This is a genomic window from Latilactobacillus sakei subsp. sakei DSM 20017 = JCM 1157 (assembly GCF_002370355.1).
GTDB classification, from domain to species: Bacteria; Bacillota; Bacilli; order Lactobacillales; family Lactobacillaceae; genus Latilactobacillus; species Latilactobacillus sakei.
Genome location: NZ_AP017929.1, coordinates 1,787,813 through 1,843,751, shown reverse-complemented (window position 1 = coordinate 1,843,751; position 55,939 = coordinate 1,787,813). Strand labels below are relative to the sequence as shown.

At 41.6% G+C, this 55,939-nt stretch carries 58 protein-coding genes, 2 tRNA genes and 1 pseudogene (2 of these 61 cut by a window edge); 44 read left to right on the top strand and 17 right to left on the bottom strand.

Going from position 1 to position 55,939, the window contains the following annotated elements; genetic code table 11:
* Together LEUCM_RS09260 and LEUCM_RS09250 are read left to right on the top strand one after the other, a co-directional pair.
* A protein-coding gene (locus LEUCM_RS09260) for a bacteriocin immunity protein (RefSeq protein ID WP_082267673.1) crosses the window boundary here: on the top strand, positions 1 to 162 show its 3' portion. 126 nt of this gene lie to the left of the window's left edge; only the last 162 of its 288 coding nucleotides appear in the window; its start codon lies beyond the left edge, outside the window; its stop codon occupies positions 160 to 162.
* 231 nt (positions 163 to 393) lie between these two features.
* Entirely contained in the window at positions 394 to 630 is a 237-nt protein-coding gene (locus LEUCM_RS09250) for a hypothetical protein (RefSeq protein WP_025015920.1), read from the top strand.
* Between the two features lie 72 nt (positions 631 to 702).
* Here LEUCM_RS09250 and LEUCM_RS09245 read toward each other — a convergent pair whose 3' ends face one another.
* Positions 703 to 1,026 carry a hypothetical protein gene (locus LEUCM_RS09245; protein ID WP_011374279.1) on the bottom strand — a complete coding sequence of 108 codons (324 nt, stop codon included), beginning with the start codon at positions 1,024 to 1,026 and terminating at the stop codon, positions 703 to 705.
* A gap of 83 nt (positions 1,027 to 1,109) precedes the next feature.
* Between LEUCM_RS09245 and LEUCM_RS09240 the strand changes: the two genes are divergently transcribed.
* From LEUCM_RS09240 to LEUCM_RS09230, 3 genes are all read left to right on the top strand, one after another.
* Positions 1,110 to 1,394, top strand: a complete 285-nt coding sequence (locus LEUCM_RS09240) for a hypothetical protein (RefSeq protein ID WP_011374280.1) — start codon at positions 1,110 to 1,112, stop codon at positions 1,392 to 1,394.
* Between the two features lie 169 nt (positions 1,395 to 1,563).
* Positions 1,564 to 2,604, top strand: coding sequence for a bifunctional threonine ammonia-lyase/L-serine ammonia-lyase TdcB (gene tdcB / locus LEUCM_RS09235; protein ID WP_011374281.1), 1,041 nt, complete (start codon positions 1,564 to 1,566; stop codon positions 2,602 to 2,604).
* A gap of 143 nt (positions 2,605 to 2,747) precedes the next feature.
* Positions 2,748 to 3,380 (top strand): CPBP family intramembrane glutamic endopeptidase, encoded by a 633-nt coding sequence (locus LEUCM_RS09230; RefSeq protein ID WP_025015919.1) that lies wholly within the window; start codon positions 2,748 to 2,750, stop codon positions 3,378 to 3,380.
* Here the strand turns inward: LEUCM_RS09230 and LEUCM_RS09225 are convergent.
* Entirely contained in the window at positions 3,367 to 3,804 is a 438-nt protein-coding gene (locus LEUCM_RS09225; RefSeq protein ID WP_025015918.1) for a hypothetical protein, read from the bottom strand. The genes LEUCM_RS09230 and LEUCM_RS09225 overlap by 14 nt on opposite strands.
* 156 nt (positions 3,805 to 3,960) lie before the next feature.
* Between LEUCM_RS09225 and LEUCM_RS09220 the strand changes: the two genes are divergently transcribed.
* From LEUCM_RS09220 to LEUCM_RS09205, 4 genes are all read left to right on the top strand, one after another.
* The gene (locus LEUCM_RS09220) at positions 3,961 to 5,313 is read left to right on the top strand and encodes an FAD-dependent oxidoreductase (RefSeq protein ID WP_011374284.1); all 1,353 of its coding nucleotides are present in this window, start codon (positions 3,961 to 3,963) and stop codon (positions 5,311 to 5,313) included.
* Between the two features lie 158 nt (positions 5,314 to 5,471).
* Positions 5,472 to 5,714: a hypothetical protein gene (locus LEUCM_RS09215; RefSeq protein ID WP_056936388.1), complete on the top strand. Its 243-nt coding sequence runs from the start codon at positions 5,472 to 5,474 to the stop codon at positions 5,712 to 5,714.
* Positions 5,715 to 5,727: 13 nt separating this feature from the next.
* Positions 5,728 to 5,976, top strand: coding sequence for a DUF3781 domain-containing protein (locus LEUCM_RS09210; protein ID WP_025015916.1), 249 nt, complete (start codon positions 5,728 to 5,730; stop codon positions 5,974 to 5,976).
* A gap of 13 nt (positions 5,977 to 5,989) precedes the next feature.
* Positions 5,990 to 6,226, top strand: a complete 237-nt coding sequence (locus LEUCM_RS09205; RefSeq protein WP_025015915.1) for a hypothetical protein — start codon at positions 5,990 to 5,992, stop codon at positions 6,224 to 6,226.
* 39 nt (positions 6,227 to 6,265) lie between these two features.
* Here LEUCM_RS09205 and LEUCM_RS09200 read toward each other — a convergent pair.
* Positions 6,266 to 6,992 (bottom strand): annotated as a pseudogene (locus LEUCM_RS09200) (DUF554 domain-containing protein).
* A gap of 124 nt (positions 6,993 to 7,116) precedes the next feature.
* Between LEUCM_RS09200 and LEUCM_RS09195 the strand changes: the two are divergent.
* From LEUCM_RS09195 to lpdD, 4 genes are all read left to right on the top strand, one after another.
* On the top strand, positions 7,117 to 7,989 hold the full coding sequence (locus tag LEUCM_RS09195) for a LysR family transcriptional regulator (RefSeq protein ID WP_035146524.1): 873 nt from the start codon (positions 7,117 to 7,119) through the stop codon (positions 7,987 to 7,989).
* Between the two features lie 107 nt (positions 7,990 to 8,096).
* Entirely contained in the window at positions 8,097 to 9,572 is a 1,476-nt protein-coding gene (locus LEUCM_RS09190; RefSeq protein WP_025015913.1) for a UbiD family decarboxylase, read from the top strand.
* A gap of 21 nt (positions 9,573 to 9,593) precedes the next feature.
* A complete protein-coding gene (locus tag LEUCM_RS09185) occupies positions 9,594 to 10,184 on the top strand; it encodes a UbiX family flavin prenyltransferase (RefSeq protein ID WP_016264798.1) in 591 nt (196 codons plus the stop codon).
* Complete coding sequence (gene lpdD / locus LEUCM_RS09180; protein ID WP_025015912.1) at positions 10,162 to 10,587, top strand: prenylated flavin chaperone LpdD; 426 nt, start codon at positions 10,162 to 10,164, stop codon at positions 10,585 to 10,587. Before LEUCM_RS09185 ends, lpdD begins: the two co-directional genes overlap by 23 nt.
* 33 nt (positions 10,588 to 10,620) lie before the next feature.
* Here lpdD and LEUCM_RS09175 read toward each other — a convergent pair whose 3' ends face one another.
* Both LEUCM_RS09175 and LEUCM_RS09170 read right to left on the bottom strand, forming a co-directional pair.
* Positions 10,621 to 12,402 (bottom strand): glycerophosphodiester phosphodiesterase, encoded by a 1,782-nt coding sequence (locus tag LEUCM_RS09175; RefSeq protein WP_025015911.1) that lies wholly within the window; start codon positions 12,400 to 12,402, stop codon positions 10,621 to 10,623.
* 90 nt (positions 12,403 to 12,492) lie between these two features.
* Entirely contained in the window at positions 12,493 to 13,899 is a 1,407-nt protein-coding gene (locus LEUCM_RS09170; protein ID WP_025015910.1) for a C69 family dipeptidase, read from the bottom strand.
* Positions 13,900 to 14,058: 159 nt separating this feature from the next.
* On the opposite strand from LEUCM_RS09170, the gene LEUCM_RS09165 reads away from it, so the two are divergent.
* Entirely contained in the window at positions 14,059 to 14,733 is a 675-nt protein-coding gene (locus tag LEUCM_RS09165) for a hypothetical protein (protein WP_035146526.1), read from the top strand.
* Positions 14,734 to 14,794: 61 nt separating this feature from the next.
* On the opposite strand, the gene LEUCM_RS09160 is transcribed toward LEUCM_RS09165, so the two are convergent.
* Positions 14,795 to 14,866, bottom strand: a tRNA-Arg gene (locus LEUCM_RS09160).
* 291 nt (positions 14,867 to 15,157) lie between these two features.
* Between LEUCM_RS09160 and LEUCM_RS09155 the strand changes: the two genes are divergently transcribed.
* From LEUCM_RS09155 to LEUCM_RS09130, 6 genes are all read left to right on the top strand, one after another.
* Positions 15,158 to 16,195: a sugar-binding transcriptional regulator gene (locus LEUCM_RS09155; RefSeq protein ID WP_016264803.1), complete on the top strand. Its 1,038-nt coding sequence runs from the start codon at positions 15,158 to 15,160 to the stop codon at positions 16,193 to 16,195.
* A gap of 38 nt (positions 16,196 to 16,233) precedes the next feature.
* On the top strand, positions 16,234 to 17,247 hold the full coding sequence (gene gap, locus LEUCM_RS09150; protein WP_025015907.1) for a type I glyceraldehyde-3-phosphate dehydrogenase: 1,014 nt from the start codon (positions 16,234 to 16,236) through the stop codon (positions 17,245 to 17,247).
* 100 nt (positions 17,248 to 17,347) lie between these two features.
* Positions 17,348 to 18,562, top strand: coding sequence for a phosphoglycerate kinase (locus LEUCM_RS09145; protein ID WP_016264805.1), 1,215 nt, complete (start codon positions 17,348 to 17,350; stop codon positions 18,560 to 18,562).
* 25 nt (positions 18,563 to 18,587) lie between these two features.
* On the top strand, positions 18,588 to 19,343 hold the full coding sequence (tpiA, locus tag LEUCM_RS09140) for a triose-phosphate isomerase (RefSeq protein ID WP_011374315.1): 756 nt from the start codon (positions 18,588 to 18,590) through the stop codon (positions 19,341 to 19,343).
* A 117-nt stretch (positions 19,344 to 19,460) separates the two neighbouring features.
* Complete coding sequence (gene eno / locus LEUCM_RS09135) at positions 19,461 to 20,756, top strand: phosphopyruvate hydratase (RefSeq protein ID WP_011374316.1); 1,296 nt, start codon at positions 19,461 to 19,463, stop codon at positions 20,754 to 20,756.
* 340 nt (positions 20,757 to 21,096) lie between these two features.
* Entirely contained in the window at positions 21,097 to 21,474 is a 378-nt protein-coding gene (locus LEUCM_RS09130) for a VOC family protein (RefSeq protein WP_025015906.1), read from the top strand.
* Positions 21,475 to 21,519: 45 nt separating this feature from the next.
* Here the strand turns inward: LEUCM_RS09130 and LEUCM_RS09125 are convergent, their stop codons facing one another.
* From LEUCM_RS09125 to LEUCM_RS09110, 4 genes are read right to left on the bottom strand one after another with little or no spacing between them, the layout of a single operon-like run.
* On the bottom strand, positions 21,520 to 22,575 hold the full coding sequence (locus LEUCM_RS09125; protein ID WP_025015905.1) for a DUF3324 domain-containing protein: 1,056 nt from the start codon (positions 22,573 to 22,575) through the stop codon (positions 21,520 to 21,522).
* A gap of 17 nt (positions 22,576 to 22,592) precedes the next feature.
* Positions 22,593 to 23,294: a WxL domain-containing protein gene (locus tag LEUCM_RS09120; RefSeq protein ID WP_016264808.1), complete on the bottom strand. Its 702-nt coding sequence runs from the start codon at positions 23,292 to 23,294 to the stop codon at positions 22,593 to 22,595.
* Positions 23,275 to 23,631 carry a hypothetical protein gene (locus tag LEUCM_RS09115; protein ID WP_011374321.1) on the bottom strand — a complete coding sequence of 119 codons (357 nt, stop codon included), beginning with the start codon at positions 23,629 to 23,631 and terminating at the stop codon, positions 23,275 to 23,277. The genes LEUCM_RS09120 and LEUCM_RS09115 overlap by 20 nt, the downstream gene beginning before the upstream one ends.
* Positions 23,632 to 23,652: 21 nt before the next feature.
* Positions 23,653 to 26,490, bottom strand: a complete 2,838-nt coding sequence (locus LEUCM_RS09110; RefSeq protein ID WP_016264809.1) for a pectate lyase-like adhesive domain-containing protein — start codon at positions 26,488 to 26,490, stop codon at positions 23,653 to 23,655.
* A gap of 192 nt (positions 26,491 to 26,682) precedes the next feature.
* Here LEUCM_RS09110 and argR point away from each other — a divergent pair, with 192 nt between their 5' ends.
* The 5 genes from argR to LEUCM_RS09085 all read left to right on the top strand — a co-directional run bounded on the left by argR (position 26,683) and on the right by LEUCM_RS09085 (position 30,817).
* On the top strand, positions 26,683 to 27,150 hold the full coding sequence (argR, locus tag LEUCM_RS09105; RefSeq protein ID WP_025015904.1) for an arginine repressor: 468 nt from the start codon (positions 26,683 to 26,685) through the stop codon (positions 27,148 to 27,150).
* A gap of 271 nt (positions 27,151 to 27,421) precedes the next feature.
* A complete protein-coding gene (locus tag LEUCM_RS09100) occupies positions 27,422 to 28,573 on the top strand; it encodes a betaine/proline/choline family ABC transporter ATP-binding protein (RefSeq protein WP_016264811.1) in 1,152 nt (383 codons plus the stop codon).
* Positions 28,574 to 28,587: 14 nt separating this feature from the next.
* On the top strand, positions 28,588 to 29,214 hold the full coding sequence (locus LEUCM_RS09095; protein ID WP_011374326.1) for an ABC transporter permease: 627 nt from the start codon (positions 28,588 to 28,590) through the stop codon (positions 29,212 to 29,214).
* An 11-nt stretch (positions 29,215 to 29,225) separates the two neighbouring features.
* The gene (locus tag LEUCM_RS09090) at positions 29,226 to 30,161 is read left to right on the top strand and encodes an osmoprotectant ABC transporter substrate-binding protein (protein ID WP_016264812.1); all 936 of its coding nucleotides are present in this window, start codon (positions 29,226 to 29,228) and stop codon (positions 30,159 to 30,161) included.
* A complete protein-coding gene (locus LEUCM_RS09085; protein ID WP_025015902.1) occupies positions 30,158 to 30,817 on the top strand; it encodes an ABC transporter permease in 660 nt (219 codons plus the stop codon). Before LEUCM_RS09090 ends, LEUCM_RS09085 begins: the two co-directional genes overlap by 4 nt.
* 152 nt (positions 30,818 to 30,969) lie before the next feature.
* Here LEUCM_RS09085 and LEUCM_RS09080 read toward each other — a convergent pair whose 3' ends face one another.
* Positions 30,970 to 31,812 carry an RluA family pseudouridine synthase gene (locus LEUCM_RS09080; protein ID WP_096695407.1) on the bottom strand — a complete coding sequence of 281 codons (843 nt, stop codon included), beginning with the start codon at positions 31,810 to 31,812 and terminating at the stop codon, positions 30,970 to 30,972.
* Between the two features lie 202 nt (positions 31,813 to 32,014).
* Between LEUCM_RS09080 and LEUCM_RS09075 the strand changes: the two genes are divergently transcribed.
* From LEUCM_RS09075 to LEUCM_RS09055, 5 genes are all read left to right on the top strand, one after another.
* A complete protein-coding gene (locus LEUCM_RS09075) occupies positions 32,015 to 34,096 on the top strand; it encodes a PBP1A family penicillin-binding protein (protein ID WP_016264815.1) in 2,082 nt (693 codons plus the stop codon).
* A 23-nt stretch (positions 34,097 to 34,119) separates the two neighbouring features.
* Positions 34,120 to 34,464, top strand: coding sequence for a YlbF family regulator (locus LEUCM_RS09070; RefSeq protein ID WP_011374331.1), 345 nt, complete (start codon positions 34,120 to 34,122; stop codon positions 34,462 to 34,464).
* A gap of 134 nt (positions 34,465 to 34,598) precedes the next feature.
* Positions 34,599 to 35,792 (top strand): metallophosphoesterase family protein, encoded by a 1,194-nt coding sequence (locus LEUCM_RS09065; protein WP_035146543.1) that lies wholly within the window; start codon positions 34,599 to 34,601, stop codon positions 35,790 to 35,792.
* 2 nt (positions 35,793 to 35,794) lie between these two features.
* Positions 35,795 to 38,506, top strand: coding sequence for an ATP-binding protein (locus LEUCM_RS09060; protein WP_025015899.1), 2,712 nt, complete (start codon positions 35,795 to 35,797; stop codon positions 38,504 to 38,506).
* Positions 38,496 to 39,464 (top strand): 3'-5' exoribonuclease YhaM family protein, encoded by a 969-nt coding sequence (locus tag LEUCM_RS09055; RefSeq protein WP_025015898.1) that lies wholly within the window; start codon positions 38,496 to 38,498, stop codon positions 39,462 to 39,464. Before LEUCM_RS09060 ends, LEUCM_RS09055 begins: the two co-directional genes overlap by 11 nt.
* 60 nt (positions 39,465 to 39,524) lie before the next feature.
* Here the strand turns inward: LEUCM_RS09055 and LEUCM_RS09050 are convergent, their stop codons facing one another.
* The 3 genes from LEUCM_RS09050 to LEUCM_RS09040 all read right to left on the bottom strand — a co-directional run bounded on the left by LEUCM_RS09050 (position 39,525) and on the right by LEUCM_RS09040 (position 41,356).
* A complete protein-coding gene (locus LEUCM_RS09050; protein WP_025015897.1) occupies positions 39,525 to 40,433 on the bottom strand; it encodes a peptidylprolyl isomerase PrsA in 909 nt (302 codons plus the stop codon).
* A gap of 165 nt (positions 40,434 to 40,598) precedes the next feature.
* Entirely contained in the window at positions 40,599 to 40,925 is a 327-nt protein-coding gene (locus LEUCM_RS09045) for a YtxH domain-containing protein (RefSeq protein WP_025015896.1), read from the bottom strand.
* A gap of 2 nt (positions 40,926 to 40,927) precedes the next feature.
* Positions 40,928 to 41,356, bottom strand: a complete 429-nt coding sequence (locus LEUCM_RS09040) for an HIT family protein (RefSeq protein WP_011374337.1) — start codon at positions 41,354 to 41,356, stop codon at positions 40,928 to 40,930.
* A 220-nt stretch (positions 41,357 to 41,576) separates the two neighbouring features.
* Between LEUCM_RS09040 and LEUCM_RS09035 the strand changes: the two genes are divergently transcribed.
* The 4 genes from LEUCM_RS09035 to trmB all read left to right on the top strand — a co-directional run bounded on the left by LEUCM_RS09035 (position 41,577) and on the right by trmB (position 45,280).
* Positions 41,577 to 42,305 carry an ABC transporter ATP-binding protein gene (locus LEUCM_RS09035; protein ID WP_025015895.1) on the top strand — a complete coding sequence of 243 codons (729 nt, stop codon included), beginning with the start codon at positions 41,577 to 41,579 and terminating at the stop codon, positions 42,303 to 42,305.
* Positions 42,306 to 42,307: 2 nt separating this feature from the next.
* Positions 42,308 to 43,507, top strand: a complete 1,200-nt coding sequence (locus LEUCM_RS09030; protein ID WP_025015894.1) for an ABC transporter permease — start codon at positions 42,308 to 42,310, stop codon at positions 43,505 to 43,507.
* A 132-nt stretch (positions 43,508 to 43,639) separates the two neighbouring features.
* Positions 43,640 to 44,434, top strand: coding sequence for a phosphotransferase family protein (locus LEUCM_RS09025; RefSeq protein WP_011374340.1), 795 nt, complete (start codon positions 43,640 to 43,642; stop codon positions 44,432 to 44,434).
* Positions 44,435 to 44,638: 204 nt separating this feature from the next.
* Complete coding sequence (trmB, locus tag LEUCM_RS09020; RefSeq protein WP_025015893.1) at positions 44,639 to 45,280, top strand: tRNA (guanosine(46)-N7)-methyltransferase TrmB; 642 nt, start codon at positions 44,639 to 44,641, stop codon at positions 45,278 to 45,280.
* A gap of 73 nt (positions 45,281 to 45,353) precedes the next feature.
* Here trmB and LEUCM_RS09015 read toward each other — a convergent pair whose 3' ends face one another.
* A complete protein-coding gene (locus LEUCM_RS09015) occupies positions 45,354 to 45,680 on the bottom strand; it encodes a hypothetical protein (RefSeq protein ID WP_011374342.1) in 327 nt (108 codons plus the stop codon).
* Positions 45,681 to 45,801: 121 nt separating this feature from the next.
* Here LEUCM_RS09015 and LEUCM_RS09010 point away from each other — a divergent pair, with 121 nt between their 5' ends.
* From LEUCM_RS09010 to LEUCM_RS09925, 8 genes are all read left to right on the top strand, one after another.
* Positions 45,802 to 46,122 (top strand): thioredoxin family protein, encoded by a 321-nt coding sequence (locus LEUCM_RS09010; RefSeq protein ID WP_011374343.1) that lies wholly within the window; start codon positions 45,802 to 45,804, stop codon positions 46,120 to 46,122.
* 18 nt (positions 46,123 to 46,140) lie between these two features.
* On the top strand, positions 46,141 to 46,770 hold the full coding sequence (ytpR, locus tag LEUCM_RS09005; RefSeq protein WP_016264822.1) for a YtpR family tRNA-binding protein: 630 nt from the start codon (positions 46,141 to 46,143) through the stop codon (positions 46,768 to 46,770).
* 184 nt (positions 46,771 to 46,954) lie between these two features.
* Positions 46,955 to 48,859, top strand: coding sequence for an asparagine synthase (glutamine-hydrolyzing) (asnB, locus tag LEUCM_RS09000; protein WP_025015892.1), 1,905 nt, complete (start codon positions 46,955 to 46,957; stop codon positions 48,857 to 48,859).
* A gap of 164 nt (positions 48,860 to 49,023) precedes the next feature.
* Positions 49,024 to 50,355 (top strand): UDP-N-acetylmuramate--L-alanine ligase, encoded by a 1,332-nt coding sequence (gene murC, locus LEUCM_RS08995; RefSeq protein WP_025015891.1) that lies wholly within the window; start codon positions 49,024 to 49,026, stop codon positions 50,353 to 50,355.
* Positions 50,356 to 50,451: 96 nt separating this feature from the next.
* Entirely contained in the window at positions 50,452 to 51,153 is a 702-nt protein-coding gene (locus tag LEUCM_RS08990; protein WP_011374347.1) for a Bax inhibitor-1/YccA family protein, read from the top strand.
* 261 nt (positions 51,154 to 51,414) lie between these two features.
* Complete coding sequence (locus LEUCM_RS08985) at positions 51,415 to 51,723, top strand: PadR family transcriptional regulator (protein ID WP_011374348.1); 309 nt, start codon at positions 51,415 to 51,417, stop codon at positions 51,721 to 51,723.
* Positions 51,723 to 52,322: a DUF1700 domain-containing protein gene (locus tag LEUCM_RS08980; RefSeq protein WP_025015890.1), complete on the top strand. Its 600-nt coding sequence runs from the start codon at positions 51,723 to 51,725 to the stop codon at positions 52,320 to 52,322. The genes LEUCM_RS08985 and LEUCM_RS08980 overlap by 1 nt, the downstream gene beginning before the upstream one ends.
* Positions 52,323 to 52,481, top strand: coding sequence for a hypothetical protein (locus LEUCM_RS09925; RefSeq protein WP_162926695.1), 159 nt, complete (start codon positions 52,323 to 52,325; stop codon positions 52,479 to 52,481).
* Positions 52,482 to 52,536: 55 nt separating this feature from the next.
* Here the strand turns inward: LEUCM_RS09925 and LEUCM_RS08975 are convergent, their stop codons facing one another.
* Positions 52,537 to 52,974: a universal stress protein gene (locus LEUCM_RS08975; protein ID WP_016264827.1), complete on the bottom strand. Its 438-nt coding sequence runs from the start codon at positions 52,972 to 52,974 to the stop codon at positions 52,537 to 52,539.
* A gap of 205 nt (positions 52,975 to 53,179) precedes the next feature.
* Positions 53,180 to 53,253 (bottom strand) — tRNA-Arg (locus LEUCM_RS08970).
* Between the two features lie 103 nt (positions 53,254 to 53,356).
* Between LEUCM_RS08970 and LEUCM_RS08965 the strand changes: the two genes are divergently transcribed.
* Both LEUCM_RS08965 and LEUCM_RS08960 read left to right on the top strand, forming a co-directional pair.
* On the top strand, positions 53,357 to 55,768 hold the full coding sequence (locus tag LEUCM_RS08965; protein WP_025015889.1) for a Xaa-Pro dipeptidyl-peptidase: 2,412 nt from the start codon (positions 53,357 to 53,359) through the stop codon (positions 55,766 to 55,768).
* A 20-nt stretch (positions 55,769 to 55,788) separates the two neighbouring features.
* Positions 55,789 to 55,939: the 5' end (the start) of an acyl-CoA thioesterase gene (locus tag LEUCM_RS08960; protein ID WP_025015888.1), read on the top strand. The gene runs 359 nt beyond the window's last position; only the first 151 of its 510 coding nucleotides appear in the window; the start codon lies at positions 55,789 to 55,791; the stop codon falls past the right edge of the window.

The window sequence follows — 55,939 nt, the reverse complement described above, 5'->3', positions numbered from 1 at the left end:
GCAGAACTTGAAAGTAAAAAAGCAAGCGTGCCCTTGATCTTGAGTCGCTTAAATTTGGCAATTGCCAATGCGCTTCAAGAAGACGGTTTGACTTTATCAGCTGCGCAAGCTGAACAGGTCAAAGCACTAACGGCACTCTCTAACATTCGATATGGTTACTAACAGCATTTTTAAGGGGAATTGGAATGACATTTAATCACTTTTTTTATAAAGCAATTGATTTTTATTTCGGGCTCTATCTTTTATTTTCAAGCTGGTCGATTATTAATGCGAGTATCAGCACCATTTCATGGTGGTTTGACTTCTTCTGTATTGTGTTGGGTTTGTGGTTAATTATCGAAAATTTAATCACTAAGAAGGGCTGATGATGCTTGTCGAATTGGAGGAAAAAAGTTGGCTAGTGATCAAGGATTGCTGAACATTTTGCGGTTAATTGAAGTCGCCTTGAGTGACCCGCAAGTAGCGGCAGATTACCAATTAGCTGCTCATTTAAATAGGGGCGCAGCGGCTGTTAAAAGAGGGTATTTGGATAGTCAATGCCGCAATGACTATCAACAAGCAATCAATTATTTCCTGATGGTTAACGGCTTTAAGGTTTCACCGGCCCTGATCCAATTAATGTCGTTATAAAATACGGTACAACGATAAATATTTGAAAGTTAATAAGGGGTTGGGACAAAAATAACTTTTGTCCCAACCCCTTTAATGATTCGCTAAAAATGCGACGACTGAGCGCGTACTGAGTGTTGATAGTTCTAGTGCGCCAAGTTGGTAGATTTGGTTTTGATCAAAATCGTGCCGCTCAAATTGGTGCTGTAAGCCATTTTTTAGAATTAAGGCGTCTGGCTTTTTGGCCTTAATGGCCTGGCTGTCTCCAAAACTTTCATCTAGTGAAACGTGCCAATCCAATTGTTTGGCGGCAAGCGCGGTGTTTAAGTGCATGACAAATTCCTGCTCGTGGTGACTGCTAAAGTTGCTCCCAATAATTAAGGGAAGGGTTGTATAAACTAAAATGGCTTCTTTCATTGTGATATCTCCTTGTTTTATGACTATCATATGCTATTATACAACTATTGATAGCGCTTTATATACAAAAGGAGGTTTTGATAATGTTTGATAAAACGTATTTTGATTTCTTTAAGCATATGAGTTTAACAGGTGATGGCACCAGTTGGTATTTATTGGCGTTGAAGACGCCGTTAGAAGCAGCATCAGTCATTGAACGGCTCCAAGGGCAGTTCGACCAAATTCGTTTATATGGTGAAGGTTATAGTATTCGAAGCAGTTTGGGACAAGCAAAGGTGATTGAACTAATTGAACAATCTTTAAATTTAAAAGTTGAGCAAGACTTCCAATTAGTCAGTCTTTCGCAGTTTAATGCGATTGGACGTTAAATGTCGATAATAATGAGAAGCTGCTAATTACCATATGAAAACGTTCTAATAAACTCGGGATTCCCTTTGACAAGTGGGCCAAAGAGGACTACATTTAAATTGTGAATGATAGTACAAAAGGCACTAATATTCATGTTCAGGATTAATCAATATGGAAGAGGTGGCCATTATGGCAACAAATAATTTAGTTTTGAAGACAGCTGACATTTGTGATATTCGTGATATTGAAGAGGCGCGGGCAACAATCAAACCTTACATCCGGGAAACACCATTAATTCAATCGATGTTTTTAAGCCGGAATGTCGCTAAGGGCAATGTTTATCTGAAATTAGAAAACATGCAATTAACAGGCTCGTTCAAATTTAGAGGTGCCAATAACAAAATTAATCATTTAACTGAAGAACAACGTCAACGTGGGATTGTAACAGCATCAGCTGGTAACCATGCACAAGGTGTCGCATTAACCGCTAAGTTATTGGGAATTGATGCAACAGTTGTTATGCCAGAAGAAGCCCCAATTGCTAAACAAGAAGCAACGGCTGGCTACGGTGCTAACGTTGTCTTACACGGTGCAACTTTTAACGATGCACGTTTATACATGGAACAATTAGCAGAAGAAAAAGGCATGACAATCGTTCATCCTTACGATGATCGTGAAGTCATGGCTGGCCAAGGCACAATTGGTCTTGAAATCTTAGATGAAATTTGGAATGTCGACACAGTAATTATCCCTGTTGGTGGGGGCGGTTTGATTTCAGGTGTGGCAACAGCTTTGAAATCTTTTAACCCATCAATTCACATTATCGGGGTTCAATCTGAAAATGTGCATGGGATGGCTGCTTCAATCGATGCTGGCAAAATTACAAGTCACCATGATGACTTCACATTAGCAGATGGTACAGATGTTGCTATTCCAGGAGACTTAACTTACCCAGTTGTTCAAAACCTAGTAGACGAATTCATCTTAGTCACTGAAGACGAAATCGCAATGGCAATGACTGACTTGATGCAACGGACTAAGATTGTCACAGAAGGTGCTGGTGCATTACCAACAGCTGCCTTATTAAGTGGCAAGATTGATCCTAAGTGGCTTGAAGATAAGAACATTGTTGCGATGGTTTCAGGCGGTAATGTTGATTTAACACGGGTTTCAGGGATTATTGAACACCTCTTCAAACCAGCAGACACAAGCAAGGGTGTTGTTGGTTAGTTCATTCAAAAAAGGTATCGCGAATTTTCGCGATACCTTTTTTTGACGTTTATCGAGCAATTATTGACGTTCATTAAAATTGACCAACAGCTAAAACAGATTATGGCATACTAATCTTAAATCGAAAAATTAGGTGGTTTGAAATGGTTACTATGAAGCGCGTCTGTTATTTCATTTTTTTAGTTTTATTAACCAGTGTGATCTATGTTGAAGAATTATTAGGGGTTAGCAATCATTATCTAGCCCAGCATGAAATGCGGTTTATCGTGTTTGATTTAATCATGTGGGGGCTTTTATTGGCCTTGTTACTGGTTATTTATCGTCGCTTGTCAAAAGCTAACGGGCCAGAAGTAGCGGTCCCAGTGATTAAGAAGCTTGGGATTATATTGCTCATGCTAGCAGCGAGTTACTTGTTAAACTGGTTTGATCAACAGTGGAATCCACTAGCGTTACCACAAAATCAGGTGGTGATTGATCAGCGGATGCAGGCAGCGCCTTATTTAACAACAATCGGTAATGGCTTAATCGCACCAACAATTGAAGAGCTATTATTTAGAGGGCTCTTTTTCAATTTCTTTTTCCTGAAGAAAACAGGGTTTAATGGTTTCTTGAAGATCATTGTATCAGGGCTGATATTTGGCAGCATGCATGAATTAGCAATTAATTATAATTGGTTGATTTATTGCGCGATGGGCTGGATTCTAGGTGCCACTTATTACTGGACGAAGGATTTGAAATGTTCAATGATTCTGCATGCGGTGATTAATTTGCTTTAGCTAATCGGTTAGCCCGCATTTGGAGCAGTTTTGAAGTTGTTGCCAACGAAATCGTGGTGAGGATAATGAAGAAGGTCATTGGTAATAATGGCGCTGGCATTTGAGCACCTGAAAATTTCAGGATAATCGTGGTTAGCGTCGTGAAAGTCGATAGGATATTCAGGATTAATAATGAAAGTTCATAATGACCATCTTGTTTAGAAAGAATGTGGCCTGAGTATAAAACGCCAACAGCAAGAATAATATATAAGAAGTAAAAGCCCCCAAATAAAACAATGAAGCCACTAGGTGATTCCTTGGCCATTTTGAGAATCGTTTGGTCAGTAAAAACCGTGATAATTGTGGTGAGAATTTGGTAGGCAATATAGAGGGTTACGAGGTAGATTAGTGTCGGAATATTCCGCTTTAATTTTTGTTTGAGCAATTACTTAGTCTCCAATCGAAGTTTTTGGTACTGTTAGTTTAGCATGTGATTAACGGTAAACGCTATAAAAAGAATGGCGGCGTAACCGAATTCATTTGTAATAATTATTATCTGCGTTATAATTAAGTTGTACAAAATAGACAAGGAGTGATCAGTGTGAAAATTATTGTTGTCGGTTCATCCCATGGTGGGTTCGAAACAGTTCAAGAAAGTTTACTAGATTATCCGGATGCAACAATCCAATGGTACGAACAGGGCGATTTTCTATCGTTCTTATCCTGCGGGATGCAACTCTATTTAGAAGGAACAGTCAAGAATGTTGACGATGTTAGCTATGCAACGCCAGAAGGCATGCGTGCTAAAGGTGTCGACGTTCGTTTACAACAAGCTATTACAGCCATTAACGCTGACCAACATACGGTTCAGGTTAAGGATTTAAAAAATAACACAACTCGTGAAGAAAGTTACGATAAGCTCGTCTTAAGTGTCGGGGCTGTGCCATTTGAACTTCCCGTTGCTGGTCGCGATTTAGCTAACGTTTATGCAATGCGCGGGCGTGATTGGGCGATTAAGCTCAAGGCCAAAACGGTTGATCCAACTGTGAAAAACGTTGTTGTCATTGGTTCAGGCTATATCGGTATCGAAGCTGCTGAAGTCTTTGCCAAAGCTGGTAAAAACGTGACAGTTGTTGATGTCTTACCACGTCTATTGAGTTTATACCTCGATCAAGAATTTACAGATGAATTAACAACTGAAATGCAAGCCCATAATATTTATCCAGCAGTCGGTCAATCTGTTAAGGAATACCGCGGTGCTGACGGTAAAGTGACTAAGGTTGTGACGGATCAAGCCGAATATGATGCCGATTTAGTTATCGAAGCTGCTGGCATTCGTCCAAATACAGCTTGGTTGAAAGATGTGCTTGATTTAGACCGTAGTGGTCGGATTAAGATCAATGAATATCTACAAACGAGTCAACCTGATATCTTTGCGGTGGGGGATGCAACGGTTGTTAAATATGCACCTACTGGCGAAGAAATCCCAATCGCTTTAGCAACAAATGCCCGCCGTCAAGGTCGCTACGCTGCTAAAAACTTGGTCACAGCTGACCAACCAGTGCCAGCTGTTTCCGGTTCGTCAGCCTTAAGTGTTTTCGATTATCACTTTGCTTCAACGGGGATTAAAGAAGGGACTGCTGATAAGTCAGGGGTTAAGACACAATCCGTCGTTGTTACAGAAACTTATCGTCCTCATTTCGTCCCAGCTGACGAAAACCCAGAAGTTAAATTCAAATTAACATTCGATCCTGAAACAGGCCGGATTTTAGGCGCACAAATCATGTCTAAAGCAGACGTCACAGCTAATATCAACGCTATCTCATTAGCCATCCAAGGCAAGATGACGGTTGACGATTTAGCTTACGCTGACTTCTTCTTCCAACCTGGTTTCGACCGGCCTTGGAACATCATGAACGTTGCCGCTCAAAAGGCACAACGTTTGATGCATTAGTAAAAGCGAAGCGCGTGTGTCACCAGTTGGATATCTCCTGAGGATTAATATTAGACTATCAAAAAGGTGTTGCGGTGAAATTAATTTTTGCCGAGATACCTTTTTTATTTTGCCAAATGACAGCGTATAATAGAAGGAAAGTGACGGGAGTAAACAAAATGTCGATAGCTTATTTAATCGTTATCACACTGCTTTATATTGTGCTTTACATTGGTACTCGTAGACGGGGAAACCAGGAATTGATTAATGTCCTAATAATATGGCAAGTCCTGATTATCGTTAATATTATTTTTGACACAATTGGACATGAACAAAGTATCGATGGCTTATACAAGGCGGTTTATCCGATGGCACTGTCGTTCTTTTGTTATTTGGGGAAAGATATGTTTAAGAAGAAGTAGGGAGCTGAATTGAGTGTGCGAGCAAAAGGTAATTCTGAAACACATTTGTTACACGCCATTGGTTTATGAACGGATTAATAAAAAATTAGCTGCTAGATTAACCCATCAGCAAATTGAAGCATTGCTGATTAAAACGATTGAAACAGCAAGCCAAATTGAGCGGCGAGGTAAGAATTTTTATGTCGTTAATAGTGAGCAACAGATTCAAGTAACCGTAAATGCTAATAACTATCGTGTTATTACGGTTGACCGGTTAAAATGAGGGGGATTAATAAATGGTGTCTAATTTATGGCGTGCTTTTAAAACTGCCTTTTTCTTTTTAAGCACAATAGTGATTGCAAAAATTATTTTTAAGTGGACAGCTTTTCGTGAGTACTATGCAAGTGGGAGCGCGGAATTAGGCGGAATGGGTATTAGTATGATTTTTCTAGGTGTTTATCTGGTGCTGTTATTATTATTGACCTTGCTTATTTTCGCTTATCTACAGGTAAAACAATTATTTAAAAAATAGGATATAAAAAACGACCAGTTAACTGGTCGTTTTTTGTGTTTAGAGCATTGGTAAAATAATGGTTGTCCATAGCCAGGACAGCGGCATGATGACAATCATCGCCGGTATCATATCCGCGGTCGGAAACATTTTTAGCTGGACCATTCTAAAGCCAGTTGCGAGCATCAAAACACCACCAGCGGCCTTAAAGTCAAAAATCATTGAAGGGGTTGTGAGGGGGGTAGATTAAGTGTGCTGCGAAGAATAGGGCAATAAAGATCACGAATTGCGGAATGGCAATTAATGAAACGACAAAGCCTAAGTTTGCGGCGAAAATAGCGGCCGTAAAGAAATCTAGAATCGATTTAGAAATTAGAATCGTGGCATCGCCATTCATCCCTTCAGTTAAAGAACCATAAATCCCAGTACCACTGGCACAGAATAAGACAATGACGGTAACCAGGGTTGCATCAAATGTTTGCCGATCCAAGCCAGTTGGTGCATTGATGAAGCGCGAGATGAATTTTTGCATTTGTGCGGCACCCCGATTAATCCAGTCGCCTAGGTGAATCAATAAGCCGAAGCCAGTCCCGATAATAATGGCAAAAATCACGGCCGCCATGTTTTTCATCGGTGCAATGGCATAAATCCCCATGGTCATTGAGCAAACCCCAAAGGCCATATTGAGTCCATCTTTAAAGTTGGCGGACATCTTTTTACCGCCCAAAGCGCCAAAAATACCGCCTAATAAGACGGATAGGGCATTAATCATAATTCCAATTGGCATAATAGCCTCCCATAGATAATTAGTAGGTAAATCAATATTTACCAGTTTACTGGTTTAAAAAAGGCGGAACAATTCCAATTTTGTGCTAAAATATTCCAAATATGAATACGTTGGAGGAAAGCGAATGGATACTCGAAAATTGGCAACATTTATCGACTTAGCGCAAACGTGTAATTATAGTCGAACAGCTGAAAACATCTTTTCAACTCAGGCCACGGTCTCAAAATATATCATGGCGCTTGAAAAAGACTGGGGGGTCACGTTATTTACGCGTGACCACAGAACGGTAACGTTGACGAAGGCGGGCGCGGCCATTTTACCGGATGTTAAAACTTTAATTCAAGCGGAGCAACGGTTATTACAAACCATCGATCAGCAGATTAATCAAACGGACCCAACATTGGTGATTAAGGGTATTCCAACGATTTCGCGCTACCAAGCTTTTCAGTTAATTTTTCAATTTAATCAGCAACATCCAGAAATTAACCTCAAGTTCAGTGAGGCAGAGACAAATCAATTGATGGCGTCCTTAGACGATGGCCGGGCGGATATCGTATTTACTAGGCTATTTGAAAAACCACGGGCTGAATATACGGTTTTAGGCGAGGAGCGGGATTATTTTGTCGCCTTGATGGCGCGTGATAATCCACTCGCACAGCAGACCGCATTGACCGTTCAAGATTTAGCCCACGAGCCTTTTCTACTATTGGATGGGGCGACAAACGTCTTAGCGCCGGTGATGCAGACCCTCGAGCAAGCCGGTGTGGCACCGCAAATCGTCTATGAAGGCCGGCGAGTTGATTTAATTTTGGAGATGCTGAATCAAAAAATGGGCGTTTCAATCATGATGAACCATTCTTTTGACCTAGCGGGTTACGAAAACGTGGTTGCCGTCCCGATTCATCCCAAACAATACAGTCAGTTAGCCTTTATTAAACGCCAAGCAAATCAATCAGAGTCAGTGCGTTTATTCTGGCAATTTATTCAGGAAAATTAGAAAACGCATCTATTCCAATTTAGAATAGATGCGTTTTTAGTTTGAATTGTTCGCCTGCGCGCTTTGTTTAATAATGGTTGTATTCAATACGCCAAGGAGGCTTATTTATGAGTGAACAACCTTATGATTTACGTAAAGTATTGGCTGAAATCAAAGATTTACCAGGCCAATATCATGAAACGGATGTTGAAATTGATCCCAATGCTGATTTAGCGGGTGTCTATCGTTATATTGGTGCTGGCGGGACAGTCATGCGGCCAACAACCGAAGGCCCAACAATGATGTTTAATAATGTTAAAGGCTTCCCTGGAAGTCGTGTTTTAATTGGCTTGCAAGCTTCACGCCAACGGGTCGCAACGATTTTACATCATGACTACAAAACGCTGGGTCAAATGTTAAACGAAGCGGTAACCAAACCAGTTGCCCCCGTCGAAGTGACACGCGAACAAGCACCAGCACAAGAAGTCGTTCATTTAGCGAGCGATGCTGATTTTGATATCCGCAAATTATTAGCAGCACCAACCAATACGGAAGACGATGCTGGTCCATACATCACAATGGGTGTCGTGTATGGTCATAGCGTGGATCACCAACAAAGCGACGTTACGATTCACCGAATGGTTCTTGAAGATAAAGATACAATTGGGATGTATATCATGCCCGGTGGTCGCCATATCGGTGCGTTCTTAAAAGAATATGAAGCAATCAACGAACCAATGCCAATTACCATTAACATTGGTTTGGACCCAGCGATTACCATTGGGGCTACTTTTGAACCACCTACAACGCCACTTGGTTATAATGAACTCCAAATTGCCGGTGCTTTAAGAAATGAAGCCGTTCAAGTAGTGCCTGGTGTCGCTGTTGATGCCTTAGGGATTGCCCGTGCTGAATGGATTATCGAAGCCGAAATTTTACCAAACCAATCAATGCAAGAAGATATTAATACGAATTCTGGGTATGCGATGCCAGAATTCCCTGGTTATAACGGCTCAGCAAATCCTGCCGTGAATGTGATTAAAGTTAAAGCGGTCACTCATCGTCAAGATAATCCAATTGTTCAAACAACAATTGGTCCTTCAGAAGAACACGTTTCGATGGCCGGTATTCCAACTGAAGCATCAATTTTGAGCTTAGTGGAGCGCGCTATTCCAGGTAAAGTATTGAACGTCTATAACGCCCCTGCTGGTGGTGGGAAATTAATGACTATCATGCAAATTCATAAGGATAACGAAGCCGATGAAGGGATTCAAAGACAAGCAGCATTGCTCGCCTTTTCTGCCTTCAAAGAATTAAAGACGGTCATCTTAGTGGATGAAGATGTTGATATCTTCGATTGGAACGACGTGATGTGGACCATCAATACACGGTTCCAAGCCGATCGGGACATCATGGTCTTAGAAGGTTTACGGAATCATCCATTAGATCCATCTGAATTACCAGAATACGATCCAGCTCGGATTCGTGTGCGTGGGATGAGTTCTAAGTTAGTATTAGACGGGACTTTCCCATATGACATGCAAAAGAGTTTCAAGCGTGCGCAATTTAAAGAAATCGCAGATTGGCAAAAATATTTAAATTAATTAGAAGAAAAGGGGAATAATATGCGTAAAATAGTCGTCGGTATTTCGGGTGCCAGTGGGACAATTTATGGGATTCGTTTGCTAGAGGCATTACACCAAGTGCCGGATGTTGAAACACATCTGGTCATGAGTCGCTGGGCCAAAGAAAATTTAGCCATCGAAAAAACTGGGTACACTGAAAAGCAAGTCGTGGCGCTAGCTGATTTTGTCCATCCAGAGCAAAATATGGGCGCAACAATTGCCAGCGGTAGTTTCAAACACGATGGGATGGTGATTGTACCCACTAGCATGAAAACTTTAGCTTCGATTGCAACCGGTCTGGGCGAAAACTTGATTGCCAGAGCTGCCGATGTTACTTTGAAAGAACGACGACCATTAATTATTGTGCCCCGTGAATCTCCTTTTAATCAGATTCACCTTGAAAATATGTTGAAGTTGGCCCAAATGGGTGTGGCGATTGTACCGCCGATTCCAGCTTTTTATAATCAACCACAAACGATAGATGATATCGTCAATCATACGGTAATGAAATTATTGGATCAACTGCATATCGAGACCAACCTTGGTTCACGTTGGGAGGGGTTAGCTAATGCACGTCAAAACGCTCGCTAGTACCGAACAAACCGTACAATTTGCGGTCACTGAAACGGATTATACAATGCACTTAAAATTAGAGCGCCAAACGTCTGATTTATTAATTCAGATTATCGGTGGCGACGTGCCCCATTACGGCGTCATCACGACGGTCGATAAAACGGGTAAGGCATTGACCACGGCACTTCCTAGCCGCCCAGGACATGTCCATCAAGAAAAAGTATTAATTGATCAGGTTTTAAAAACTGTTAAGCCACTGATTACGAATAATGCGGTCTTAGTGTCTGGGATGCACGTCAATGAGATTACACCGGCGCAAATGCGCGCGGCAATGCTAATGGCACATGAACTAGGAGTCGCTTTAGCCAAATGGTTAAAAGCACATCCAGATCAAACCCAAGTGGTTACCTATGCTAAATAAAAAAAGTCATCATTTTAATGATGACTTTTTTTATTATCCAATACCCATCACATAAAATGCTAATTTATCGGCGTAATGCGGTTTTATGTGTTGGTTTTGGGCTTGTTCAACTGCTTTGAGATTATCGGTGATCACGCCATCCGCACCAAAATACATCATCCGTTGGACTGCTTGTTGATCATTGGGTGTCCAAACAAAGACGGCTTTCTTTTCTTGATGCGCCGCTTGAATGAAGTGCCGGTTGACCGTCGTCATTTCAACCGCGTAGAAATCGGCGTGTGAAATGGGTGGCCCGATGAAATTAAAGGGCAGGATATAACCGGTTTGAATTTGCGGTGCTGCTTTTTTGACATCTTTCACCACTTGCCAGTTCAAGGACTGCACCATGTGATCGTGAGTTTCAATGTTAGTTTGGTATTTGGCTAGGAATTTTTGCACTAAGCCTGGATTATCGGTAGTTGGTGTTTTAATTTCAATCAAGAGTTTTTGATGGCGTTGGTTGGCGAGTGCGAGATAGTCATCAAAAGACGCGATTGGTGCGGTGCGCTTATGTTCGCGCACTGTCATATTGGTGAGTTGCGCCAGTGTTTTTGATTGCGGTGTGCCTGAATGACCAGTTAACGGTGCCAGCTGAAAGTCATGAAAGACAACGAATTGATGATCTTTGGTCAGTTGGACATCCATTTCCACGTAGTTGGGTTTTAAGCGGTGCGTTTGGTTGAGCGCAGTGAGTGAATTTTGAACGCCATTTTTTTGAGAGACACCGCGGTGTGAGATGCTGATTGGTTGTTGAATTGATACGGCGTGAAGGTAATCCCAATTGTAAAAGCCGGCACCAATTAAAGTAACCGTTGCTACTAGCAATAATAAGCCGCTATTGAGGGGGACACTCAGTTTGAGACTAGAATAGTTGATTGTGGGCTGATTAAATTGTGAATCGGATAGTAGATAATCAACCAGTACGAAGAAGATGGCGACAGTTGAGAGGACCAGGTTAATGAGGACCACCACTTGTAAAAGTGTCATGAGTAGAACTGCACTTTGGAAACCGACGCTGGTGTGGGTTTCAATGAACGCCTGAAGCTGAATTAATAAGAAGAAACTAACGGCTGTAAAACCAACGAGGCCCCCAACGATGAGTAACAACCGGCCAACTAGAGTTACCAATTGGTGGTGCGTAAAGTGCCAGCTTGTATGTAGCGCTTTTTTTAACGACATTTGTTGAAGAATGATATTTGGGAGGGTGAAGATGAGGCGCAAACCAATATATAACAAGCTCAGATAAATGAGGAGCCCCAAAACGGCAATCAGCCGTCGATTGGTGATGATGTAATCTAAAATAAAGGCCGGCAATTTAAATTTTGTCAATAAATCGGAGTGATAACCCAAACCGCCCAATGGGATAATTAGGATGTAATAATATAAGAAGAAAAAAATGGTACCGATGCGCAGATGCGTAATTTGGGCGACCGTCATCTTAAGTAATGCTTGCAGGGCCAGTGGTCGTTTAATCTGAATAAAATACACACTTAATAGTAGAAATGTGAATTCGAAGAAGGCCAGTAATAAAATCAGTAGTGCAATTCCCACGAGCGCTAGAAGCGCGAAGGGGTGCTGGTGAATAAGTACGGGCAGATTGCTCAACGCTAAAAACTGAATCTGGTAATGTACTAAAATGAAGTAGCTGGCTTTACTTAAAAGCGGTAGGCAAATTAAAAGTAAAAAGCCATGCATTAATAAAACACTCCGAAAATAAGCTTGGCTTTGTTTTAAAAACGTAAAGGTATTTAAAAATAACTTTTTAAAATATTGCATTAAATAGAAGCTCCTCAATAGAAACGTTTATAAGGACTATTGTACAACAAAAGAAGGGTTGAGTAACAATCGCTACTTAACCCCTCTTTATTAATCATTTAATGAATAGCGTAGTTTCATATGGTTGGCGCCGGTGGTTACCATTTTTCCAAGGAGTTGGTTGAGGTTCATGAAGTAAGTATCAGCGAGCGCTTGGTTAGCGACAGTGAGTTGCGCGGTGCTATTTTCCGGATTAGCTAAAATTGCGGCGTCCGTTTTGAGTTGAATCTTGCGACAATCAATTAATGCTTGGGCTTCAAAAGCATCCCGAAGTCCTTGATAACGATTGAAGTCAGTATCTCCGAGTAGGGCTGTTAGACGATTTAACCAGTAAATGTTGTTAGGATCAAAGCTGGTTTGTGTCTCACGATAAACGGCCGACGTCGTATTTGTATTGGCATAAAATGGCACTAAACCGTTAAAGGTGTTGGGGCCAAATGCTAACCAATGAATCCCGGCAATCGCTTCGGGGACATCGTTGCGAATTTGCAGAATATGCGTTTCTTCATTTCGATTTAAACCGATTGTCCGGTAGCGTTGACGATCATCTTTTGAACCTGTGCCATAAGGATCAAAAGGCGTGTTCTCGAAATGAGAACTGAGGGCCCATTTAACGGCTTCAATCGTTAGTTTTTTAGTGGGGACCATCATGAAGGGCAGTTCTTGATCTTCATAGTCACCCTCATCAAGACCACCAAATGCTTTTAAAATGGCATAAGCGCGGGGATTATTATAATGAGAATCCTTGATGGTTGCTGTACCAAAGATGTGGCGGAGGTTTACTTGGTCTTCATCAGGATTGAGATGGTATTGCACAATTAGACTTGGTAGATCTTCTGAGAATAGCGTATTTGGTGAGGTAAAATCGAATTCAGCAATGTTGAGACGATTAGGCGCAACGACAAAGGCGTTATCTGGGATACGAATTGCTGCCCAGTGATGTCCGCCAATCGTTTCCAAGTACCAAACTTCATCGTGATCGGAAAAAGCAATGCCGTTGGTTTCATAAGTCCCATAGGTTTCAAGGAGTTGACCTAAACGTAACACGGCTTGGCGAGCTGATTGGCTATAAGGCAGAACGAGCGTTACGAAATCCGCTTCACCAATCCCGTCATTAGTTAGCGGATCAATCGCTAAGATATGGGGATTGTTGGTAATTGTTTCGCATGCAGTCATCGCGACGTTGGCGCTATTAATGCCGGCACCAGCCCAAATACCATATTGATCATCGGCATCGGGTGTCGAAGTGTAACGTAACGGACTTGTTGGTAGTTTGATTTTGAGCCCATTAATGGCTGAGGTGTAATCAACGGGTTGATCGGCTGGTTGAATAACGCGGAATTTTTGCGGATTAGGCTTGTTGTAGCCATCCTCATTTCTAGCGATAAGGGTTGAGCCATCAAGCGAGGCCTTTTTTCCTACTAAAATGGTTGTACAAGAACTGATTCGTTTATTCAAAAGAAGGACTCCTTCAAGGTTTATTATTCATTATAAGCCAATCGCTAGGGTAAAAGTCATTAAAAAGTGAGTAACTATTTAAAAATAGCGATTACTTTGGTATAGTGTCAGTATAAAGTTAAAGGGATTTACGAATAGGATGCTTTTGGGGGGAACAAGATGCCGAAGTACAAAAAGGGGCCAATTATGACGCAATGGGAATCTGATTTTTCAAAAGCGCGTGCTAAACGTAAGAAGACACTAATCATCCAAGGAGTGGTTTTAGTGTTGATCGTCGCTGGTGGGTTAACCTGGTTTATCAGAAATAACAACGCTAGCCAAAGTGCAACTCAAAAAGGGTCAACGCAATCGGGCGTTTTTTACCAACCCTCTTCTGAACGGACGAAAGCGGCCAGTGATGAAGTTGTGATTAATGAAAAAGATTTTAAAGCATCGGCCAGCAGTGCTACTGCAGAAGCCGATAATCAAGATGGTTGGGATGGTGTCTATCCAGATAAATACGTTAAAGGGGCACTGACAACCGATTATATGAATCTTATCGCGATGAACAATAGTGGGTTGCGCTGGTTGCAGGGGAATGGCTACCGTTTATTGACGGAAAGTGAATTCTTCAAAGAAACCGGCCAAGCAGCACAAAATAAACAAAAAACTGACATGAAAAAAGTTGTCGTCAGAGATCCGGGTACAAGCTTACCCGCTTTAAATGATGCGTATGGCCATCCGCGCTACTCATATTTCTGGGCAACAAAAGCCCAAAAAGCCATTCTGGGCCAAGTTAAAGTTAATAACCAATACCTCTTCTTTGAAGTAGGAAATAGTTTCTTTGATAAATAGGACAACAAAAAAGCCCCGTCGATTTTATAAAATCAACGGGGCTTTTTCTATGAGATATATATGCGCCACCCGGGAGTCGAACCCGGATCTCAAGAACCGGAATCTTGGGTGCTATCCATTACACTAGCGGCGCAACCTAATATATGTACTCAACAGTACAATATATTATTTTAGCGGATTTCTAGAAAAATTTCAAGTCCCAATTTTAATAAATCGCGATAAATCAACGTTTTAAAATTATTCGGAAAGAAAACGTATTCATTAAGCGCAAAGCATTGCATGTATTTTACTCACTTGATATAATGGTCTTGTTCAAAGGATAAGTTACTAGTTTTAGTAAGTTGCCTTTTATTTTTTGCCAGACATGGGTCGATTGATGACACAGATGGACATTTTATGTCCCACCGGAAAGTAGGCGAGAGCAATGCGCGATGAGTTATCTGCAATAGAAGCGGTTGCGCCTGATTTTGTCGGTGTCGTTAAGAAACGTTACCAAGTCCTACAACATATTGATTGGCTTGCACCAGTTGGGCGACGCACACTTGCTGAGCAGCTCAAATTGAGTGAAAGAGTCATTCGGACGGAGACGGATTTTTTAAAGGCACAAGGTTTGCTTAATTCGTCAAAATCAGGTATGGTTTTAACTGTCAAAGGACAAGAAGTTCTTGATCAGTTAAGACAAGTAATGGACCAGTTTTTAGGATTACGGCAGACTGAACGAGAGTTGAGTCGCTACCTTGGAATTGAGCATTGCTTAATTGTTTCTGGCAATAGTGATGAACAACCAAAAGTCCTCACCGAAATGGGCAAATTAGTCAATAGTACATTACAGTTGTTACTACCACAAGGTCAAAGTGTTGTGGCGGTAATGGGTGGTACGACGATGGCTAAGGCAGCTCATGAACTGTCAACCGATCTTTCTAAAAAGCGCAATTTAATCTTTGTGCCGGCTAGAGGTGGGATTGGTGAGAGTGTTGATATTCAGGCAAATGCGGTTTGTGCCGAGATGGCCAACCAAACTGGTGGTAAACACCGGGCGTTATATGTCCCTGAACAGGTGAGTGAGAAAACGTATGCCCCATTATTAGAAGAGCCAAGTGTTCAAGAAGTATTAAAACTGATTGAACGCAGTCGTGGCGTATTGCACAGTATTGGTGAAGCCATTACGATGGCAGAACGTCGTGACATGCCGGTCGAAACCATCAAGATGCTGAAAGAAAAGCACGCGGTGGGTGAAGCCTTTGGTTACTTCTTTAACGCTCAAGGCGAAGTGGTGTACAAGATTCCGCGAATTGGATTACAGATTCGTGACTTATTGAATATTCCGTGTGTACTCGCGGTTGCAGGTGGGACTTCTAAGGCCCAAGCAATTGAAGCGTACATGCACCTCGCACCTCAACAGACGTGGTTAATCACGGATGAGGGTGCCGCAAACTCGATTTTACAAGGGGCAACCCTTTAAAATAAAAATTTTCATTTCCTAAAGGAGGAAATTCTATTATGACTACAAAAGTAGGGATTAATGGTTTCGGACGTATTGGTCGTTTAGCTTTACGTCGTATTTACGCAACAAGCAGTGACGTTTTGGAAGTTGTTGCTATCAATGATTTAACATCACCAGACATGTTAGCACACTTATTAAAGTATGATACAGCTCATGGTCAATTCGATCACGAAGTATCAGCTACAGAAAACAGCATCGTTATCGATGGCAAGAACATTCCAGTTTATGCTGAATCAGATGCACGTAATATTCCTTGGGTTAAGAATGATGGCGTTGACTTAGTACTTGAAAGTACTGGTTTCTACACATCAGAAGAAAAATCACAAGCTCATCTTGATGCTGGTGCTAAAAAAGTTCTTATCTCAGCTCCTGCTGGCGCTGTTAAGACAGTTGTTTACGGTGTTAATGATGACACTATCACAGCTGACGACAACATCATCTCAGCTGCTTCATGTACAACAAACTGTTTAGCACCTTTAGCTAAAGCAGTTAACGATGCTTTCACAATCAAAGCTGGTACAATGACAACTGTTCATGCTTACACAGCTACACAAAAATTACAAGATGGTCCTGATCGTGGTGGAAACGTACGTGCTGCACGTGCTGCTGCTAACATCATCCCTCATTCAACTGGTGCTGCTAAAGCTCTTGGCTTAGTTGTTCCTGAATTAAAGGGTAAACTTGACGGACATGCACAACGTGTTCCAGTTATCACTGGTTCATTAACAGAATTAGTTGCAACTCTTGACAAAGAAGTTACAGCTGACGAAGTTAACGCTGCTGTTAAGAAAGTTACAGAAGGCAACCAATCATTCGGTTACAACGCTGACGAAATCGTTTCATCAGATATCATCGGTACAGAATTTGGTTCAGTATTTGATCCTACTCAAACACAAGTTGTTGGTAGTGGTGAAGGCCAAGTTGTTAAAGTTGTTGCTTGGTATGACAACGAATCAGGCTTTACAGCTCAAATGATCCGTACATTAGAAAAATTTGCTAGCTTAATCTAATTTCACTTTTGTGAACTTAGAAATGCGATAGCATTTTATAAGGCGGGAGGAGGTAAACTCCTTCCGTCTTTTTTTATGAAAATCTAGGAGGTTTGTCCACATGGCAAAACAAACAGTTGCAGATTTAAAAGATATTAAAGGCAAAAAAGTCTTAGTACGTGTTGACTTTAATGTACCAATCAAAGGCGGCGTTATCGGTGACGATAACCGTATCGTAGCTGCTTTACCAACAATCCAATACATCATCGACAATGGTGGCAAGGCTATCTTACTTTCTCACTTGGGCCGTATCAAGAGTGACGAAGACAAGAAAGAATTGACATTGAAACCAGTTGCTGCACGTCTTGGCGAATTATTAAACAAAGACGTTACTTTCGTTGCTTCAAACGAAGGTCAAGAATTAGAAACTGCTATCGATGCTATGACTGATGGCCAAGTATTAGTGATGGAAAACACTCGTTTCCAAGATATCGACAACGACTTTGGCAAACGCGAAAGTAAAAACGATCCTAAGTTGGGCGAATACTGGGCATCATTAGGCGACATGTTCGTCAACGACGCTTTCGGTACAGCTCACCGTGCTCACGCATCAAACGTTGGGATTGCAACAGCTATGAAAGCTAATAACAAACCTGCAGTTGCTGGTTACTTATTAGAAAAAGAAATCAAATTCTTGGGCGAAGCAGTTGACGCGCCAGAACGTCCATTTGTTGCTATCTTAGGTGGCGCAAAGGTTTCTGACAAGATTGGTGTTATCGAACATTTATTAGCTAAAGCTGACAAAGTTATTGTTGGTGGTGGTATGACTTATACTTTCTACGCTGCTAAAGGTTTATCAATTGGTAACTCATTAGTTGAAGAAGATAAGATCGAATTAGCTAAAGAATTAATCGAAAAAGCTGGCGACAAATTAGTATTGCCTGTTGATAACGTTGTTGCAGACGCATTCTCAAACGATGCTAAGACAGAAACTGTTGAAGGTAACATTCCTGATGGCTACATGGCATTAGATATCGGACCTAAAGCAATCGCTGACTTCGAAAATGTTCTTAAAGATGCTAAGACTGTTGTTTGGAACGGCCCTATGGGTGTGTTCGAAATGGACAACTTTGCTAAAGGTACATTGGCAATTGGCGAATTCTTAGGTAACTTATCAGGTGCTACAACAATCGTCGGTGGTGGCGATTCAACAGCCGCAGTTAAGAAATTAGGCGTTGGCGACAAGTTAACACATATTTCTACTGGTGGTGGCGCATCACTTGAATACCTAGAAGGTAAGACATTACCTGGTATCGCTGCTATTTCAGACAAATAATTTTAAATTAAGAGGAGATTTTCTCATGCGTAAACCAATCATTGCTGGTAACTGGAAAATGAACATGAACCCAACTCAAACAACTGAGTTCGTTAATGCTATCAAAGCCAACTTACCTAAGTTTGATCAAACAGAATCAGTTATCGGTGCACCTGCTGTTGACTTACCTGCTTTATTAGAAGCAGCTAAAGGCACAGACTTAAAAGTTGCTGCTGAAAACTGTTACTTCGAAGAAGCTGGTGCATTCACTGGCGAAACTTCACCAAAAACTTTGAATGAAATGGGTGTTGATTACGTCATCATCGGTCATTCAGAACGTCGTGATTACTTCCACGAAACTGATGAAGATATCAACAAAAAAGCACACGCAATCTTCAAAAACAACATGACACCTATCTTCTGTTGTGGTGAATCATTAGAAACTCGTGAAGCTGGCAAAGCTGAAGAATGGGTTTCAAACCAAGTAACAGAAGGTCTTAAAGGCCTTTCAGCTGACCAAGTTAGCTCAATGGTTATTGCTTACGAACCAATCTGGGCAATCGGTACTGGTAAAACTGCTTCTGCTGACCAAGCACAAGAAATCTGTGCTGTTGTTCGTCAAACAGTTGCTAAGTTATACGACCAAACAGTTGCTGACAAAGTTCGTATCCAATACGGTGGTTCAGTTAAACCTGCAAACGTTAAAGAAATCATGGGCAAAGAAGACATCGATGGTGGTTTAGTTGGTGGCGCAAGCATGGAACCTGCTTCATTCTTAGATCTTGTTCACTTTAACGACTAATTTTTCGCTCGTATGTATTTACGAATCACTAAAAATTAGCTAAAATAAGATGTGGGCTTTGCCTGACATCCAAAAAAGTGCTGGTGAATATCATCAGCCAAAAAAGGAGAAAATTACATGTCAATTATTACTGATATTTTAGGCCGCGAAGTCTTAGACTCACGTGGTAATCCTACTGTCGAAGTTGAAGTTTATACTGAAGATGGCGGCTTTGGTCGCGCAATCGTTCCTTCAGGTGCTTCAACTGGTGAACATGAAGCTGTTGAATTACGTGACGGCGACAAATCACGTTTTGGTGGCAAGGGTGTATTAAAGGCTGTTGAAAACGTAAATGGCCCTCTTGCTAAAGAAATCGTAGGTTTCGACACAACTGACCAACGCGGTATCGATGCTGCAATGATCAAGTTAGACGGTACTGAAAACAAAGGTAAATTAGGCGCTAACGCAATCTTAGGCGTTTCATTGGCTGCTGCACGTGCTGCTGCTGACGAATTAGGCTTACCATTGTACGAATACTTAGGCGGCCCTAACGCTCACGTATTACCAACACCAATGATGAACGTTATCAATGGTGGTGCTCACTCAGATAACAAAGTTGATTTCCAAGAATTCATGATCATGCCTGTTGGTGCTAAATCTGTACGCGAAGCTATCCGTATGGGTTCAGAAACTTTCCAAGCATTGAAGAGTCTTTTATCAGCTGACGGTAAAGTTACTTCTGTTGGTGATGAAGGTGGCTTCGCACCTGACTTCGCAAACAATGAAGAACCTTTACAATACTTGATCAAAGCTATCGAAAAAGCTGGTTACAAAGCTGGCGAAGATATCTCAATCGCTATCGATGTTGCTTCATCAGAATTATGGAACAACGAAGATAAGACATACAAATTACGTTGGTCAACTGGTGAAGAATTCACAACACCTGAATTCGTTAAATACCTTGAAGGCTTAGTTGCTAAATACCCAATCATTTCAATCGAAGATCCTATCGATGAAAACAACTGGGAAGACTGGGCATCAATCACTAAAGAACTTGGCGAAAAAGTTCAACTTGTTGGTGATGACTTCTTCGTAACAAACACTGATTACCTACGTAAAGGTATCAAGATGGGCGCTGCTAACTCAATTCTTGTTAAAGTTAACCAAATCGGTACATTAACAGAATCATTAGAAGCAATCGAAATGGCTAAAGAAGCTGGCTACACAGCTGTTGTTTCACATCGTTCAGGTGAAACTGAAGATACAACAATCGCTGACTTAGTTGTTGCTACAAACGCTGGCCAAATCAAGACAGGTTCAATGAGCCGTACTGATCGTTTAGCTAAGTACAACCAATTAATGCGTATTGAAGAACAATTAGGTGATACAGCTTCATACAAAGGTATCAACTCATTCTACAATATCAAAAAATAATAGGTGCGTTCGAGCCGTTTAGGCTTTGAGGATTAACCTAAAAACAGGCGTTACGGTGGTTTTCACCGTGACGCCTGTTTTGTAGTTAACCGGAAAAGACTGGTTCGAAAAGCCCGATGAATGCGTACAAGCTTGGTTAGATTTTGAGCATTAGCCTAGTGTTGTGAATAATCGGTGTAACCGATTGTTTGCAATACGTAGCTAAGCGCAGAAATTTTGCTTGAAAAGCATGTTAAGAAAGGGCATCTCATTACTGAGACGCCTTTTTTTATACTATCGTTGTAACCGTTTTAAATCAATGTCATAATAGAATTATCAAACATAAGTGAGGGTTAATTTAATGCATATCGAACATATTGGTTTATGGGTTCACGATTTAGAAGCAATGAAGGCTTTTTATCAAACGATGTTTCAAGCGACTGTGGGTGAGTTGTATGAGAACCACAAAAAAGGGTTCCAATCATACTTTTTAACTTTCGCAGATGGTGCGCGTTTAGAAATTATGCACCAAGATAGTGAACTAGCCGGCTTAGCAACTAGGGGCCAATTTGCGCACTTAGCGATGGCTGTTGGTAGTGAAACTGCAGTTGACCAATTAGTGGCTAAGTTTCAAGCACAAGGCTTACCATTGCTAAATGGCCCACGAGTAACAGGTGATGGTTATTACGAGGCAGTCGTTCAAGATCCAGAACAGAATTTAATTGAATTAACGGTTTAAGCCGACAAAAAAAGTTACTTCTAAGAGTAACTCTTTTTTGTTTGGTTAAGATTTTAAGCGATTAATTTCATCTTTGAGCGCTTGATTTTCTTTTTGTTTCTTTCGGTAACGCCAGTAGACGTAAGCCAGAATCAGTAGAATAAGTGTTAAACCTGCCAAGATGTAAGGCCAGTAGTCTGTTTCAGGCGTCAAGCTGACATCTTGTTGGTTCCACTTGGCCGCTGCTTGGCGGCTGATTGTAAAGTGACGTGTGAAGTGCCAGGTACGACCTTCTGAACGGACTGTTAAATCAAGCGTGTAACGGCCTGGTTTAAACCGATCATTAAGCGGTAGATAGAACTGCATAACCGAGTTTGGTGCAAATTGGACTTGCTTTTTCTCAGTTTGATAAAGCTTCGTCTTTTGGTTACGCTTGGTGACAAAAGCGTTTAATGAGGTTTGATTCTGGAACTTAGGTTGTACATTGCGAATATTGGCAATGATTTGGTTGGTCCCCATATGTTGACCAGTTTTGACAGCACCGAGTTTGAATTCTGGTGTGACACTTTGGTCATTGCTACGGGCAACTACTGCAACTGCATACGCAAACTTATTACGCACGCTAATCTGCTGTGTTGTTTTTGCTGTTGTTGGGACTTCAGTCGCGCTAATCCCACCAACTAATTGGCCTTTAAAAGCTTTATCAGGCGCTGTTAAGCGAATATTGACGACTTTTTGTTCATGAGCGGTTAACGTAATGTTCTTTTTGGCCGGTTTCAAATGTTTGCCCAACGGATATTTGAGTGTTTTATCCGATTGATTCACGTTATCGCTGTAATTGACGACGCCGTTAATATTGGTAGTCGCCGTGTTAGTTTGCACACGAACCTTAATTGGTTTGTCCTTATGATTAACTAATTTAATCTGGAGATCTTGTTGTTGCTTGGGTTGGACAACTAAATCAAAATAACTTAATTGTTTGTCGGCCTGATTGTCAGGCGGAATAATTGTCATCGCAAAATCTGCTACGGGTTGCGCGGCTTGAGTGGCTTGCGCGTGGGCGAAGAGGGCAATTAGGCCAAATAATAGGCCGATAACTAGTCTTTTAATTGTTGTCCGCATATTCAAAAACTCCTTTGTTAGCTATTTGGGCTAGCGATTAAAGTCCATGTGATATCTGATTGGTAATGTGCTTTGTCAGTTGGATTAACAGTTTTTGGTACGTGGAGGAAGATAGCATCACTATCTGTTCCTGATGTTGGTGCAGTGCCTAGGGTTGCTACAACGCTCCCGAAGGATGTCGCGCCACCTTTCATAAAGGTACTTGCTTGGTCGTTAACTTGAACCGTTTGATCGCTAGTCGTTGGTAAGGCAGCATCGCCCTTGTTAGCACCATCAATTGTGACGTTTGGTGTTTTAAACCAAATGTTAACGCCGGTTAAGACATCGGAAGCATCTGCGTCACTTGCGTCAGTAGTGCCAGCGTTAGCGAAATCTGTTTGGGCCACTTGTAGGTCCCAACCGTCTAATTTAGCTTGGCTACGATCATCTTGAATTGAAACAACATTACTAGTGGTAAGCGTGTTTACTGTGCCAATATGAGAGCCACTTTCCACCGCTGCTAAATCTTTGTCAGCTGAACGATCGATTTCATGGGAGCCGAAATGAAAGTCTGGAACAGCGGTAATCACTAATGGATTACTTTTTTCAGTGAAGACAACCGCTGCATCAGTCGTTTGTTTTTCAACTTCCGTAGGAGCTGCTTGGATTTGGCCTGCTGACAGAAGAGTTGTTGTTGCGAGTAGTGAGAATAAAGTTGTGCTAATCATTGTTTTTTTCATAGTAGGTCGCCTCTTTCTTAATGAGTAGAATAGTGGTTAATAATAGGAGCAATCCGCTAAGTTGATAATAGCGTATATCGGTAATACTGGTTTGTGGTAACCGTTGTGTTAATGGTGGTGCATATTCGAGTGGTGTCATGTGCCATTCGTTGTGAATGGTGCCCGCATTGTCGGGTGCGGCAATCAAAGGTGGTCGTGGTAGGGGGACGACCGGTAGCGTCTGCTGATTGCTAAATTGAATTGTCGCACTCGAACTAGCGGGCACAGCCTCTGCTCGAATCGGTGTGAATAATAGACTACCACCTAACAGAAAAGTGAAAAAATAGCGTTTATACATCGCCTCTAACCTCCTAACGATTTAATTGGGGGCAGTGATGAGCATTAATTCTAATTCAGCGGTATATGGGGTTGCGGTTTGTTTAGGACCAGCTGGAAATTGGGTTTGAACAGTTTCGTGGAGTAAATCCGTCAAATCCGTTTCATCTGCGCCGGGTTGAATCGGTGCATGAGCGGCCTTTGAATAGAGTTGTTGCGGTTGTCCGGCAACCAATGGTTTAGTGGTCTGATCCTTACGCCAAATTAGGGCATTATCGAGTGTGGCCTGACCAGCGGTAAAAGGTTGCTTGAGGTTGACCTGAACGGCCCAGTCTCCCCGGGTAGTGGCGCGTGGATCAGAGACAATCAGACTGGTATCTGCTGTCTTAGTATAGGGGTAGAGAGGACTTTGACTATTGGTAAGTGGGAGACTGCCAAAATTGAGGTGAGTTGGTGCTGCTAGAAAGCCTAGCTTACCAGCTGGAATATCCTTTAGAACCTTCCGAACAGGCGTTGTGAGCGCGTATGGTGCTGGGTAGTTAGCTTCGACAACAATCTGATTGGGCTGCGTTGGTAAATCAGATTCAAATTGATAGTCGAAAGCCTGGTTGGCAGCCGCTGCTTTAGCAGGGCCTTTTAATAATGATTGTCCCGCGGCGCTTAGAAAGTTCAGCGTGAGCTCACTGGCAGGAGTCGCGGTCCCATTTAAAGCAAATTTAAATTTCTGGGCATCATCGGTAGGGAGTCCACCAGTGTTGATAAGGGTGATGATTTCAGGTGGTAGTGGATCGTGCAAATGAAGTTGCGCAATATTTTGAGTAGAAGTGAGACTTTCAAATTTCGTTTTGAAAGTCGTGTCAGAACTGTTCGTTGTGTTAGTGGTGCCAATGGTGCTATCAAAGTGAACGAATGGATAAATCGTTTTGGTTTGATCCTTTTCAGTTAAACTGACGCCACGATAAATGGTGTGTGGGGATTGACTAGTTGTGTTTTCAAGGTTAAATTTAATGTTTTCAAATAGTCGGGTTGCGGCAACCGTATTGTTGTTGATAGTGACATCAGAATCGCCAATTGTAACGGGACTGTTGCTACCACTGAGGCCAAATAGGACAGATTGGTTAGTGGTTGTTTGATTATTAATAGTGACTTGACTGTCATCGCCAATTTTCATGTAAGAACCAGCACTCGCTAGTGGAATGAGCCCGTTGGCAATACTTTGCGCACCGATGATGGTGAGGTCAATAATACTGTTGTCACGGAAGTCATGCATAAGCGGTCGCGCACCTGAAACAGCTAAATATTGACCAAAAGTGGCTGATAGTTGACCACCAATATCCAATTTAAGACCATTGGCTTGGATGTTACGGATAAACGCATCTTTGGCGGTTAAGGTCATCTTAGAAGTGGTGTCGGTTGTCATTTGCATGATTGGATTACCACTTGAGGGGTTATAGATATAGGCAAAAATATCTTTACCAGCGTTTAAGTTAACCGAACTATTGTTAGTGGCACTTATTGGACTATCTTGAACATATGCACCGAAGACGTCTGAATTAGAAGCGAGTTTTATCGTACTATTCTTGTCCGCTGTAATGGGGCTTTTTTGTAGATAAGAGGTAAAGAGATTAGTGGTTGATTGAATATCGATTGTACTGTCCTGGGTTGCGGACATTGGTGATTGACTTTGTGCGTAATAATAAAGACTGCCTGCCAATTTCAAATTGACATGACCATTATTAGTGGCAGCAATTGTGCGGTTAGTCGTACCAGTTTGATAGAAGTTGTTGGCCTTTGTGACATTGATAGTACCACCATCTGAAGCAACTGCTTTGGAGCTACTTGATCCAGTGACACCGAAGATATGACCACCAGCATTGAGTGCTAAATTGGAACCAGACCCTTTTGATTCGATATTAATCTGAGGAATACCAGCGCCTGATGCCGGGAAAATAGCGTTGTTGGTTGTAATTGAAACTTTTGCACCACCGGAAACTTGAATACCGGGGGCAATACCATCAGTTGGGTTTTGATCAATTCGGATTAGGCCATAAGAGCCGCCACCGGCATGATTGATGGTCGTTGTCCCACCTCTAAAGTCTAACCGGCCTGTTTCAGCCAATTCTTGTGACCAAGTACCAGCAGTTTGGGTAATGGTATTGTTACCACTAAAGGCGATCACTCCCTGCATGAAATGAAGTGACTGCGCACTACTGTTGTATTCAACATTTTCGAGCAAGAGCGTACTACCATTTGCGTAAGACTCATTTGTTGGGTGACAGAGACCATAGTAGTTATTATTATTAATTCTTAGATTTGTAAATTTGATTGTTTTCTTTTGCATACCAGTTGAGCCGATGTACAGTTGTGTTGTTGGTGCTAGGACAGCAATATCAGCAATATTTAATAAATGGCGCTGTCCGGTCGTTGGATTGGTGCCATCGATGGTAATGTCTTGGGGATTATTTTTACCGATTTGAATTCTAGCAAGCAAGCTTTCGAGCACATTCAATGTGATATCAGCTGTTAGTTGGACGCTTTCGCCATTTTCTAAAGCCGCTTTTAATTCGGCTGCATTCGCAACGGGCGTGAGACCGGCTTTGACACCAGGATTTTGTGTCACAAGTGGTTTGATTGGTTCAACTGGCTCTTGCGGCGGTGTTTTAATCGGTTCTGATTCAGATTTCGCTGATTCTTCAGTTGTTGAGACGGATGACGATTCAGCGGATTGTATATTGCTTGGATCGTCTGGTTCAACGAGGACTGAAGATTGGGATTCACTTGGTGGGGCTGATGCTGATTCCTCAGCACGACTAACATGAATAGGGGATAGTAGTGCAGTCGATAGACTTAATAATAAGAGATACGAAACGGGGGTCTTCATCAGCATAGCCTCCTTGATTGATCTTATATCTTATAATAATCATAAATAATTGAAATTAATAAGTCAATAAATGTGATTCGGTGAGCAAAAATGATTGACGCCCGATATCAGATTTGAAAATGATAGCGCTGTTTGTTAGCCACCAAAACTGGTATAATAGGGATAATCAGATTCATCGGAGGAGTGATCATGATGAAAAAGGTAGATCGACAGACACGTATTGAACAGATTATTAATCAACAAGTGATAACAACCCAAGAAGAATTATTAGCAACATTAAGAGATGATGGTATTGACGCTACGCAAGCGACAATTTCACGTGATATTCGTGAAATGCAGATTGTTAAGGCCCGGGATGTGAACGGGGAATTGCGGTACACCGTTTTTCATGACGATGAACGGACGCAAGAACAACGGTTAAACGATAAGTTACGTGAAGTCGCCTTGACGATTACGCAGGTTCAGGTGATGAACGTGATTAAAACCGTGCCTAGTAACGGTAATCTACTAGCAGCGTTAATCGACGACTTAGGGTATGAGGATGTTGTTGGGACGCTTGCTGGGCATGATACAATTGTAGTTATCAGTCCTGATGAAGCACATGCGGCAGATTTAAATCAACGTTTTTCAGCACATTTAGCGGGAACTAACCGAAATTAACGACTAAAAATTAATTAAAGGGCGCCAATAAGTTAGGTATTAAGAACTAACTTATTGGCGCCCTTTTTTCAGGAGATTAGGTATTCGCAAAAGCTTATCTGATTGATTTGACCACTATTGAACAAACAATTCGCAATCGATAGTCTAAAAGCTGATTTTTAGCGGAATAAGCGCTTGGTTGTAAGCCTTATCAATTGACACTTGTTGTTTATCTTCTTAACATGAATAATATAAATAAATTTATGCAATGACATTTATTAGGAGGTTACTGATGGCACATTATCTAGAATTTGACCATGTTTCAAAGATTTATCGCGGTGGTAATAAGGCCGTTGATGACATTAGCTTCACAGTTGATCAAGGTGAATTCATTTGCCTAATTGGCACGTCTGGTTCCGGCAAAACAACGACAATGCGCATGATTAACCGGATGATTAATCCCACTCACGGCACAATTACACTGGATGGTAAATCGTTAGCGGACACGGATCCCGTTAAACTACGGCGCAAAATTGGCTATGTCATTCAAAATATCGGATTGATGCCCCATATGACAATTCGTGACAATATTACAATCGTGCCCAAACTGTTGAAATGGTCCGATGAAGACCGTGAAAAAAAGGCACAGGAATTATTAAAACTGGTAGAATTACCTGCTGATTTTTTAGATCGTTATCCAAGTCAATTATCAGGTGGTCAACAACAGCGAATCGGTGTTATCCGAGCGTTGGCTGCTGGGCAGGATATTATTTTAATGGACGAACCATTTGGCGCACTTGATCCGATTACACGAGAAGCACTCCAAGATCTTGTTAAACAACTCCAAGTTGAAATGGGGAAAACAGTGATTTTTGTAACCCATGATATGGACGAAGCACTCAAATTATCATCACGAATTGCGATTATGGATGGTGGCAAAATCATTCAATATGGCACGCCTAATGAGATTTTACGACAACCAGCCAACGATTTTGTTAAGGACTTAATCGGTCACGATCGGTTATTGGAAGCTAAACCAAATGTCGAAACTGTTGGGCAAATTATGCTGAAGACACCGGTCACGATTACGCCAGATCAATCACTGAGTTCTGCGATTAAATTAATGCGGCAACGACGGGTTGATACGTTGTTAGTCGTTGACGACCAACAGCTGCTTCAAGGGTTAGTGGATTTGGAAAATATTGACCATCATTACAAAGATGCTGGTACCGTTCAAGATATCATGTCGACGAAGGTCAACTTTGTGAATCAAACCGATCTGGTCCGCGATACAATCGAACGGATATTGAAGCGTGGTTGGAAGTACGTGCCCGTTGTCGATGATGACCATCGCTTAGTGGGGATTGTTACGCGGACAGCGCTTGTCGATGTCGTTTACGACGCCGTTTGGGGCGATGACGAGCCAGACAATGCAACAGACTAAAGGAGGCCAGAGCAATGCTTAATTTTTTAAATCAAAATGGGGCCGACTTGCTAATTAAAACGTGGGAGCAACTTTACATCTCGGCCATCGCGTTATTGTTAGGGGCATTAGTTGCAGTACCGCTCGGGATTGCCTTAACGCGTGTTCCGAAGACGGCTAAAGTCGTGATTGCGATAGCTAGCATGCTCCAGACGGTGCCGTCTTTGGCGCTGTTAGCGTTAATGATTCCGCTACTCGGGATTGGGAAAGTACCAGCGATTGTGGCCTTGTTTATCTATTCGTTATTACCGATTTTACGCAATACCTATATTGGCATGAACGATGTCGATCCGGTGTTAAAAGATAGTGCTAAAGGGATGGGGATGACGCCACTCCAATCAATCATGCAAGTGGAAGTCCCGATGGCAATGCCAGTCATCATGTCCGGTATTCGGTTATCGGCGGTTTACGTCATCGCTTGGGCGACACTAGCGTCATATATTGGTGCCGGTGGCCTCGGCGATTTCATCTTCAATGGCTTAAACCTATTTAAGCCAGACTTAATCATCGGCGGGACAATTCCGGTGACGATTTTAGCCTTGTTGGTTGATTTCTTACTTGGTCGTCTTGAAAAAAGAATGACACCCGTTGCCATTCGCTAAAGGAGGTCGCTATGTTGAAAAGATTAAAGAAAATCACAGTCTTAACGCTGCTTGGTGGCTGCCTTTTGCTATTAGGCAGTTGCGGGTTGCCCGGTCTTGGTGGCTCGGCGAAGGACACGATTCGGATTAGTTCCCAAAGTACGACGGAATCCCAAATTTTAGCCAATATCGTCAGTCAATTGATTGCGCATGAAACGGATAACAAGGTCGAATTGGTTAATAACCTGGGTTCTTCAACGGTGACGCACGAATCGTTAATCCGCGGCGATGCGGATATTGCAACGAGTCGTTATGCAGGAACCGAGATCACTGGGACGTTAAAAATGAAACCAACGAAGGATCCCAAAAAGGCGCAAACAATTGTGAAGCGCGAATTTAAAGACCGTTACCAACAAACGTGGTTTCCAACGTATGGCTTTGCCGATACGTACGCCTTCATGGTGACGCAGCAAATGGCTAAAAAATACCATCTTGAAACGGTCAGCGATTTGGGCCGGGTGGCTAAGCAATTAACCGCTGGCGTTGACTCGGTGTGGGTCAACCATGAAGGGGATGGCTACCAAGAATTCAAGCAAACTTACGGCTACGATTTTAAGAAGGTAGCGCCAATGCAAATTGGCTTAGTCTATAGCGCACTTGCGGCCGGTAAAATGGACGTCGTTTTAGGGTATTCGACTGATGGGCGGATTAAGAGTTACAACCTGAAGGTCTTAAAGGATGACCGGCACTTTTTCCCACCATACGATGCCAGTCTAGTGGCTACCGATCAGATTTTAAAACAACATCCAGAACTGAAACCACTCTTAAACCGGTTATCCGGGCAAATCAATCTTGATACGATGCAAACGCTCAACTACAAAGTGGATAACGACTTGCTAGAACCCGCTGTGGTGGCTAAGCAATTCTTGACGCAACATGATTACTTTAAGAAAGGAGCCAACAAATGACGCATTTAAACACGTGGCAACAGCTACTTTATTATTTCCAACATAATGGTGGTTACGTTTTAAGCCAATTTAACCGGCACTTCTTAATTTCAATCTATGGGGTGTTACTAGCGGCCATCATTGGAATTCCGATTGGGATTTTGATTGCGCATCGTAAAAAAATGAGCGATGTGGTAATCGGTATTGCCAACGTTATTCAAACGGTGCCGTCGTTAGCGATGTTATCGATCATCATGTTAGGGTTAGGCTTAGGCACTAATACGGTGATTATGACGGTCTTTTTATACTCGTTATTACCAATTATCAAAAATACGTATACCGGGATGATTAATGTCTCACCAAATATTCTGGATTCCGGTCTGGGGATGGGGATGACCAAGTGGCAATTATTGACGATGGTTGAATTACCCCTGTCCTTAGCTGTGATTATGGCGGGGATTCGTAATGCGCTTGTAGTCGCAATCGGGATCACCGCGATTGGCTCATTTGTCGGCGCCGGTGGTTTGGGCGATATTATCATTCGAGGGACGAACGCGACCGACGGCGGTGCGCTGATTTTAGCCGGGGCCTTGCCAACAGCTTTGATGGCAATTATCGCCGATCTCGTTTTAGGGTTCATTCAACGCCGTTTAGAAGCACCACAAGCACATCATTAAAAGCGCTAAAAAAGGAGCCAAGACAAAAGTAAATTTTGTCTTGGCTCCTTTTTGGATATTCGAATTTTAACAGTCTAAACGTGTTCTATCAGTCATCTCCTTGCGGTTAACGCCGAATGTCAATCCTCAGAAGATGCCCAACTGATGGTTGGTTATGAAAGATAAGGTTCAAATGCATCAGGAACTGGGGCTGTGACGGTTCGGGGTTGATCCGTGTAAGGTTCTGTATACCGCAACGTCTGACCGTGTAGTAAGAGCCGCGGTGTTGTATCCGTCGGGTTATAGAGTGGATCACCTAGAATTGGATGACCAATACTAGCCAAGTGGACGCGAATTTGGTGAGTTCGGCCAGTTTCAAGGTCGACCGCTAATACTGCAGTTGCGCCCTTCCGACTTAAAACGCGGTAGTGGGTAATCGCCGATAAACCGTTGATGTAATCAACACAACGTTGACGATCATTTTCCGGGTCGACACCGATGGGGGAATTAATTGTGGCGTGTTCTGCTAATTCGTGTTCGGGATCATTGACGATAGCAATGTACTGGCGGGCCATCTTTTTTTGACTGAGTTGACGGTTTAAAATTCCGATAACAATCGGCGTTTTGCCAATCAATAAGACGCCGCTAGTGGCTTCGTCAATGCGGTGGACCATGTAGGCTTTTTTCCCTTGTTGGGCGAGATAAAAGGCGACTTGATTCATTAATGTCCCGTTTTCGCCAGGGCGGTTGGGATGGGTTTTAATACCAGCAGGCTTGTTGACGATCAATAAATCGTCGCTTTCAAATAAAACACTGAATGATTGTGTCGCATCTAGTTCGTAGTTTTGAACTTTGACGGACACTTCTGAAAAATTCAGCGTGATTTCATCGCCAGATTCTACGTTGCGGTTAAACGCGCGGTATTGTCCGTTGACGAGTATTTCACGATTAATCCGCAAGAAGTGTTGCATTTTTTGCGGCACTAACCAGTGATTGAGAAGTCCGCGGACTGACATCGGACTAAAGTCTGTTTCTAAAGTTACTTTTTTTGGTAAATTATCATCAGAGTAAACCACCTTCAAGCTACCAGTTTAGCGAATTTAGCACTAAAAGTAAATTTTAAAAGATTATTAATGTCAACGCACTGGCATAAGGGGCGTACTGGAATATGCTACAATATAACAAAGTACGATGTAAATTGATTAAAAGAGGGATTGTATGAATAAGCAGGATTCGCCGATTTGGTTGGCGATTAAACGTTTTTTTAAACGGGCGTGGCGAGTCGTGAAGTATGTTTGGTATCGACTGCAATTAACGCGATGGTTGATTTTGGGCATATTACTTTTAGTATTTTTCATGAGTAGCTACTTAACCTTTAAAGCAAAAACGGCTAACGTTGGGGAAATTAAGGCCAACTTACAAACATCAACAACACTTTATGATAAAAAAGATGCGCGGGCGGGCACCTTATACACCCAAAAAGGGACGTACGTTGAATTAGATAAAATTTCACCTGAGATTCAAAATGCGGTGATTTCGACGGAAGATCGCTCCTTCTATACGAATCCAGGCTTTAGCGTCAAGGGCTTGGCCCGCGCCGCTGTTAACTTAGTGATTCATCATGGTCAGATTACCGGTGGGGGGAGTACGTTGACCCAGCAGCTCGCCAAAAATGCGAAGTTGAGTCAGAAGCAGACTTTTTCACGGAAGTTTGAAGAACTTTTCCTAGCGGTTCAAATTACGAAGACTTACTCTAAAAAAGATATTTTGGCGATGTATTTAAATAATGCCTACTTCGGTAACGGGGTGTGGGGCGTTCAAGATGCTTCTAGACGGTACTTCGGTAAAAACGCTAGCGAATTAGATGCTAGTGAAGCGGCTGTGATTGCTGCTATGCTCCGAAGCCCAAGTTACTATAATCCGGCTGATCATTTGGATAACGCCACATCACGGCGGAATTTAATTCTCGGTCTGATGGTTGATAATGGTAAATTGACTGAGAGTCAAGCCAAGGCAGCCAAGAGTGAAACATTGGTCGTTAAAAATACCTTGGAACAAAACGATAGTTACAAATACCCTTACTACTTTGATGAAGTTGTGAATGAAGCTGTTAAGCGGTTTGGTCTCAAGGAAGAAGATCTTGTTAAAAACGGCTATAAGATTTATACCGCACTCGATCAATCACAACAAAGCAAGATGGAAAATACCTTCGAGCAAAATTGGTTGTTCCCAGACAATGCGGCTGATGGCACCTTAGTGCAAGGCAGCTCCATTGCCATTGATCCGAAAACAGGTGGTGTGTCGGCCGTTGTTGGTGGGCGCGGCGATTACACGATTCGCGGTTATAGTCGAATCACTCAGATGAAACGACAACCGGGATCGACGATTAAACCGTTGGCGGTTTATACACCAGCGTTAGAAGATGGCTATCACTACGATTCTTCTCTTCAAGATAAGAAGAAGAGTTACGGAACTAATAAATATACGCCAACCAACCCAGACAATGTTTATACCGGTTCGATGCCGATGTATCAAGCGGTGGCTAACAGTACGAATGCGCCTGCTGTTTGGTTGTTAAATCAAATCGGGCTTAAACGCGGGATTAAGTCGGTGGAAGATTTCGGCATTTCAGTGCCTAAGAGTGACCAAAATCTAGCGATGGCCCTTGGTGGTTGGCAAGGTGGGGTTTCACCTTATCAAATGGCGAGTGCTTATACAGCTTTTGCTAATAACGGGGAACTTTCCGAGACCCACTTTATTCGAAAGATTGTGGATGCCAGTGGTGCCGTTATTGTTGATAACACGACACCATCGAAATCGCGAATCATGAGCAAGAAGACCTCTAAAGAAATGACCAGCATGATGTTGGGTGTTTATAACAGTGGGACTGGTCGATATGCCAAACCAGATGGCTATCAAGTCGCTGGTAAGTCTGGTAGTACCGAAGTACCTGACAGTTACGGTTATGGGACGAAGGATCAATGGTTAATCGGTTATACGCCGGATATTGTGGTTGCGACTTGGATGGGCTATGATAAGACGGATCAAGAACACTTTATGAAAAATACCAGTATCGACGGCCTAGCGCCGATTTTTAAATATGAAATGCAACAGTTATTACCAACGACGGCCCAAACCAACTTTGATACAGAAGACGCCCAATCGATGGCTAAAAAAGAAGACGATCAGGATTCTGATAAGGTTGTCAATTCGCTTCAATCTGGAATTAAAGATGGTGTAAATAAAGCGAAAGAAACGGTCAATCAATGGTATAATAACTTGAAAGGTTTTTTTAATTAAATTCATGTAAGGGAGTCACTACTATGACAGTCAATATTTATGATGATGCTAACCAAATGGCAACTAATTTACAAACATTACCACAATTTTTAGGCTTGCAAAATGCTTTTGCAGCACTTAAGAAGGATGATATTGCCTTCACAATGTTCAAGAAATTCCAAACACAACAAATGACTTTACAACAAAAACAAATGCAAGGTGAAGAATTAACGGATGACGAAATCCAAGAAATTCAAGAACTTGCTCAAAAAATCGGTGATATCGATGCCATCAAGAACTTGATGGAACAAGAACGCCAATTAAGCCAATTGATGGATGAATTAAATCAAATCATCTCAAAACCAATTGCTGATATCTACCAAGGCTAAACCGTATTTTTTAAGAGAAGTATCGAGTCGCAAATCGCGAACTCGATGCTTCTTTTTTTAGTGGGAAGGCGCCTTTCTAAGCCTTAGTTGCAATGCTATAATAAGACATATTACTAAAATGGGGGATAACGATCATGAAATTTATTCACGCGGCTGATGCGCATATTGATAGTCCGTTTGTGGGACTAAAAAAAGCGTCAACCAATTTATGGACGACGATTCACGAATCAACTTTTACCGCCTTTGAAAAATTAGTGCAGACTGCCATTGATGAAGCTGTTGATTTTGTTTTATTAGTGGGTGATTCATTTGATCAAGAGGCCCAGAGTTTGCAGGTCCAAAACTTTTTGAAACAACAATTTGAACGCTTAAACGCTGTTGAAATCCCAGTTTATCTCAGTTACGGGAATCATGATTACTGGGATCCCAATCAAATTCATTTCGATTTTCCGAAAAACGTCCATGTTTTTACAACGGCTGTTGAAGCTAAAACACTAACAACTAAAGCGCAAGAAACGGTCACGATTGTTGGTTTTAGTTACGGGCAACGGTGGTTAGAAACGGATCAAACGACACAATTTCCACCACGAGCTGCCACGACTTATACAATTGGGACTTTGCATGGTAGCCAGAGTACGGCATCTGATGCGGATCATTACGCACCGTTTACGTTAAGTGAACTCAACCAACTACAATATGATTATTGGGCACTAGGACATATTCATAAACGCCAAATCTTACAAGAACGGCCTTATGTGATTTACCCGGGTAATTTACAAGGCCGGCATAAGAACGAACCTGGTGAAAAGGGTTTTTATTTAGTGACAGCTCAAGCCGGTCAATTCGAGCTTGAATTTAAACCGACGACGGTGATTGAATGGCAACGTCAACGATTTGAAATCCCTGAAAATCCAAGCTTGAATCAATTGCAAGAAGCGTTGAGTCAGCAATTAGCACAGAGTGAAACGGCGAGTTTGGTGGCTTTGGAATTGACGCACGCTGAACGGTTATCGAGTGATTTGATTCAACGTGTCAATAATGGCGAATTACTCGTTTATTTACAAGCAGCCCTTGAGTCTAGCGCTGTCATGCATTGGCCATACGCGCTTAAACTACAGTTTGCGGCCCAACAACAATTTAGCCAGATTGATCAGGCCTATTGGCAAGCGGCGGCTGATAAGATCTTTACGCCAGATTACATCTTGGAAAAGGCCCAACCGCTTCTGAAAGAAAAATTCATCCGAGAAGCACTCGAAGAACCCGATTTTCAAGAGGATTTGAAGACCGCGGCCGAAACGATTCTACAAGAAAAGAAGCTGGAGGACTAAGCATGCGGATTAAAACAATTAACATCTTTGGCTTTGGTAAGTGGCACGATCAAACAATTGATTTACAAACCGATTACCAGGTTTTATACGGTCAAAATGAAGCTGGTAAATCAACCATCACGGCTTTTATCAAAGGCGTTTTGTTTGGTTTTGCAACTGGTAAGCAAAAGTATGAACAATACCTCCCTAAAAGTGGCGCGCAGTATGGTGGCGAGTTAATCGTTGACCACCACGATCGCGAGATTACGATTCGGCGGGTTGCTGGTAAAGCCGGTGGCGAGGTAACCATTATTGATCAGGGCAAGGAGTTTGGTGCGGATTATTTGAACCAATTGATTGCGCCCGCAGACAAAGCCCTCTTTACGCAAATTTTTGAGACCAATCAACAGGATCTAAATCAGATTTTTGGGCTAACTGCCGATGATTTTATGCAACATCTTTTAACGATTGGTGCGGTTGGTAGTCATGAATGGCTTGCTTTTGAAGCTAGCTTAGATAAGGCTAGTCAGCAAATCTATAAACCATCCGGACGCAAGTGGCCACTTAATAAGGCCTTAAAGCAGTATCCGGAAATTGAACAGGCTGTTAGCCAGGCTAAAGCGGCTAATCAGCAATACGAAAGCAACGACCAACAATTACAACAGGCGCTTCAGACGCTGAAGCAAGATCAGGCAGCACTAGCTGAAGTTCAGGGACAAAAAAACCAGCAGCAACAATTACTAGAACGCTGGCCGAAGTATGTAGAATGGCAGGCTTTACAAGCATCCTTAGCGACAACGCAGCCTTTTGATAGCACTTTGTATGCGCAATATCAAAAAATCGAAGAACAACGCCAAGAATCTCAAGCAGCATTAGCGGATGCTCAGCAAGCTGTGGCGACGATTCAAGAAACGCTTGATCAAACGGGAGAATTCCGGTTCTATCAAACACACCAAGCTGAAATTGATGGGTTACTGGAGCAATGGTCAACACGGCAAAAGCAAGCGCAACAGTTAGCCTTGCAACAAACACAGTTGACGCAGTTGACGAGCGAACAAGCGGCATTAGCTGCTAAGTATCAATGGCCGACGACTGAAACATTACCAACTGTTTTAAGCGCCGACCAGCTAGAACAGTTACAAGTTGCCAATACCACCTACGAACAAACGCAAACGACCAACCGCGTTTTAACGGATCAATTAACAACCTTGACTGACCAGGTGGCTGAACAAGAACAATTAGTCACCATTTTAGAAACACCCGCGGAAGTTGCTAGTCCAACACCGATGAGCAATATTTGTTTAGGATTAGGGGTTGTTGGTTTATTAGGCATCTTTTTACCGGGGGGCTTGAAAGCAATTGCTTTGTTAGGACTCGGGTTACTTGGCTATGGGTTATACACCAAGTATCAAGGGCAACAAAAACAAACGGCTGATACAACCCAAAAGGCGCAGTGGCAACAAGCACTCGCTAAACTCGATCAGTTACAAGCCGACCTTCAGGAAAAACAAACAGCACTTGCAGATGGGCAGCAGGCTTTAAGCACAAGTCAACAACAAGTCGCTACGCTTTTAAGCACGAATGGTTATCCGAACGAAGCAACGGTGACACAAGTTATGAACCAACAAGATGCCTTGGCGCGGATGCAACACTTACAAGCATTAATTGCCCAACAAAGTGCTGAGATTAACGCGAGCCAAGCTGACTTAACTGATTATTTTGAACAGTTTGCGTTTGCGCACGATTGGCTAGGGGCGCTTCAAGGCGAACCACTGCATAATTTGGCGCAAATTGAACAATTTAAGGATCGACTTGATCAATTGAAACAAGCTCTCGCACAAGATAATGAACGCTATGAATATCAACAACAACAAGTGACACGCTTGCAAAGACAAGACCAAGAACGACAAGCCCAACAAGCTGACTTGCTTGAAAAAGCCCAGCTCAAAACGGCCGCTGAACTAGCGCAATGTGCAGCTGCTGAACAGCAACGCCAAGTGCAACAACAACGTCAAATAGATCTTGAACATGAATTGACAAGTTATTTGCCACAATTACAAGCTTTTGAGGACCAAGCAGCCCTCGAAACGGCAATTGCACAATTAACGCAACAAACGGCGACGTTAACGGCAGCAATTCAAACACAACAACAGACGATTGCCGAGTTACAAGTTGTTCAGCAAAAGTTAGTTGATAGCGATGCTTATCAACGACAAAAGCAAGCACAATTAAACGCTGAAGCCGACATTATCGGTTTAGCACAGGATTGGTTGGCCAAACAATTGGCAATCGATTGGATTCAAGCGACCCTAACAGCAGCTTCACAAGAACGATTCCCACGTTTATTAGCAAAAGCTACGCAATACTTTGCAATTCTAACGCAGAATCGGTATATTGAAATTACTTTCGAAGCGGCAACTTTAACTGTCCTTCGACAAGACCAGGTTCTATTTGAAGTCGGCGAACTTTCACAAGGAACGGCAGAGCAATTATACATTGCATTACGTTTTGCGTTTGCAGAAGAGATTGCCGATGTTGTCTCACTACCATTATTGGTAGATGACGGGTTCGTCAATTTCGATGATCAACGGCAAGCAGCGGTTTGGCAATTATTGCAAAATCTCAGCGGCGCACATCAAGTGATTTACTTGACGGCTAATCCGCGAACTGAGGCCGCCTTTGGCACGGAACACTGGTTAAACTTAGAGAAGGTAGGGTTAGCAAATGACGACTAAAAAGCTATTTGATTACCAAAATGATGAAAACTTAGCGCTATTTGTTTTAATTAAAGCAGCGGATGTCAGAGTTGCTAAAAACGGCAAGCAATTTATTGCCTTCACATTCCAAGATCAATCCGGACAAATTAGTGGTAAGTATTGGGATGCTTCTGATGAAGACGTGGCCTTATTTACACCGGGGAAGATTATTCATCTCCAAGGTAAACGGGAACTTTATCAAAGTAATCCGCAAATTAAGATTTATAAACTTCGGTTAGCGACTGAAGAGGAACCGCAGGTCATTGAACAATTTATCCAAAAAGCACCGGTACAAACGGCCGATATGGAAGAAGAAATTAGCCAAGTGCTTTTTGAAATTACCAATCCTAATTGGCAACGATTGGTGCGCCACTTGATTCAAAAGCATCAAGCGGACTTCTTCAGTTTTCCAGCGGCCAAGACTAACCACCACGCTTTTGCGGGCGGGCTAGCCTACCATACGTTATCGATGTTGCGACTAGCTAAAACAATTGCCGCCCAATACCCACAAATTGATGCGGCGTTATTGTATTCAGGGGTCTTGTTGCATGATTTAGGGAAGACGCTTGAATTATCGGGGCCGGTTTCAACGGAATACACAGTGCGCGGGAATTTAATCGGGCACATTGTGTTAGTTGATGAAGAAATCGTTAAGGCTTGTGAGACGCTAAAAATCGACATCAATAGTGAAGATATGTTAGTGCTGAGACATGTTGTCTTAGCTCATCACGGTTTAATGGAATATGGTTCACCAGTGCGACCACAAATTTTGGAAGCAGAAGTACTCCATCAAATCGATGAAATGGATGCTAGCATTACGATGATGACCCAATCCTTGCAACATGCAGAAGCGGGGCAGTATACTGAACGGCTCTTTGCAATGGATGGACGTCATTTCTACCGACCAGTTAATGATCAACAATTAACAAAGGATTAATTAAAAAAAGAGCCTCAACCAAACAGTAATCTGTTTGATTGAGGCTCTTTTTAGATGTGCTTATTTTGATGATGATTTAGCTGATGATTTCTTAGCGTTAACGCCGTAGCTTGAAAGGATATCTGATAAATCTTTATCCTTGATTGTTACGTCGGCTTTCTTAAGAACCTTCGTGTAAACCTTAGCCATCACTGTTTGATCATTAGCCCACTTAGCATAAACTTGGTTAGTTAATGTCTTCTTGTGATCAGCCATCTTACCTTTACCAGGGTTCTTGATCATGCGGATAACGTGGTAACCATATGATGTCTTAACAGGTGTTGTTGTGTATTCGTTTGTCTTCAACTTGAAGGCAGCTGTTTTGAATGTTGAATCTAATGATGTATCTGTGCTATCAAAGACAGGTAATTTACCGCCGTCTTTCTTAGTACCAGTATCTGTTGAGTACTTCTTAGCTAAAGCAGTGAAGTTTTTAGTTGAGTTGTCTTTCTTAAGTTCAGAAATAACTGTTTCAGCAGTATCTTTCTTTTCAACTAAGATATGTTGTACTTCAACTTTTGGTTCGTATGTTTTCCATTGTTTCTTCAAATCAGCGTTTGTAACTTTTTTGTTAGCTTTTAAAGCAGCGTTAGCTAACATTTGAGTTGTGATTTGGTTTTTGAATGAAGATGTTGTTAAACCACTTTGTGCAAGTACTGAAGTGAAAGATGAACCGTATTGTTTCTTGTAAGTATTGTAAGTCTTGTCGATTTTCTTAGTAAGACTCTTGCTACCGTATTGTTCTTGAAGTGCTTTTTGCAAGATCATTTGTTGTACTTGTTGCTTGCCGGCAGAAGTTTCCTTAATTTCTTTGTAGAATTCGTCTTGAGTGACTTTACCACCCTTAAGAGTTGCGATAGTGTTGCTTCCACAACCTGCTAATGTAACTACCATTAATAGACTGGCAGCGGCTAATAGCCATTTTTTCATCATATGACACATCCTTATAAATTATTGTAAATACGATTAATACCGTGAATTCATCAATTAATATAACACATAAACCCGCTGAATTAAATCCGAGAGCGAAAATTTCACAGAACCTTCAAATTTAGCTTTTTTATGAATACGTCCGTGAAAGGTTGATAAACTGCGTTATAGCGCCTTTAAATCGTCCGTAAGGCGTTTGATTGATTCTGAAATTTGTGCAACCCGGGGTTGAGCTTCAAACGAAAAAGTTTGAACAGCATCGCTGATATCAGCGAGTGAATCAACAGCTGTTGTTTTGATTTCGTTAGACAGTTGACCGGCCGTGTTTTGTAAATCGACAGCGCTACTTTGAACAGTTTGTGCTTGCATGGTAACGTCGGTTAAATAATGGCTGATTGCTTGTTGACGTTCTAAGCCCGTTTTTTTAGCGGTTAGTAACGCATAGGTTGTGCCAAGAAGGCCACCAATCAGTAATCCTTTTGAAAATGACATCGTTAAGCCTCCAATTGTTGCTTAATCGCGTCAGCAATCGTTTGTAACTTCTCTGGTGTATAATCCGCTGAGTTATCAGCAAATTGCATTGAGAAGCCGTCTGCTGCCGTGTAACGAGGGAGTAGGTGGATATGAGAATGGAAAACGGATTGGTAAGCAACCTCACCGTTATTATTACAAATATTCATCCCTTTAATCGCGGGATTGCTGGCCTTGATTGCATTCGCAATCTTGGGTACTCGGCTGAAAACCGCAGCAGCTAAGTCGGCGTCATATTCGAAAATATTGGCAACATGTTGCTTTGGAATGACCAAGGTGTGACCGGGTGTGGTCTGGGTGATATCGAGAAATGCTTTGACAACATCATCTTCATAGACGACAGTGCTCGGAATTTCTTGACGAACAATTTTACAAAAAATACAATCATCCATATAATTAAATACCTACTTTCTATAAGGTTGTGGCGCTGTATACGGTTAATGCTATCATAATAACGCGTTTTCTGCTACTAAATCACGGTCAATTGAGTGAATCGTTCGTTAAAAATGAAAGGGTTTGTTAAAATTAATAATTGATGATAAACTTCGTGTTAAGTGTTTGTCAGAAAAGGGTATCAACTAATTTTTAATTTAAATGAATGAGGCAAGTTAAATGAGTTTAGAAATTAAGCAATTAACGGGTGGTTACGCCCACGTACCAGTGCTCCAAGAAGTGAGTTTTACAGTTCCCAATCAACAGGTTGTCGGCTTGATTGGCTTAAATGGGGCTGGTAAATCAACGACCATTAAACATATTATCGGATTATTAACGCCACAAAAGGGTACGATTACGCTCAATGGTGTCACGTTGCAATCCAATCCGGATCAATACCGCCAAAGCATGGCTTACGTGCCGGAAACGCCAGTTCTTTACCCCGAGTTAACATTACGGGAACATCTAGAACTAACGATGATGGCTTACGATTTAGATTTTGAGAAGACTTGGGCTAAAGCGATGGTGTTATTGAAGAAGTTCCGACTCGACAATAAGTTGGACTGGTTCCCAGTTCATTTTTCAAAAGGGATGCGTCAAAAAGTGATGATTGTCAACGCCTTTATGACTGATGCCGATTTATTCATCATTGATGAACCTTTTACAGGTCTTGATCCACTCGCCATTCACGATTTATTGGACATTATTGCTGATAAAAAGGCGGCGGGGGCGGCTATTTTGATGTCGACCCATATTTTGGCCACGGCGCAACAATACGCCGATTCTTTTGTCCTATTGAATCAAGGCAAGGTCCGAACAACTGGGACGCTTGAAGAACTGAAAGCAGAATTTAACATGGCAGATGCAAACTTAGATGATATCTATTTGCAAATGACGAAAGAAGGTTAATGATGCGACAGTTATGGCAAAAACGTGTTCGGCAACATATTCAAGAACAAGTTAAATATCTCAAACTGGTTTTTAACGACCATTTCGTCTTAGCTTTAATTTTCCTATTGGGCGCATTAGGCTATACGTATGCTAATGCCGTCAAAGGTTTGGATCCTAAAGCGTGGTGGCTGAAATTGCTATTGAGTCTCGTCTTATTAGCGGCAGTTAGCTTTGGGCGCTTTGCAACATTACTTAAAGAAGCGGATAGTGTTTTCTTATTACCTAAGGAAAGTGATTTACCTGTTTATTTAAAAGCGGCGCGGGGTTACAGTGCCTGGCTGCCGGTGATTTTTACCGGGCTAGTAACGGGGCTAATTGCACCAACCCTGCTGATTACTAAATCCGTACCGAGCTGGCAATTACTCCTAGTGTGGGCCACATTAATCGCGATTAAAGATCGCCGCTTTTCAAATCAATTATTGAATTGGTACCAGATAGATGCCAAGTTACCTAAGATTGTTTGGTTACTAGTTGATTGGTTGTTAATCGGTAGTCAACTCTTTAGCGGCTGGGCAATCGCTGGGGTTTTAATCGCAATCGGCTTGGCTTATTATCAACGACGTCAATTGACAACTATTCAACAGACAACATTGTTTGATTGGTTGGCAGCGGTCAGCGCAGAAGATTCTAGAATGGGGCGCATTTATCGCTTATACAACCTCTTTACAGATGTACCGGGGTTAAATAGTCAGGTCAAACGGCGCCGTTACTTAGATTGGCTATTGCCAGTTGCTAAGCGTAGTGGTAATCCATATTTGTATCTCTACACACGTGGTTTTATTCGCGGGACTGAGTTTAGCGGATTGTACGTTCGCCTAGTGGTTTTAGGAGGCATCATTCTATGCTTCAGCCATCTGTGGTGGTTGAGCTTAGCGTTAGGCTTGTTATTGATCTACTTAGTTGGCTTCCAGTTACTGCCGTTTTATACTCAATATGAACAAATTATTTTTACCCATCTATATCCGATTGCTAAGCAAGCTCGCGTGAAAGCTTTCCAACAACTGTTATTAGGTTTATTATTGTGCCAAGCCATCTTGTTTAGCGTGATACTGCTAGTGACGATGGGCTTGGACCTCCAAGTTGGGTTAAGTGTTCTGGCGTTATTCGCCTTAGTTGGTGTTTTTGTTCAGTTCTATTTACCACAACGATTAGTTAAATAATCCCGAATTCAAAGGGGTGCCTACTTGACGTAGCACGTGTGCTTATTATATGATACTGGTAGTTAAAAATCAGTTGAAGCAACGCGGTGCCACGGGGTAGGCACCTTATTTTATTGTAAAGGAGTCGGGTGGATGAATTTCGACTTAGATACCGGTTGGCAAGTACGTTCAGCTGGTGGTGATACGGGTGCCGCTTATTTAGGCGTCCGTGCATCAGAGAAGATATTTTTAAAACGAAATACGTCGCCATTTCTAGCGGCTCTTTCTGCAGAAGGCATTACACCACGTTTAATCTGGACTAAACGGATTTCAAGCGGTGATGTGTTAACCGCACAAGAATGGCTAAATGGTCGTACGCTCAAGCGCGATGAGATGAATAGCCCGCAAGTTGCCAAGTTATTGGCGCGGGTTCATCAATCTCATCTATTAAAACGCATGTTACAAAAGGTTGGGGGGCAGGTCTGGCAAGCACCAGAGATGTTGCAGACCTACTTCTATGATTTACCGCAAGATTTGCGGCAACATCCTTTTTTAGCACAAACGAGTCAGTATTTAAAAGACACGATGTCAGCATTACAAACACCTTCTTTAGAGGTGTGTCACGGCGATTTAAGTCATAAGAATTGGTTGTTATCTGATATCAATCGTTTGTACCTAGTCGATTGGGATTCAGCAATGTTAGCTGATCCAGCTGTCGATTTCGGAATGATTTTATTTCAATATGTTCCACGTCAAGAATGGCAAGAGTGGCTTGAAAACTACGGTTTAGAGGTAACGCCTGAATTATTGATGCGCGTTAACTGGTACGGTAGTTTGAACCTACTCCAAAGCATTAAGCACCATTATCAACGTGGTCGTTTTACTGAAATGAACCATGACATATTGCGTTTAGAAGAAGTTCTTTCTGAAATAATTAAAAAAAATTAAATGCCAAAGAGTGTGCCAACAGGTGTTAATATTCTGAGGATTAGCATAGTCTGGTGAATGGCCAACTTGTTGGTTATTTGCCAGACGTCGCTAAACGCAGGAATATGCCTGCTGGCACACGTTTATCCTAATCAGATTGCGGGGCCGAGACAAAATAACTTTTGTCCCAGCCTCTTTTAATTGGCAGCAAATGAGGAGTTTATTATGCGTTTAAGAAACAAACCTTGGGCAGCGGATTTGATCGCTGAAAATCCAGATATGATCTTGTTGAGCCCAGAAAATATTGCCGGTAACTGGCAAAGTCGTTTTGCCAAGGAACAACCAATCTATATCGAAGTTGGTTCAGGTAAAGGGCAATTCATTACTCAAATGGCTCAAAAATACCCAGACCGCAACTTCATCGCGGTTGAAATTCAAGAATCAGCGATTGCCGTTATTTTGCAAAAACAAGTTGAATTAAAACTCCCTAATCTTCAATTATTGTTAGGGAACGGCGCAGCATTGACAACTTTCTTCGCCGAAAACGAAGTCGCAGGGGTTTACTTAAACTTTTCTGATCCATGGCCTAAAACGCGTCATGAAAAACGACGCTTAACTTATAAGTCATTCTTGGCTGAATACCAACAAATTATGCAACCAACAGGTTATTTACGTTTCAAGACCGATAACCAAGGCTTGTTTGAATACTCATTAGCTAGTTTAAATGCATATGGGATGGTTTTTGACGATATTTCACTTGATTTACACAACAGTGATTTAGCAGAAGACAATATCCAAACAGAATACGAAGAAAAATTCAGCAAGCGCGGTCAAGTCATTTACAGATTAGAAGCGCACTACAAATAGCGTGTTTTTTAAAATAACCGCTCAAGCCAAACAAAAAAACACTTACCAATTTCGGTAAGTGTTTTTATTTGTTTTAAAGTTGTGAAAACTCAATGACAACACCCGTTTTAGCATCAACTTTGAAGTGAAATTGATTTGTGCCTTCATCACGTTCGCAGATGATACCGCCTTGATAAACCGGGAAAGTCCGTTTGTTTTGTGAAAATAGGTGAGGACTTTCTTCAATCCATGAGCCGACGATTTGCCCTTCATGACGAAGGCTTGCTTTGACATCTTCTAAAATCTTATCGAGCTTAACCATCTTTTGTTGGGTTTTATATTGTCTGGTGCCGGCTGCTGCCGCAACGGCTAGTCCGAAACCAGTTAAGAGATATTTTAACGTTTGACTATTTTTTTTCAAAAAAAACTCCTCAGTAAATTTATCTTTAAATAGTATAGCACACTTTTTTGAGGAACAAGAGTGGACATTTGACCACAAACCGCTTATATTAAAACGAGTAGTTAAATTGAAGGGGTGCATAATGAAAGAATTCGCAAAGATGGCAGAAACAAATCTAACCCATCTCATTACCAAAGGAAAACATGTCTTATTTTTTACAGCAACGTGGTGTAGCGATTGCCGGTTTATTAAACCCGCAATGCCCGAAATCGAAGCTGAATTCCCAGAATATGAATTTATCGAAATTGATCGTGATCAATACATCGATATTTGTGAAGAATGGGAAATCTTCGGTATTCCAAGCTTTGTTGTGATTGATAATGGCCGTGAAGTTGGTCGTTTTGTGAATAAGGACCGGAAGACAAAACGTGAAATTTCAGAATTTATCCACTCATTAAGTTAATTTTAAAGGAGTCATAAAATGCTAATTGCAAGTATGAACCAAAAATCTTTTCCAAATATTCTCGTTGTGATGACCCAACCAGATGTTGCTAATCAAGTAACGACTGAGAAACAATCAATTGTCAGAATTAGCGACCAAGCAGATCAGACAATTGGCTATAACTTTTTAGCAATCGATCAATTATTACCTGAATTACAATTTAACGGGGTCCAAGCCCTCAGTGTTGCGGATGTCGCAACTTTAAATCAAGCACTTGAAGCTGCTGGCTTCACACCTGATTTAGTTGCTGATGAAACACCACACATCGTGGTTGGTTATGTGCAGGAATGTGACGTTCATCCAGATTCAGATCATATGCACGTGACACAAACGCAAATTGCACCTGATCAAACGGTTCAAATCGTTTGTGGGGCTGCTAACATTGCCCAAGGTCAAAAAGTAATTGTCGCAACAGTTGGCGCAGTGATGCCAGAAGGTAAAATCATCTGGCCTGGTCAATTACGTGGCGTTCAAAGCGACGGCATGATTTGTGCTGCTCGTGAAATTGGCGTTGAAGGTGCACCTGCTAAAGGCATTATGGTCTTACCAGATGATTGGGAAGTCGGCCAAGCAGTGACGGCTGATGCAGTTGCCGCACTATTAAAATAAATAAGTAACTTACGAATTTGTTATGGGCTTATTAAAAATAAAATAGTATGATAGTAAATAACAATTAATTAGTTAACATCGTCTAATTAATTGTTATTTAGTTTTTAAATTTTTCTGAAAATAATTAATTAAAAGTCTAATAAGTATTGTTTAGATATCGGACTATCAAAGAGGAGCTTACGGTATGTGTGGGATTGTCGGATTTGCTGGTGGATTGTTTGATTTACCAAAGAAAAAAGAAGTATTGAACCAACAAATGGATGTCATTAAACATCGTGGCCCAAGTGGTGCGGGTGATTTCATTGATGATAAAGTGGCGCTTGGTTTCCGTCGCTTATCAATTATTGATTTAACTAAAGGTGATCAACCTATTTATAATGAAGATCATACTAAATTGATTTTCTTTAACGGTGAAGTGTATAACTATCGTGAAATTCGTAAAGAATTAGAAACAATGGGTCATATATTCAAAACGGATTCTGATACTGAAACAATTTTGCATGCCTATGAACAATGGGGCAAAGATGTTTTGAAGAAGATTCGTGGGATGTTTGTGTTCGTGATTTACGATCTGCAAACGAAAACGTTATTTGGTGCCCGTGATTTCTTCGGGATCAAACCCCTTTATTACACAACGCTTGATGATGGCACCTTTATGTTTAGTAGTGAAATTAAAACGTTCATGCGTCATCCAGAATTTAAGCGGACATTAAACAAGAAAGCTCTTAAATCATTCATGATGAACCAATATAATGATTTACAAGAAACTTTCTTTGAAGGGGTCTTCAGATTCCCTGCAGGTCATTACTTTACTTACAAAGATGGCCAATTAGATATTGAAAAGTATTGGGATATGCAATTTGATCCTTCTAACTTATCTTTCGAAGAAGAAGTTAAGAAAATTGATGCTTCTGTCGAAGAATCAATCAAGATGCACAACGTTGCTGACGTACCAGTGGGTGCCTTTCTTTCAGAAGGGGTCGATAGTAGTTATGTAACAAGTATCTTGCAACCACAAGAAGTCTTCAGTGTTGGTTTTGACGACCAAACTTATAACGAAGTAACAGCCGCTCATGCTTTGGCAGACGAACTGGGCTTGAACTTCAATGAAACTAAGGTTAAAGCGGACGATGCGTTTGCTGAATTTGATAAAATCCAATATTACTTGGACGAACCAGACGGTAACCCATCATGTGTGCCATTATGGTTCTTATCACGTTTTGCCCGTGAAAAAGTGACCGTTGCACTTTCAGGTGAAGGTGCTGATGAATTGTTTGCCGGCTACGTTAACTACGGGATGCATTCACACAACACAACGATCAAGGCTTTCACATCTAGTTTGAAGAAATTACCAAAGGGCGCCCGTGCTAAATTGGCGAAGACAGTCAAAAAGATGCCAGCATTCCCTGGTCGTGTTCATTTATATACGAACTTGGCTAACCCTAAGGAATTTTATGCCGGTCAATCAGTGATTTATGATATCGAAAACCCAAGTATTTTTGGATCAGATGAAGCCAACCAATACTTGAAACCCGCTTATCAAAATGACACAACAATTCAAGAAAATTATCAAGCAGACTTTGACCGCGTCAAAGATGCTGATCCCGTTTCACAAATGCAATACATTGATATGCATCACTTTATGTTAAATGATATTTTACAAAAAGCTGATAAACTATCAATGGCGCACAGCTTGGAACTCCGGGTACCATTTTTAGATCCAGAAGTTGCTAAAACTGCTGGTCAAGTGCCGACTGAATACTTGATTAACAGCAAGGATACTAAGTATGCTTACCGTCAAGCGTCTGCTAAGCATTTACCAGCCGCTTGGGCCAACAGACCTAAGTTAGGTTTCCCAGTGCCAATCAAGCAATGGTTAGAAACTGACAAGTACTATGAACAAGTCAAAGCGCTCTTTAGCGAAGATTTCGTCAGTGAATTCTTCGATCAAGGTCAATTATTAGAGTTACTCGATGCTAATAAGGAACAACGCATTAACGGGCGTCGTAAGATTTGGACAATTTACACGTTCTTAACGTGGTACAAGGTTTACTTCATCAACATCGAAGATTATTTAGTATTAGGTTAATTCAAAAGAGGTTAGGGCAAAAATATTTTGCCTTAACCTCTTTTTTTGATAAAATAGCGTTTTTTAAGGATTCATTATTTAGCTCAAACGCCTGATATGGTAAACTTAAAGGGATTTGATTCAAATATACTTAGTGACTTTCTGAAAAGAGGACATTTAAAATGATAACAAGTGAAACGGTTTACCACTTTGTGGGCATTAAAGGATCAGGGATGAGTGCTTTAGCGCTCGTATTAAATGATTTAGGCTATCAAGTACAAGGCTCAGATATCGACCAATATACCTTTACACAACGGGATTTAGAGAAAGCAGACATTAAGATTTTACCTTTCTCAGCCGATAACCTTCACGAAGGCTTAACGGTAATTGCCGGCAATGCTTTCCAAGATGATCAAATTGAAATTAAGACAGCGCTCGAAATGGGCTTGCCAGTTGTGCGTTATCACCAATTCTTAGGCGAACTCTTAAAAAATTATACAAGTATCGGTGTTGCTGGTGCGCATGGTAAAACAAGTACGAGTGGGTTACTAGCACACGTTTTAAGTGGCGTTGCCAAAACAAGTTTCTTAGTTGGTGATGGGACAGGTAAGGGCATCAAGGATGCACAATTCTTCGCTTTTGAAGCGGATGAATATCGTCGTCATTTCTTAGCTTACTCACCAGATTATTTAATCATGACCAACATCGACTTTGATCACCCTGATTATTATACGGGGATCGAAGATGTTTTCGATGCTTTCCAATCAGAAGCTTACAAGGTTCAAAAAGGGATTTTTGCCTGGGGCGACGATCCAGAATTAAGAAAACTAAAATCAAACGCACCAATTTATTACTATGGCACTAAATCAAATGATGATTTCCAAGCGCGCAATATTCAACGGACTGTTGAAGGATCAGAATTTGATGCTTATTATCACGATGAAAATATCGGACATTACCACGTGCCATTATACGGCGAACACAACGTACTCAATAGTTTAGCTGTCATTGCCGTTAGTTACCTCGAAAAAATTGATGGTCGTGAAGTTGCACGTGAATTGGCAGATTTCAAGGGTGTTAAACGTCGCTTTACTGAAAAGAAAGTCGCAGACGTTACCATTATTGATGACTATGCACATCATCCATCAGAAATTAAAGCCACTTTGGATGCAGCCCGTCAAAAATATCCAGATCGTCAAATCGTAGCGGTGTTCCAACCCCATACATTTACACGGACGATTGCATTAATGGATGATTTTGCAGCTAGTTTAAACCTCGCGGATGAAGTTTTCTTAACAGATATCTTCAGTTCTGCTCGTGAAAAATCAGGTAAGGTTTCAAGTGCTGATTTAGGTGCTAAGATTACTAAGGGTGGTCGGGTCCTTAAATTGGATAATATGTCACCATTATTAGATTTTGAACAACCAGTAGTCGTCTTCATGGGTGCCGGCGATGTTCAAAAATATGAATATGCTTACGAAGAATTATTAAGCAACTTAAGTCCTAAGGATAATTAAAGATTCAGGCAAGATGATTGTGTTTTAGTCATTTTTTGTTACAATATTGCTAACCGAGGATTATACCTCGTTAGAAATATTAAGAGGTGATTATTCATGGATGGAAGACGCGTTGTCAATGTCGATAGCGAATCACGATTTTTTAGTAAAGTATACGGATTAATGGCTTTAGGTGTTGGTATTTCGGCCCTCGTTGCTGTTTTACTAGTCACAGTTTTTGCAAGTCAAACCGTAGCCATTTTAAGCAATAGTAATACTTGGATGGTCTGGGGATTAATGATTGTTGAGATGATTTTGGTCGTTCAGATCAGTCGCAAAGCAACCAAGAATCCGTCAGCATCAATGATGATGTTTATTGCTTACGCCCTGTTGAACGGATTAACGTTTACGGTAATCTTGTTAGCGTATAACATCGGTCAGATTGGCGCCGCATTTATTTCAAGTGCGTTAGTCTTTGTCGCGATGTCAGCTTATGGCCGGATGACGAAGAATAACTTAAGTGGTTTTGGGAAGTTTGCCATGATGGGCTTGATTGGGATTATTATTGTAACCATCGTCAATGCTTTCATGGGCTCAGCTGCAATTGAGTACTTCTTATCTTACGCGATGTTAATTGTCTTCATTATTTTAACAGCCTGGGATAACCAAAAACTAAGCTTGTTATATCGTCAATACGGGTCAACTGGGGAAGTTTCAATCTCAGGATTAGCCGTGATGGGTGCTTTAACGCTTTATCTAGATTTCGTTAACTTATTTATTACAATGCTCCAAATCTTTGGTTTCGGTAATCGAGACTAAGTTTAAAAAGAGTGTGTTGTCAGTGGCTAGCTTTTGAGTATTTGTAGAACTGGGCGAATCGGTGATGAAATCACCAATTTGACAAGTTTAGCAAAACGCAGAAAGTTACTGACAAAAGCACGTTTATACTAGCAACATTCGGTTATCAAGAAGGGGTCTGAGACAAAAGTTACTTTTGTCCCGGATTCCTTTTTTTATGCGTAATTATGTTTGACATAATACTATGCAAAGTATAGTATTATATTTTGAAAGGATGATGACATGAACGCGCAATTAAAGAAGGGGTTGTTAGAATTTTGTGTTTTAGCAACGCTTAAAAAAGCCGATTCGTATGGCTATCAGATTATTAAAGATACTTCAAGCGTCATTGAAATCTCTGATTCAACTTTGTATCCCATCTTAAAACGGCTCGAAAAACAAGAACAGATTGAAAGTTATCAGGTAGCTCATAACGGACGTTTACGGAAATATTTCCATCTAACACCGATTGGGGCGGCTGCGATTGAACAGTTTTTAAATGAATGGACGCAAGTAACAGCAATCTATGAGTATATTAAAGGAGAAGCATAATGACTAAAAATGACTTTATCAAAGACTTAGCAGCTGCTTTAACAAGCTATGGTGTGAGTGATGCTGCCAATACAATTGATTATTACGATGAATTGATTGATGATCGTATTGAAGGCGGTGAAACTGAGGCGGCCGTAATTGCTAGTTTAGAGACACCTCATCAAATCGCTAGTCAATTAGCAGATCAGTTTCAACCAACACAGGTTCAACACAAAAGAATGTCGCCGGTATTGTTAGTAACGTTGGTCGTGTTGTTGGTGTTGGGTTCGCCACTTTGGGGTAGTTTGTTGTTAACCGCAATTGTTTTACTCGCGGTTGGTTATTTATTACTATGGATTGGGCCTTTTATCGGTGGTACGCTGGCGGTTGCTAGCATCATTGGTGGGGCCGTTAGCTTAGTTTTTTCATGTTTTGTCACGTTAAACGAAGGCGCAGTAGTCGGCATGATGCAACTTGGTATTAGTTTTGCGATGGTGGGTGTTGGCATCTTAATCGGCGGTTTAACGTGGTATTTTTCGAAATATATTGTGCAATTTTCAATCGGCTTAACACGGTGGTTGATTCGGAAAAGTAAAAGACAATCAAAGGCGGTGGCATAGATGTTCGCAAAAATTCGAATGAATTGGTTTAAAATTGGGTTATTGATGGTTGTGATTGGATTGGTGATCATGGGCGTGAGTTATGCGCTTGGTGGTTTTGATAGTCATATTTTTCAAGAGCAGGGCAATCATGATTGGTTTAGAACGTTTAATTTTTAGGATAACAAAAAAGGCACGTACTACAGAATTTTGTAGGACGTGCCTTTTTAAACCCTTATTTCACCAACAAAACGTTAGCTTTAGCGTGGCTGCTGACGTATTGGGCGACCGAACCGACTAGCATTCGTTCAATAGCGCCTTTACCGGTAATCCCTAAGACGATGAGGTCAATGCCAAATTCCTCAGGGATGCGAATCGCAATTTCTTTTTTAGGAGAAGCAACTTCTAGAATTGGGGTAATCTTTTCAAGGCCGTGGTTGTGCGCGTAACGCACGTTAGCGGCGAGTTGAGATTTTACCCGATCTTTCTCCAAAGCGGTCACCTTGGCGTACATACTCGCATCTGGCGAGACGAAAATATCATTCGGGACAATTCGGGCGACAAATAATTCAGCGTTATTTCTTTTAGCAATTTCAACAGCTTCCATAAAAGCTTTATTAGCCATATCGGAACCGTCGACACCGACAAGGATTTTTTGATATGTTGTTGACATAAGATAACGTCCTTTCTAAATAGCTGATTGTTAACATTAGTATATTAGGCTGCCGGGCTTTAAACAATTTAAACGCTTACGCCGAAAATTGTGGTTAAATTGTGGTAACTGTGTTTTTTTAACATTTTAGCGTATAAAAAAATAGATGAGAACGTTGATTTAACAACGTTCCCATCTATTAGAATTGTACCGAATGACGCTAAAATGTCACAGGCGAGATTCGAACTCGCGACCTACGGTTTAGAAGACCGTTGCTCTATCCAGCTGAGCTACTATGACAAAAAAGATTGGTTATTGCTTTTAGAATATCAAGCAACATGCTATATTATAAGCAATTGAAGTATCTGATGTCAATTGAAATTCGCAGAAATGGGGTAAAAAAATGAAATTAAATCAGTTTGCACGGTTAACAACCACTTATTCGGAACAAATAAAGGCCTTACAACGGATTAAGCTCCTTGATGAAGGTTATGAAGCATTGTCAGTTCAAGCGTTAGCACAACAAATATTCGCACGGTTCTTCCCAGAGGCCCACTCAAAAACGGCTCAAAATGAACAAATGCAAAAAATTCAGGCGACGGCTAGTTTAAACTTAGCCGATTATTTGGCAGGCATTTCAACATCGTTTGATCAGCGGACGTTTTATAATATTGCATTGCAGTTGCTAGGGTTTAAGGTGACAACTGATTTTCAATTTAATCACCCTCGGCGATTCATGGCAAAAGTCGGGATACCCTATGTTGATCAACCGGTATTAACCCAAGAACTCTTTTTAGAAGCTGTCTACCTCTTATTAACGACCCGCAGTCAAAACGGGTTGCTTTATTTAGATTGTTTGGCTAATCGTGGTTTCTTTGCGCATTGGCAAAAGGCGACCGCACCCGAGTTCTTAATCTTTAATGGTAAAACCCAACCGGTTTTTGATACGCAAAACTTTATTCGTGAAGTGGTTTATGTTGAATCAAGTTTGGATACCGATTTAGATGGGCATCTTGACTTGCTCGAAACGACAATCTTTAGACCTAAGGAAACTGAAAAAGGCCTACGTGTACCGGTCTTATATACTGCCAGTCCTTATTACAAAGGCACTAATGATGTCGATGCCGATCTACACAACGTTGATGTGCCTATTCAAGCTAAGGCGGCCATTCAACCTAACTTGGCGGATTTGAAGACTGGGACCAATCAATCTGTACCAGCTGCTAGAGAACCACTCGGAGAAACGACTGAAACGGAATTAGAAGCCGCTGATGATAGTAACTACCTGTTAAATGATTATTTCTTAGCACGGGGGTTTGCGACGGTTTATGCTGGCGGTATCGGGACTCGGGGTTCAGATGGCATGCGGACGTGTGGCTCACCAGAAGAAACAGCCTCAACCACCGCGATTATTGAATGGTTAGCGGGTAATCGTCGTGCTTATACTAACAAAACAGATCGGATTGAAATTAAGGCTTGGTGGTGTAATCAAAAAGTCGCTATGACTGGGAAGTCTTATTTAGGGACGTTGGCGACTGCGGCCGCGACAACCGGTGTTGAAGGATTGAAAACTGTGATTGCGGAAGCAGCCATCTCCAGTTGGTATGATTACTACCGTGAAAATGGCTTAGTAGTGGCCCCTGTTGATTGCCAAGGTGAAGATGCAGATGTTTTAGCGAAACTCTGTCAAACTAGAGAGATGGATGCAGCAGATCACGCTAAATCCGGCGCACTTTTTGAAGAGCAGTTAACAGCTTTACGAGAAGGTCAAGATCGGATTACAGGGAATTACAACGCCTTTTGGGCCGAACGTAATTACCGGGATAATGTTCAAAAAATCAATTGTGATGTCGTTTTAGTCCATGGTTTAAATGATTGGAACGTTAAATTACAAAATGCCGGCGCACTGTGGGATGACTTACGGCAACTACCAATCGAAAAGAAACTCTTTTTACACCAAGGACAACATATCTATATGAATAATATCCAATCGATTGATTTTACAGATATGATGAACCTATGGTTGAGTTATCAGTTGTTAGATATCGATAATCATGCACCAGAAATCTTACCAACGGTGACAATTCAAGATAATACGCAAGAAGCGACCTGGCATACCCAAGATGATTGGTTAAACCCTAAGAATCCACGTCAAACTTATTTCTTAAATGATCCAGAACATCTAGGGTTAGATCAAACGCCAACGACCCCTGTAGCAGATTTCAGCGATGATGGTGTTGCCGTGTTTAAAAAACAGCATCTCAGTGAGGCTGCTTGGCAGGATCAATTATTAGCACCACAATCTGACTTTACGCAAAATCGCTTATTATTGTTGTCACCGGCGCAATCGAAGCAATTGGTGATTGATGGGCGGGTACAGTTGAAAACGAAAGTTGCGGTCAATACCGATCGTGGTTTGTTGAGTGTTATGTTGGTTGATTACGGTTTATTTAGCCGCTTAGGCACAACACCAGCTATTTTGGCCGCTAAAGGGCAACAATTAGGTTATCACTGGCGCTATGATGATTTGAAGGAATTCAAATTAGGCGCACTTAGTCCTTATCAATTGATCACTAAGGGCCATCTCAATTTACAGAATCGTCACAATAGCTATCAAACCGAGACAGTCGATGCAGGTACTTTTTATGAGGTGCAACTAGACTTACAACCAACGCATTACCATTTAGCAGCAGGACATCAATTAGGTTTGGTAATCTATGCGACTGATATGGGGATGACCTTGCGGGAAGAACAACAAAACCAATACCAAGTGGATCTAGGTGCGAGTCGCTTAGTAATTCCTACCTTGGATTAATTGTGAATGGAGCGTTTTGAATGACAGAAACAATCACTTGTCGACAAACCTTATCAATTAGCAATCATCGAGTGTTTGCGAGCGATTTAAACGAACACGAGACGGTCTATGGTGGGCGACTATTGGAATTACTAGATGGCGCGGCGTCAATTGCGGCGAGCCGCTTAGCCC

What these genes read in the sequence shown, in the direction of transcription:
- LEUCM_RS09245 (WP_011374279.1), bottom strand. Translation starts at nt 1,026, where the DNA reads ATGAAAGAAGCCATTTTAGTTTATACAACCCTTCCCTTAATTATTGGG.
- LEUCM_RS09240 (WP_011374280.1), top strand. Translation starts at nt 1,110, where the DNA reads ATGTTTGATAAAACGTATTTTGATTTCTTTAAGCATATGAGTTTAACA.
- tdcB (WP_011374281.1), top strand. Translation starts at nt 1,564, where the DNA reads ATGGCAACAAATAATTTAGTTTTGAAGACAGCTGACATTTGTGATATT.
- LEUCM_RS09230 (WP_025015919.1), top strand. Translation starts at nt 2,748, where the DNA reads ATGGTTACTATGAAGCGCGTCTGTTATTTCATTTTTTTAGTTTTATTA.
- LEUCM_RS09215 (WP_056936388.1), top strand. Translation starts at nt 5,472, where the DNA reads ATGTCGATAGCTTATTTAATCGTTATCACACTGCTTTATATTGTGCTT.
- LEUCM_RS09205 (WP_025015915.1), top strand. Translation starts at nt 5,990, where the DNA reads ATGGTGTCTAATTTATGGCGTGCTTTTAAAACTGCCTTTTTCTTTTTA.
- LEUCM_RS09195 (WP_035146524.1), top strand. Translation starts at nt 7,117, where the DNA reads ATGGATACTCGAAAATTGGCAACATTTATCGACTTAGCGCAAACGTGT.
- LEUCM_RS09190 (WP_025015913.1), top strand. Translation starts at nt 8,097, where the DNA reads ATGAGTGAACAACCTTATGATTTACGTAAAGTATTGGCTGAAATCAAA.
- LEUCM_RS09185 (WP_016264798.1), top strand. Translation starts at nt 9,594, where the DNA reads ATGCGTAAAATAGTCGTCGGTATTTCGGGTGCCAGTGGGACAATTTAT.
- lpdD (WP_025015912.1), top strand. Translation starts at nt 10,162, where the DNA reads ATGCACGTCAAAACGCTCGCTAGTACCGAACAAACCGTACAATTTGCG.
- LEUCM_RS09175 (WP_025015911.1), bottom strand. Translation starts at nt 12,402, where the DNA reads ATGCAATATTTTAAAAAGTTATTTTTAAATACCTTTACGTTTTTAAAA.
- LEUCM_RS09165 (WP_035146526.1), top strand. Translation starts at nt 14,059, where the DNA reads ATGCCGAAGTACAAAAAGGGGCCAATTATGACGCAATGGGAATCTGAT.
- LEUCM_RS09155 (WP_016264803.1), top strand. Translation starts at nt 15,158, where the DNA reads ATGCGCGATGAGTTATCTGCAATAGAAGCGGTTGCGCCTGATTTTGTC.
- gap (WP_025015907.1), top strand. Translation starts at nt 16,234, where the DNA reads ATGACTACAAAAGTAGGGATTAATGGTTTCGGACGTATTGGTCGTTTA.
- LEUCM_RS09145 (WP_016264805.1), top strand. Translation starts at nt 17,348, where the DNA reads ATGGCAAAACAAACAGTTGCAGATTTAAAAGATATTAAAGGCAAAAAA.
- tpiA (WP_011374315.1), top strand. Translation starts at nt 18,588, where the DNA reads ATGCGTAAACCAATCATTGCTGGTAACTGGAAAATGAACATGAACCCA.
- eno (WP_011374316.1), top strand. Translation starts at nt 19,461, where the DNA reads ATGTCAATTATTACTGATATTTTAGGCCGCGAAGTCTTAGACTCACGT.
- LEUCM_RS09130 (WP_025015906.1), top strand. Translation starts at nt 21,097, where the DNA reads ATGCATATCGAACATATTGGTTTATGGGTTCACGATTTAGAAGCAATG.
- LEUCM_RS09125 (WP_025015905.1), bottom strand. Translation starts at nt 22,575, where the DNA reads ATGCGGACAACAATTAAAAGACTAGTTATCGGCCTATTATTTGGCCTA.
- LEUCM_RS09120 (WP_016264808.1), bottom strand. Translation starts at nt 23,294, where the DNA reads ATGAAAAAAACAATGATTAGCACAACTTTATTCTCACTACTCGCAACA.
- LEUCM_RS09115 (WP_011374321.1), bottom strand. Translation starts at nt 23,631, where the DNA reads ATGTATAAACGCTATTTTTTCACTTTTCTGTTAGGTGGTAGTCTATTA.
- LEUCM_RS09110 (WP_016264809.1), bottom strand. Translation starts at nt 26,490, where the DNA reads ATGAAGACCCCCGTTTCGTATCTCTTATTATTAAGTCTATCGACTGCA.
- argR (WP_025015904.1), top strand. Translation starts at nt 26,683, where the DNA reads ATGAAAAAGGTAGATCGACAGACACGTATTGAACAGATTATTAATCAA.
- LEUCM_RS09100 (WP_016264811.1), top strand. Translation starts at nt 27,422, where the DNA reads ATGGCACATTATCTAGAATTTGACCATGTTTCAAAGATTTATCGCGGT.
- LEUCM_RS09095 (WP_011374326.1), top strand. Translation starts at nt 28,588, where the DNA reads ATGCTTAATTTTTTAAATCAAAATGGGGCCGACTTGCTAATTAAAACG.
- LEUCM_RS09090 (WP_016264812.1), top strand. Translation starts at nt 29,226, where the DNA reads ATGTTGAAAAGATTAAAGAAAATCACAGTCTTAACGCTGCTTGGTGGC.
- LEUCM_RS09085 (WP_025015902.1), top strand. Translation starts at nt 30,158, where the DNA reads ATGACGCATTTAAACACGTGGCAACAGCTACTTTATTATTTCCAACAT.
- LEUCM_RS09080 (WP_096695407.1), bottom strand. Translation starts at nt 31,812, where the DNA reads ATGTCAGTCCGCGGACTTCTCAATCACTGGTTAGTGCCGCAAAAAATG.
- LEUCM_RS09075 (WP_016264815.1), top strand. Translation starts at nt 32,015, where the DNA reads ATGAATAAGCAGGATTCGCCGATTTGGTTGGCGATTAAACGTTTTTTT.
- LEUCM_RS09070 (WP_011374331.1), top strand. Translation starts at nt 34,120, where the DNA reads ATGACAGTCAATATTTATGATGATGCTAACCAAATGGCAACTAATTTA.
- LEUCM_RS09065 (WP_035146543.1), top strand. Translation starts at nt 34,599, where the DNA reads ATGAAATTTATTCACGCGGCTGATGCGCATATTGATAGTCCGTTTGTG.
- LEUCM_RS09060 (WP_025015899.1), top strand. Translation starts at nt 35,795, where the DNA reads ATGCGGATTAAAACAATTAACATCTTTGGCTTTGGTAAGTGGCACGAT.
- LEUCM_RS09055 (WP_025015898.1), top strand. Translation starts at nt 38,496, where the DNA reads ATGACGACTAAAAAGCTATTTGATTACCAAAATGATGAAAACTTAGCG.
- LEUCM_RS09050 (WP_025015897.1), bottom strand. Translation starts at nt 40,433, where the DNA reads ATGAAAAAATGGCTATTAGCCGCTGCCAGTCTATTAATGGTAGTTACA.
- LEUCM_RS09045 (WP_025015896.1), bottom strand. Translation starts at nt 40,925, where the DNA reads ATGTCATTTTCAAAAGGATTACTGATTGGTGGCCTTCTTGGCACAACC.
- LEUCM_RS09040 (WP_011374337.1), bottom strand. Translation starts at nt 41,356, where the DNA reads ATGGATGATTGTATTTTTTGTAAAATTGTTCGTCAAGAAATTCCGAGC.
- LEUCM_RS09035 (WP_025015895.1), top strand. Translation starts at nt 41,577, where the DNA reads ATGAGTTTAGAAATTAAGCAATTAACGGGTGGTTACGCCCACGTACCA.
- LEUCM_RS09030 (WP_025015894.1), top strand. Translation starts at nt 42,308, where the DNA reads ATGCGACAGTTATGGCAAAAACGTGTTCGGCAACATATTCAAGAACAA.
- LEUCM_RS09025 (WP_011374340.1), top strand. Translation starts at nt 43,640, where the DNA reads ATGAATTTCGACTTAGATACCGGTTGGCAAGTACGTTCAGCTGGTGGT.
- trmB (WP_025015893.1), top strand. Translation starts at nt 44,639, where the DNA reads ATGCGTTTAAGAAACAAACCTTGGGCAGCGGATTTGATCGCTGAAAAT.
- LEUCM_RS09010 (WP_011374343.1), top strand. Translation starts at nt 45,802, where the DNA reads ATGAAAGAATTCGCAAAGATGGCAGAAACAAATCTAACCCATCTCATT.
- ytpR (WP_016264822.1), top strand. Translation starts at nt 46,141, where the DNA reads ATGCTAATTGCAAGTATGAACCAAAAATCTTTTCCAAATATTCTCGTT.
- asnB (WP_025015892.1), top strand. Translation starts at nt 46,955, where the DNA reads ATGTGTGGGATTGTCGGATTTGCTGGTGGATTGTTTGATTTACCAAAG.
- LEUCM_RS08990 (WP_011374347.1), top strand. Translation starts at nt 50,452, where the DNA reads ATGGATGGAAGACGCGTTGTCAATGTCGATAGCGAATCACGATTTTTT.
- LEUCM_RS08985 (WP_011374348.1), top strand. Translation starts at nt 51,415, where the DNA reads ATGAACGCGCAATTAAAGAAGGGGTTGTTAGAATTTTGTGTTTTAGCA.
- LEUCM_RS08980 (WP_025015890.1), top strand. Translation starts at nt 51,723, where the DNA reads ATGACTAAAAATGACTTTATCAAAGACTTAGCAGCTGCTTTAACAAGC.
- LEUCM_RS09925 (WP_162926695.1), top strand. Translation starts at nt 52,323, where the DNA reads ATGTTCGCAAAAATTCGAATGAATTGGTTTAAAATTGGGTTATTGATG.
- LEUCM_RS08975 (WP_016264827.1), bottom strand. Translation starts at nt 52,974, where the DNA reads ATGTCAACAACATATCAAAAAATCCTTGTCGGTGTCGACGGTTCCGAT.
- LEUCM_RS08965 (WP_025015889.1), top strand. Translation starts at nt 53,357, where the DNA reads ATGAAATTAAATCAGTTTGCACGGTTAACAACCACTTATTCGGAACAA.